Genomic DNA, 56,797 nt, shown 5'->3' on the forward strand with positions numbered 1-56,797 from the left:
GACAGGGTGTTCTTCACTGTATGTGCCATCAATATTTTTTAGATAAAGCTCTCTTATCTGACGCCAACTATATTGCCCTGAACTGGCTCCGTATGATTTATCTCCATAATCACCTACGGTAACATCAACAAAATTAGTTGTTCTCTGAAGATAGCTGTCATGCATAAGATAAGGAATGCCATCAGAAGTAATCTTTATGTCAAGCTCCAATATTTCGGCCGCATCTATTTTATTGACATACTGAATCGCCGATAGAGAGTTCTCCGGCAGATTGCTGCCCATGATTTGCGCCCGATGTGAGGCAATAGGTATAAAGTTTGGGCGAACATCCGGCCTAATCAGCAACGCAGTTAGATCACTTCTGGTCGGAGAGAATGCTTTTTCTTTTCTTATCTTATTTGTTGAAACCGGGCTTTCACTACTATAAGCATAAGCACCTCCTCCTAAAGTGAATATTATAATCTGGCTAACTATAACCATTACTGTTGATATCTTGTACATGAGATGACATCCTTGTTAATAATTATGCCAACGACGTTTTGTTGTACAGCGAAAACGACCTTGACCGTAGGAACAACAGATGCTTTGAATAGGTGCACCATAGTTGCTATCCGCCCGAAGAATTTTTGATCGTGCCTCACTATTCATTTAAAAATCTAATACATATTAAAGGGGAATTTCAAAATTATTATTAACCCCTCACGTAAAAAACAACACTTCCTTAATGGAGATCAAAAATAGCACTAACCACATACCTATTTCATGGAAAAAACAGCGAATAATAAACAAAGGTTAATAATTAATATTGAACAATAAAATTAAAAATATAGTTATTTTCCTTTCTTCCATCAGGATCTATCACAAAAAATAAAGGGGGAAAAACCGCCTGACGAAATGTTTAATCCTGTGGTAAATGAAACGCCCGCAAAAAAAACGCCGGCATCATGCCGGCGTTGATTTAAGCGAAACAATCCGGCGCTTTACGCCCCCGGATGTTCGTCCTGATCGACCGCAAAGCAGGCCACCATCTGCTCGCCGTACTGTTTCAGCTGCGGCTGCAGCTGCACGCAGGTGCCGAAGGCGCGGCGGCAGCGGGCATTGAACGCACAGCCCGGCGGCGGGTTCATCGGGCTGGGCAGCTCGCCGGTCAGCTTGATGCGCTCGCGGCGCATATCCGGGTTCAATCGCGGCGTCGCCGACAGCAGCGCCTGAGTGTACGGATGGCGCGGATTGTTGAAGATCGCCTCTTTGCTGCCCTTTTCCACGCAGCGGCCGAGGTACATCACCATCACCTCGTCGGCGATGTGCTCCACCACCGACAGATCGTGCGAGATGAACACATAGGACAGCCCCAGATCCTGCTGCAGATCCATCATCAGGTTCAGCACCTGAGCGCGCACCGACACGTCCAGCGCCGACACCGGCTCATCGGCGATCACCACGTCCGGGTTCAGCATCAGCCCGCGGGCGATGGCGATACGCTGACGCTGGCCGCCGGAAAACATGTGCGGATAGCGGTCGTAATGCTCGGTCTTCAGGCCGACCTTCGCCATCATCTCCAGCGCTTTTTCCCGCCGTTCGGCGGCGCTGAGCGAGGTATTGATCAACAGCGGCTCCTCGAGGATCTGCCCGACCTTCTTGCGCGGGTTGAGCGATCCGTAAGGATTCTGGAACACGATTTGGATCTTCTGGCGGCGCAGCTTCTCGGCAGAGGCGTCCGGCTTCAGCAGATCCTGCCCCTGGTAGTACAGCTCGCCGCCGGTCGGCACTTCGATCATCGTCAGCAGGCGGCCGAGCGTCGATTTGCCGCAGCCCGACTCACCGACCACCGCCAGCGTTTTGCCGCGCTCCAGGGTGAAGGAGACGCCGTCCAGCGCCTTGACCAGCCGCTCCGGCGCGAACAGGCCCTTTTTCACCGGGTAATGCTTCTTCAGGTCAATTGCCTGCAGTAAAGGTTGATTCTGGCTCATACGGTCGGCCTCCCCGCATCATCCAGCGGTGTGTGACATTTAACCTGACGGCCGGGAATGCTGCGCAGTTCCGGCTCCTCGTTGCGGCAGCGCTCGTTGGCGTAGGGACAACGCGGGTTGAGCAGGCAGCCGGTCGGGCGATCGTATTTGCCCGGCACCACGCCCGGCAGCGAAGCCAGCCGCGCCTTGTCGGCGGCGAACTCCGGCAGCGCGCGCAGCAGCGCCTGGGTATAGGGGTGGCGCGGGGCGCGGAAAATCTCCGCCGCCTTGCCGGATTCCACCACCTGGCCGGCGTACATCACGATGATGTGGTGCGCGGCTTCCGCCACCAGCGCCAAATCGTGGGTGATCAGCAGCAGCGCCATGTTTTCGCGCTGCTGCAGGTCCAGCAGCAGTTCGATGATCTGCGCCTGGATGGTCACGTCGAGCGCGGTCGTCGGCTCATCGGCGATCAGCAGCTTCGGCCGACAGGCGATGGCCATGGCGATCATCACGCGCTGGCTCATGCCGCCGGAAAGCTGGTGCGGGTATACGTCCAGCCGCGAGGCCGGATCGGGAATGCCCACCTGGGTCAGCAGGTCGATAGCGCGCTGGCGGCGAGTGCGGCGGTTGCCGCCCTGGTGCACCTTCAGCGCCTCCATGATCTGATAACCGACGGTATAGCACGGGTTCAGGCTGGTCATCGGATCCTGGAAGATCATCGCCACTTCGGAGCCCACCAGCTGGCGGCGCTCTTTTTCGGAGATCTTGCGCAGATCCTGGCCGTTGAACTCCAGCTTGTCGGCCATCACCTTGCCGGGGAAATCGATCAGGCCCATGATCGCCAGCGAGCTGACGGATTTGCCGGAGCCGGATTCACCGACGATGCCGACCACCTGACCTTGCTCCACGCTGTAACTGATGCGGTCTACCGCGCGGAACGGGGTGCCTTCGTCACCGAAGTGCACCGAAAGCTTGTCTACATTCAATAACGCCATCTCTCTCGTCCTCTGTTACTGCTTGAGTTTGGGGTCGAGAGCGTCACGCAAACCGTCCCCCATCAGGTTGAATGCCAGCACCGTCAGCAGGATCGCCACGCCGGGGAAGGTCACCACCCACCAGGCGCTTTGCGCGAACTGCAGCACGTCGGAGAGCATGGTGCCCCACTCCGGCGTCGGCGGCTGCGCGCCCATGCCCAGAAAGCCGAGAGCGGCCATGTCCAGAATGGCGTTCGAGAAACCGAGAGAAGCCTGCACGATCAAAGGCGCCAGGCAGTTAGGCAGAATATTGACGAACATCTGGCGCAGCGCGCCGGCGCCCGCCACCCGCGAAGCGGTGACGTAGTCGCGGTTGACCTCCACCAGCACCGCTGCGCGCGTCAGACGCACATAGTGCGGCAGGGCGACGAAGGTCAGCGCCAGCGAGGCGTTGACGATCGACGGCCCGAATACCGCCACCAGCACCAGCGCCAGCAGCAGGCTCGGCAGAGCCAGCATGATGTCGACGACGCGCATGATAATCGCGTCCACCACGCCGCCGAAGTAACCGGCCAGCAGGCCGAATATCACGCCCATGATCAGCGACAGCACCACCACCAGGCAGCCGACCAGCAGCGACAGGCGCGCACCGTACATCAGGCGCGACAGCACGTCGCGGCCCACGTCGTCGGTGCCGAGGATATATTGCCAGCTGCCGCCCTCTTGCCACACCGGCGGCTTGAGCAGCGCGTCGCGGAACTGGTCCGCCGGCGCATGCGGCGCCAGCACGCCGGCGCCGAGCGCGATCACCAGCATCAGAACGATATACACCAGGCCGACCACGGCCCCTTTATTGCGCTTGAAATAGTGCCAGAACTCCTGAAACGGGGTCATCGGCTTCGGCGCACCTTTAACTGCAGACTCAGTGATTTGAGACATGAGAGCGCCCCTTATTTCTTGTGGCGAATACGCGGGTTGACCACGCCGTAGAGCACGTCTACCAGCAGGTTAACCAGAATGATCATACAGGCGACCAGCAACACCCCACCCTGCACCACCGGGTAGTCGCGGCGCTGCAGCGCGTCGATCAGCCAGCGGCCCAGCCCCGGCCAGGAGAAGATGGTTTCGGTCAGAATGGCGCCGGCCAGCATGGTGCCGACCTGCAGCCCGATCACCGTCACCACCGGCAGCAGTGCGTTGCGCAGCGCGTGAACGACGATCACCCGCATGCGGCTCACGCCCTTGGCGCGCGCGGTGCGGATGTAGTCTTCGCCCAACACCTCCAGCATCGAAGAACGGGTCATGCGCACGATCACCGCCAGCGGGATGGTGCCCAGCACGATGGCCGGCAGGATCATGTGCATCACCGCGTCGACGAAGTCGCCCGGCTCGCCCCAGATCAGGGTGTCTATCAGCATGAAGCCGGTCAGCGGCTGGCTGTCGTCGAGGAAGACCGTGTCGCTGATGCGCCCCGACACCGGCGTCAGGTTAAGCTGCACCGACACCAGCATGATCAGCATCATGCCCCACCAGAAAATCGGCATCGAATAGCCGGTCAGCGAGATGCCCACCGCGGTATGGTCGAAGACCGAGCCGCGTTTGACCGCCGCCAGCACCCCGACCGGAATGCCCACCAGCACCGCGAAGATCATCGCGCAAATGCCCAGTTCCAGCGTGGCCTGAAAGCGCGGAACGAACTCGCTCCAGACGGAGATGCGGCTTTTGAGGGAGGTGCCCAGATCGCCTTGCAGCACGTTGGACACGTAGGAGAAATATTGTTGATAGAGCGGCTTGTCCAGCCCCATTTCCGCCATCAGCTGCGCGTGGCGCTCGGCGGAGATACCGCGTTCCCCGGCCATGATGGTCACCGGGTCGCCGGGGATCATATGGACGAATGCAAAAGTCAGCAATGTAATGCCGATAAACGTTGGGATAACTAACCCCAAACGTCGGAGTATGAACTGCAACATATCCCGAACTCTCTGTATCAATGCCCGGCAGCTCATCGTCCGCCAGGCTTATTAACGCTCACATGCCTTTGAACGATTCGACGGCCATACGCCGGAGACTGGTCAGCAGGGGCGCAAACCTGTTGCGCCCCTGCAAGTCCATTCGTGCGTCTCCGGTAAAGCGGTCGAAATCAGTCTACAGAGACATTCTCGAAGTGATGCTTACCGAGCGGATCCACGACGTAGCCTTTCACTTCCTTACGCACAGGCTCGTACACGGTGGAGTGTGCGACAATCAGCGCCGGAGCCTGATCGTGCATCACCACCTGCGCCTGCTTGTACAGTTCGATGCGCTTGTCGTGGTTGGATTCGGCGCGCGCCGGTTGAATCAGATCTTCAAACGGCTTGTAGCACCAGCGGGAGTAGTTGGAGCCGTCTTTCGCCGCCGCGCAGCTGAACAGCGTGGCGAAGAAGTTGTCCGGATCCCCGTTGTCGCCGGTCCAGCCCATCATCACCGTCTGGTGCTCGCCCGCTTTGGCGCGCTTGAGGTATTCACCCCACTCATAGGTCACGATTTTGGCTTTCACGCCGATCTTGGCCCAGTCGGCCTGGATCATTTCCGCCATGCGGCGTGCGTTCGGGTTGTAAGGACGCTGTACCGGCATCGCCCACAGGTCGATGCTGAAACCGTCGGCCATGCCCGCTTCTTTCAGCAGCTCTTTCGCCTTGGCCGGATCGTAAGCGTAATCCTGCACCGCGTCGTTATAGCCCCACATGGTCGGCGGGATCAGGTTCTTGGCCGCCTGGCCCGCGCCCTGATAAACCGCATCGATGATCGCCTGCTTGTTGACCGCCATGGTCAACGCCTGACGCACCTTCAGGTTATCCAGCGGTTTTTTCTCGACGTTGAACGACAGGTAGCCCACGTTCAGGCCCGGCTGCTCCATCAGGTTGATGGACTTGTCTTGCTTCATGCGGGCGATATCGGCCGGGTTCGGGTACGGCATCACCTGACATTCGTTTTTCTGCAGTTTGGCGTAGCGCACGGAGGCGTCAGGCGTGATGGAGAACACCAGGCGATCGATCTTCGGCTTGGTGCCCCAGAAACCGTCGAATGCCTTGTACAGGATCTTGGAGTCTTTCTGGTATTGCAGCAGCTGGAACGGGCCGGTGCCGATCGGGTTCAGGTCGACCTTCTCCGGCGTGCCGGCTTTCATCATCACGTCGGCGTATTCGGCGGACAGGATGGACGCGAAGTCCATACCCAGGTCAGCCAGGAACGGCGCTTCCGGGCGGTTCAGCACGAAGCGCACGGTGTTGTCGTCCACTTTTTCAATCTTGGCGATCAGCTTAGGCATGTCCATGCCTTCGAAGTATTCGTAGCTGCCGCCGGACACTTTGTGATAGGCGTTGTTCGCATCCAACTGGCGTTCAAAGGAGAACACCACGTCGTCGGCGTTGAAATCGCGCGTCGGTTTGAAGTCTTTGCTGCTCTGCCACTTCACGCCTTTGCGCAGGTGGAAGGTATAGGTTTTGCCGTCTTCGCTGACGTCCCACTTCTCAGCCAGGCCCGGCTGCAGTTCGGTGGTGCCGATTTTGAATTCGACCAGGCGGTTGTAGATCGGTACCGAGCTGGCGTCGTAGGTGGTGCCGGAGGTAAACAGCTGCGGGTTGAACCCTTCCGGGGAACCTTCAGAACAGTAAACCAACGTCTTGGCCTGTACGCTGGCCGCCACGGTCAGCGCGATCAGCCCAATGCCGAATTTCAGAACCCCCGATTTACCCAAGGAACGTGTCATCGTTAGTGCTCCATTGTGTGATGTGTGTCATTGCCGCCAGACCTGTATTTTTTATTGCGTGGCCTGTGCGATCGGCGCCCGAAGGCAGAAGGTGTACGAGGAGAGAATGCCGGATGGAACGCATCGCGACGGGGACGTCTGAGCGCGTGGAATTCACTCAAACAACTCTCGCTCTTACCCCTGAGGCTATCAAGTTGCCAACTGTTTGGGGTGTCGTCAATATAACCAGTGGGGATTTACGCAGACTGTGAGAAACAGCAAACAAACATAAAAAAAACCTTTTGTTAACACTTCCAGCATGAAAATTTATGCTAAGCGGACATTTTCAGCGCATTGGTCTGACCCTCACAAACTTACTGGTTTTTAACTCCGTTAAAAAACGCCAAAACTTTGTTGCTGAATGATGAATATCTGAACGGTTATTTTTGTGATCGCCGTTAAAGACAGGAGGAAATGCTGAAGGATTACCCAAAAGGGTGAGTCCGATGAGCGCGTTTTGCGCCGGGCAGGCCCACAATCTGTGCGGCGTAAAAAAACTATCGGCGGCGAAAAAGCCGGGGGCGAAAGGATATCCCCCGGCAACGTACTGCAACCGATTATTGAACGCCGGCGCTGTTGCCCAGGCTGGCGTTCATGCTGTTGAGAATATCGCCGTTGTCCGCGTCGATCTCCCAGGAGAACAGGCCGCCCAACTGCTTATCCAACACGTACTTGCCTTTGGCCTGCACCGAGCGGGCATCGTCGAAGGTGATCAGATCGCCGGTGGAAGGTTTGAACACGTAAGGCGCTTCCGCCGTGGCGTCGTAGGTGTACTGCCAATCGCCGCTCATGAACTGGCTGGCGATTTGGCGGTAGTCCACGATGCCGTTCTCCCAGGTGCCTTTAACCGGCCCGGTGGCGGTGCCGGTGAACGGAATGTTGTTCTGGTAGCCGTTCACCCCGGTCCAGCCGCGGCCATACATGGCGGTGCCGACCACGATCTTGCCCGGCTTGACGCCCTGCGTCAGCAGCGCATTGACGCCGTTCACCGTGGTGTAGGCGGTGTCCGGTTTCCAGGCCGGCGCATTCAGCGCGGTCTGATGCCCCAGGTTTTTCAGATCGAAGGCGCCGTAGAAGTCGTAGCTCATCAGGAAGATGTGATCCATCGAGTTCTGCGCGACGTTGTAAGCCACCTTGTCGATCTTGTCCTTGCCGGCGCTGATGGCGGAGGTCAGCTCATACTTGCGGCCGGTTTCCGCCGACAGCTGATCCAGCATCGCCCGCAACTCCTTCATCAACAGCACATAGGTCTCCCCGTCTTGCGGGCTGCCCAGGTTCGGGTTGGCGCCATTGCCGCCCGGGAACTCCCAGTCGATATCCACGCCATCGAAGAACTTCCAGGTCTGCAGAAACTCTTTCACCGAGCCGACGAAGCGATCGCGCTTCACCTTGTCGCCCATAAAGAAGAACGGGTCGGACAGCGTCCAGCCGCCGATCGACGGCAGGATTTTCAGGTCAGGATGCGCCTGCTTCAGCGCCATCAGCTGGCCGAAGTTGCCCTTGTAGGGGTCATCCCAGGCGGTCACGCCCTTCTGCGCTTTTTGCAGCGCGGCGAAAGGATCGTGGATCGAGACTTTGAAGTCCTCGCGGCCCTGGCAGGAGCGCTGCAACGCCTGGAAGCTGCCTTCGATCTCTTTCAGGCTGTCGTTGATACCGTTGCCGCCGCAGATCGGGATAAAGCCGTACAGCAGATGGGTCAGGTTCTGCGCCGGGATCTTATCGACGGTGAAATTGCGCCCGTAAACGCCCCACTCGACGAAATAAGAGCCGACCACTTTGCCGGAATTCTGTTTATAGGGTTTATTCTTTTCCAGCAGCGGCTCTTTCAACGGCGCCAAATGGCTGCCATCGGTGTCGGCCACCACAATTTCGGTGGCGTCGCTGGCGGTGCAGCCGTCGGCATTGCACAACGCCACCTGCATTTGATAACGGCCGCCTTTATTCACTTTAAAATTCGCCGTGCCGGAAGCGCCGGTTGAAGGGCCGCTCCACGCCTCTTTGCCATTTAATAAAATTTTTGCCGTCGTGCCGGTATCGCCATTCCATAAATTCCAGGAGACCGAAACGTCGGCGGCATTTTTTACCTTCACCAGATTATTATAAGCGGTGGCCGCCTGATCGACTTCGACGATGGCGAACTTGGTGTTGCCCCAGGCGATGGTCGGCTTGCCCGGCGCGGCGGCCTGCGCCGCGGAACACAGCGTGCTGCCGATCACCAGCGCCAACAGCGGTTTATTAAATTTGCGCATAACTGATTCCTTTATTCCGAGAGGATAAACATAAAAGAGTTAATCGTCGCCACGCATTGCCGGAGCGAAATGATTCCGCAATAATCCACGAAGATTAACGTTAATAAATAGTCACGATATTTCCCACGCGGCGGGAATAACATATCCCGCGTTGTCCATTCAGACTATAGGTAAAAAAATCGTGAAAACAAGAGCGCTATCAACCGGGTTTTATTCGGCAAGCATGAATTTATTTAAATATGGAAATAAGAACCTAAAGGGAATAAGGAGTGTGAATTAATTAAGCGTAAAGAATAAATATATTTCACTAGGAAGGCAGATTGAGGCACGCCATAAAGCGAAGCCGGCCATATCGGCGGAGGTATACTCATCCTCATAAACGACGGGCGAAAAAAAACCTGCTTTAAAAAGCAGGTTTTTCGAATGGTGGTCGGCGAGAGAGGATTACGCGCATCGTTGATGCGCGCCCTGCGGGCCGTTGCCAAAGCAACGTTGTCTCGCTTCGCGAGGCTCGAACCTCCTGCGGAGGTGCTCATCCTCATAAACGACGGGCGAAAAAAACCTGCTTTAAAAGCAGGTTTTTCGAATGGTGGTCGGCGAGAGAGGATTCGAACCTCCGACCCACTGGTCCCAAACCAGTTGCGCTACCAAGCTGCGCTACTCGCCGATGCGGGGCGCATCTTACTGCTGGCGGTTATAGGCGTCAATCACTTTTTTTCCCCTGCATTTCAAGTGGTGATAAAAGCGCCATAATGCGCTGCGCCGGGGGCTGCGCAGCGTATTTTGCTCAGGCTTTGGCCGGTTTCAGCGCCGGCGTCTGCGCGCGCAGGAACGGCAGCAGGAACAGCGCCGACAGGCAGGCGGCGATGGAAATCACCACGAAGAAGCCGTTCCAGTGCCAGATCTCCATCACCCGCGCGATCGGGTAGCCGGACAGCGCCGCGCCCAGGTAGGCGAACAGGCCGACGAAACCGGTCGCCGCGCCCGCCGCATCCTTGTGCGAGCACTCCGCCGCCGCCATGCCGATCAGCATCTGCGGGCCGAAGATGAAGAAACCGATGGCGAAGAAGCAGCAGGCCTGCAGCAGGTAGGTCACGCCCGGCATCAGCCACAGCGCCGCCACCGACAGGAAGATACCGATGGCGAAGATCAGGTTCATCGGGCCACGGTTGCCGCGGAACAACTTGTCGGAACCCCAACCGGCCACCAGCGAACCGATAAAGCCGCCCACTTCAAACAGCGAAATGGCCGAGTTGGCGGTCATCAGCGAATAGCCCTTTTCCTGCGTCAGGTAGAGGTTGCCCCAATCGTTGATCGCGGTGCGCACGATGTACACCAGCACGTAAGAGACCGCCAGCAGCCAGATGTACTTGTTGGTCAGCACGTAGCGTTTGATGATCTCCCGGTTGCTCAGCCCCTGGCCTTCCGATTCCTGCACCAGCTCCATGGCGTCGTTGCGCCATTTGCCGACGCTCGGCAGCCCCAGGGTGGATGGCTTGTCGCGCAGGCGCCAGCACATCAGCAGGCCAAGCACCACGCCGATGATGCCGGGAATGATCATGCCGTAACGCCAGCTGAAGTGCAGCGAGATAAAGCCCACCAGCAGCGGGATCAGCGCGCCGCCGACGTTGTGCGAGGTGTTCCAGATCGCCCACCAGCCACCGCGCTCGGAGCGCGAATACCAGCTGGTGAGGATTTTGGAGCACGGCGGCCAGCCCCAGCCCTGGAAGAAGGCGTTGAGGATCCACAGCGTGCCCAGCATCAGCAGCGACGAACTGAGACCGAAGAAGATATTCAGCACCCCGGTCATGATCAGGCCCAGCCCCATAAAGTAACGCGGGTTGGAGCGATCGCTGATCATGCCGGAGATGAATTTCGAGCAGCCGTAGGTGATGTAGAACAGCGTGCCGAGGATGCCGACGTCGGACATCGTCAGGCCCAGATCGCTCAGCATCGCCGGCATGATGAAGTTGAAACTTTTGCGCGTGAAGTAAAACGCGGCGTAGCCGATGTACATGGTGCACATCAGCTGGATGCGCCAGTATTTGTAGCTGGCGTCGATCTGCCGTTGATCGGTGACCTGCGGCGCGTCCGGGCGGCTTTTAAGGAAAGACCACATGTGGAACCTCAGAGGATTGAATAAAGTGCCGCTATGATGCTCCTCGCGCGCACGGGAGGCTTACGCCGGATTCCCGACGCGGTTAGGAGTTTTTCCTAGTTTTGCGTTTGCGCCGGCGAAACTGTGGGCAAGATCACACTCAAACAGGCGCCCCGTTCAGCGGTGAACCGCAGGCTGCCGCCGAGGGCGCTGATGCGCTCCTGCATGCCGCGCAGGCCATACCCCGGCTGATGGTTTTCCGCCTCGAAGCCCACGCCGTTGTCGCGGATGGTCAGGGCGATCAGCGGCGCGGCGCCTTTGCGCGGCTGCAGGCGCGCGTCCAGCTCCAGGCGGCTGGCGCCGGCGTGGCGGCACACATTGGTCACCCCCTCCTGGCACACCCGGTACAGCGTGATTTTCAACGTTTCATCCAGCAGCTCGTCCGGCACCTGCCACTGCAGGCTGCTCACCAGCGACGCGTCCTGCGGCAGCGACTCCCGCAGCATCGCCGCCACCGCCGCCGACAGCGGCAGGTTATTCAGCGCCGCCGGCCACAGCTGGGTCAACACATCATGCACCCCGTCGTAGACCCGCAGCGCCAACGCATCGATGGCGTCGGCGCAGCCGACCACCGCCGGCTCCGGCGCCAGGCGTTTGACGATGCTGGCCTGGGTGCGAATCACGGTGATGGTCTGCCCCACTTCATCGTGCAGCTCGCGCGCCACCTCGCGCCGGGTTTGCTCCTCCGCCGTCACCAGCGCCCGCGCCAACTGGCGGTTCTCCGCCAGCCGCAGCCTCAGCTGCTGATTCAGCTCGCGCTGGCGCTGAATGCCGACGCCCAGCAGCAGCCCGGTCAGGCTTTGGGCCAGCAGCGACAGCAGCAGATCGCGGTGCGACTCCGGCTGCGGCGGCTCGTTGACCATCAGCGCCACGCCGTTGAGCAGCGTCGCCAACAGCGCGCCCTGCCAGCCGTAGCGGTAAGACATGAACACGATAGGAATGGCCAGGCAGAAAGGCGCAAAGCGCCGCAGCTCGGCGGCGTTCACCTGCTGCTGCAGCCAGATGCTGAACGCAAACAGCAGCAGGTAGCTGGCCAGATGGCCCAGACGCAGCTCCACCGGCTTGTGGATCAGCCCCGGCTCCAGCGGCACCCAGATTTGGCGCGCCAGATAGTGCCACAACAGCAGGCAGGTCGGTGCGATGGTAAAACCGCCGGTCAGGCCGAGCAGCAGCGCGCGGGCGCCTTCACCGCTCACCAGCTGCCACACCAGCGCCTGCAGCAAGGCGGCGGCGCCCACCACCGCGCCCTGCAACAGTGGCCAGCGCCATTCGCTGTCGCTCTGCTGATGGCGCAACAGCCACGGCGAGGCCAGCAGGCTGAGCAACACCGTCAACACCAGCACCGCCACCGACGCCCACAGCGCCGGGCCGTAGCCGAACTGGTCCGCCAGCAGCGCCATCAGCAGCAGGTCGGCCAGCAGGATCCCCGGCCAGAAACGGTACGGGCTCTGCAGCAAAATGCCCATGCGCAGGCCGAACGGGAACAGCAGCAGCGCCTGCCAGGGCGGGTCGATCAGCGCGGTGCCGATGCCCCACAGGCAAAACGCGCTGGCGGCGTAGATGAAAAACAGCGCCAGCTGGGTGATCAGGCGCTGCGTCACAGGTTCAGCATCCGTCTGGCCAGCTCGACATTGTTGTTGATGCCCAGCTTGGCGAACAAATTGGCGCGATGCACATGCACCGTCTTCGGCGACAGCCCCAAGGCGGCGGCGATCTCGCGCACCTCCTGGCCCTGCGCCAGCAACAGCGCGATCTCGCGCTCGCGGCGGGTCAACGGATCTACCCTCACCCGCGCCAGCTGCTGCGCGATTTCCGGCATCAGGTAAACGCCGCCGCCGGCGACGGTACGCACCGCGGTGATCAAATCTTCCGGCTTGCAGCGCTTGGAGAGAAAGCCGCCGGCGCCGCGATCCAGCGCCATTTCCACCAGCGCCGGGTTATCGTGCATCGACAGCATCACCACGCGGATGCCGGAGGGAATGTCCGCCAACAGATCCAGCCCGCTGCCGTCCGGCATCGAAATGTCGCAGATGCAAACGTCCACCTCCAGCCCCGGCAGGCCGGCGCGCGCCTGCGCCGCACCGCTGAATTCGCCCACCACCTGAATATCGGCTTCCAGCGACAGCAGTTGCACGAAGCCCGAACGCACAATGTCATGATCGTCGATAAACGCCACGCGCAGGGTCATGGAAATCTCCGGTTAACAGGGGGAAGTGCGCAAGTATACCGTATGCACACACCGGAATAATTGATGAAGAGAATGTATTGGGTGAAATTGCCGGGTGCGCAAGGCAGGCACCCGGCGGGAGGGGTTACTACAGGCTAGCGGGTGCCGTTTTATCCTGCGGCAGATGGCACCAGTTGTTTTTATCCACGATGCCACCATCGGGAGACATGTAGCCGAGGCAGCCGAGGATGGTGTCAAACAGCTCGACGTGGCGATGCGTTTTGCCGATGCGCTGCTGCGCCTGCAGCTGCTCAAAGGCGCTGAGGTGCTGCGGGTTCTCAAGGAATTTGTCCGACGCCCATACGATCATCGGCACGCGGAACTGCTCCGGCGGCGCCATTTCGCGCGGCGTACCGTGCAGGTGCGTGTTTTCACCGATCGATTCGCCGTGATCGGCGGCATAGAACACGATGGCCTTCTTGTCGCGCACCTGGTCTATCACATTGGCGATAAAGCTGTCGGTATACAGCACCGTATTGTCGAAGGCGTTGATCAGCTGCGCCTTGGTGCAGGAATCGTCCACCCCCATGCACTCCGGCTGATAGCGCGCATAGCTGCGCGGATAACGCTGCGAGTACAGGTAGTGCGAGCCTTTGGTATGCAGGATCACCAGGTGTTTGCCCTTCGGATAGCGCGCCAGCGACTCCTTCATTTCGTCCACCAACAGCATATCGTCGACCGCCTTGCCGTCGTTGCGCTTCTCGGACGCGATCATCTCGCGGAACGAATAGTTGTTCACCTCGGTATTGTTGTAGAACCACACCTCACTCTGCATGGCGAACAGCTCGGAAGAGAAGCCCAGATCCTTCAGCACCGCGAACACGTTCTGCTCTTTCAGCGTGCGCTGCGGATTGTCTTCGGTGCCGCCTTCACGCACGAACATACAGCGCAGCGACAGCTTGGTGGAGGTGTCGCACGACTCGCCGCGAAACGCCACCAGATTCTTCTCTTTAGACAGCCGCGGCGTGGTATCGCGCTCATAGCCCAGCATGCCCATGTGGTCCCAGCGCGTGGTCTCGCCGATGATGAACACCACGTAGGTGTCGTCGATATCCGCCGGCGGTACGTAGGTGAAGTGTTTGCCCGGATCGAACATCGTGCTCTGATCCTGGCTTTCGTCATAGCGGGTGTAGGCAAACAGCCCCAGCGCCGACAGCCAGTTGGACGGCAGATACGAGTGCGCCACCACGCCGCCGTAGCTCGGCAGATCGACGTTGGAGAGCTTCTCTTGCACGCTCTGCTCGTCGTCCAGCATGCGCAGCGGCAGCCAGACCAGCGCCACCACCGCCAGCAAGACCAGCAGCGGCTTGATGCGATGACCGGGGGTTTTCAGCTGTTCTATCAGGGTGTAACGCAGGCTGTTTTTCCAGATCAGCAGCAGCGGCAAGGCGCTGAGCGCCACCATCCACAGCACGAAGTGCAGGCCGACCACCTCTTTCGACAGATCGATGTCGGTGGTCATCACCGACACCACGATGCCGTAGCCGATCACCACGTTGAAAAACGTCATGTAGTAGCTGGCGGCAACCGAAATCAACACCAGCAGCGAAGCGACGATGCGATAAAACAGCCGGCCGCCGAGCGATACCAGCCGCATGATGAAGAACGTGAACAGGACGATAGCGATGACTTCCGTCACCGCCGAAATCACCTTAATCCCCTGAATGCCGTGCGCCAGCGAATCAAAACGACGATAAAAAACGGACAGGTTGAGAAATATGCCGATATAGATCGCTAACAATAACGATAAATTCTGCTGTGATAGCGATTTAACTTTGTTCATGTAACGCGGTGGCTCCGGGGACGGTGTAGCGGTTCTGGATCAGTCAGACACTTATTAGGGCTTCTGGTTCAGCCAACCGGCAATAAGCGTTATTTTGCGGGTAATAATCAAGAGAATTCTCACAAAACGGGCAATTTTTACGCTTTTTGCAAACGGCTTTCAAGCGGGGCGGATAAGAAAATGGAGGGTCAAACCCTCCATTTTTTTCGCGATAAGGATAAAAATCTTACTTAACGTTCAGAGTCACATCGATATTTCCGCGGGTGGCGTTGGAGTATGGGCACACCACGTGCGCCTTTTTCACCAAATCCTCCGCCACGCTGCGCTCGATGCCCGGCAGCGAGATATCCAGCTGCACTTCGATGCCGAAACCGTTCGGGATTTCACCGATGCCGACGGTGCCGTCGATCTTCGCTTCGGCCGGGATTTTAACCTTTTCTTTCGCCGCGACAAACTTCAACGCGCCGAGGAAGCAGGCCGAGTAACCGGCGGCAAACAGCTGCTCGGGGTTGGTGACTTCGCCGCCGGCGCCGCCCATCTCTTTCGGCACGCCCAGTTTCACGTCCAACACGCCGTCGGAGGAGGTCGCACGGCCGTCGCGGCCGCCGGTTGCGGTGGCGTGAGCGCGGTAAACCACTTTCTCAATAGACATCGTTCATTCCTTCTTGCTGGTTGGCGAGATGACTACGGCTTCCACGAGGTAAAGCCGGTCACATATTTATCTTTTGCGATTAAATCGCGCACTACTTATTTTTGACGCTTATTAACCAGTGTAGACCACCCCTGCCGTTCTTGCGTCCGGCGGCGGCGGGTCAAATCTGATCGATCAGGCTGCCGCGCAGCTTTTCCAGCTGCTGTTTGAGCGAGACGATCTCGTCCAGGCTGCAGTCGGTGGCGCACATCACCGCCTCGGGCACCGATTGCGCCCGCTCGCGCAGCGCGCGGCCGGCTTCGGTAAGTGCAATGATCACCTGCCGCTCGTCGGCGGTGGCGCGATAACGCACCAGCAAACCGGCGGTTTCCAACCGCTTCAGCAGCGGCGTCAGCGTGGCGGAATCGAGGAACAGCCGCTCGCCGATATCCGATACCGTCACCCGATCGCGCTCCCACAGCACCATCATCACCAGGTATTGCGGGTAGGTGAGTTCGAGCTGATTCAACAGCTTGCGGTAGACTTTGTGCAGCGCCAGGTTGGCGGAGTACAGCGCGAAACAGAGCTGCTGATCGAGCTGCAGCAGATTCTTCGCGTGGGGTTGTTCGGTATCGGTGCTTTTCATGTGTCTGAATATAGATAGCGCACGATGTAATCGCAAGCTATTTCTTGTGAGGTATGCTACCTTTTTTTTATGCAGAGGATGCTCGGAGGGAAAGGAAATGACGAACACGCTTGTAGAACGCGCGCGCCGCTACGCCACCAAGGCGCATGCGGCCATCGATCAGCGCCGCAAATACACCGACGATCCGTACATCGTCCACCCACAGGCGGTGATGGAACTGGTGCGCAGCGTGCCGCACACCGAAGAGATGCTGGCGGCCGCCTGGCTGCATGACACGGTGGAAGACACGCCCACCACCCTCGGCGATATCGAAAGCCACTTCGGGCCGAAGGTGGCGGAGCTGGTGCGGATGCTTACCAACGTCAGCCGCGCCGAGGACGGCAACCGCTTCGAGCGCAAAAACCGCGATCGGCGCCACAGCGCCGGCGCATCGCCGCAGGCCAAAACCATCAAGCTGGCGGATCTGATCGACAACACCCGCTCGCTGCTGGACTATGACAGCCACTTCGCTCAGACCTACCTGATCGAGAAACAGCGTCTGCTGGAGGTGCTGACCGAAGGCGACCCGACGCTGTGGCGCCAGGCCAGCCATATCGTTGAGCAAGGGCTGCTCCGCTTGCAGCAGCCGCCGCACAACGTGCCCGCCAGCTGGTTCGAACACGCCCGCCGGCGCTACCGCGAGAGCGACGCGGCCTGATCAGAAGGTCACCACCGTTTTCAACGCCGTCACCCAGGCGTCCTGCGTCTCGCTGACGCCCGCCGGGTGATGCCAGTACTGCAGGCCCGGCTGCAGCTGCAACCACGGCGTGACGTTCACGCGATAATAGAGCTCCGCCGTCACCGAGTGGCCCGGCACCGGCCGGTAGCTCGGATCGTGATAATCGCTGACGCCATTGATTTGGTTGAGATAACGCTGATTATCTTTATAGCGGTCGCTCAGCTTCACCACCGAGACGCCCAGCCCCAGCCAGTCGTCCGGCCGCGCATCGAACAGCCCGCGATAGCGAATGCCGGTCGAGGTAGACCAGTGCAGGTAGTTGCTGCGCTGATCCCCCAGCCCCAGGCTGTAAAACACGCTCAGACCGCGGTTTATGTCGTCCGCATGGCGCGTCACCTGCTGGTTGAAACCGGTATACAGGAACCAGGTGCGATCGTGGCTGCGATAGCCCTGCGGATCGCTGGCGCCCGGCCCACCGGACACCCCTTCATAAAGATCGCTCTGGCGCGCGTTGGTGAACAGCACGCCCAGGTTATACACCCCCGGCAGCTGGTTGACGGCGTGGGTTTTCAGCTCCAGCTCCATCGGCAACAGGAAGCCTTTGCTGCCCTTGGTGGACCAACTCCAGGCGTGGCTGCGGCTGGGGGCGCTCGGGTTCTGCTCCATCACGCCGCCCTTGAGCGTCAGGCCGTCGGTCAGCTTGTATTGCAGCGTGGTGCCCCAGTAATGCACGTTCCAGTTGTACCAGGTCAACGAGTTGGCAGACTTGCCGCCGCACAGCGTCAGCGTCTGAAAATCGCAGGGGATGATCTGATCGAAATCCTGCACCTTGTTCATCATGCCGATGCGCCACTGCAGCCGGCGATCGAGGAAGGACCGGCTGAAGGTCAGCCAGCCCAGGCGGGTAATCGACTGCCCGCCAAAGCTCTCCTGCGACAGATCGGTCAGGCCGACGCGCGGATCCTGCAAGCGATCGCGGGTCAGGTTGTTGTCATGGTTGCGGTTGACGATATTGCCTTCGATCGCCGCGTCCGGAATGCCGGTCAGCGCCTGCAAATCCTGGCTGAAGGTCAGCGAGAATTGGTCGATGTACGACGCCTGTTTATCGTGGTTATAACCGCCGCCGGCGTTATACGACAGCTGGCTGAGGTAGCCGAGGTTATAGTGGAAACCGTGATCCTCCAGGATCGGCCTGATCCCCAGCATATCCCCCAACAGCCCGGGCTGCGGCGGTTCAAAGCCGAGCGCCACCCCTTCCCACTTGGCGGTGGGGGCTTCGACGTCCTTACCGGTTTGCAGCGTTTCCGCCTGCGCCTGGCTACAGAGCAGCGCCAGCGCCGCCAGGGTCATGGAACGAGGTAATAAGCTTTTCATCATTATTATATTTCTCCGCATAACGGCTGACTGCGGGCAACAGCATTCCCTGGGAGAGAATTTCCCATCATGAACAGCAGCGAATAACGTTAGGTTAACGCCCGGCGCTTGCCGCCGGGCTTAGAGGTTAGCGTCGGTCTTTCAGGCTGGCGCCGTTGCTGTGGATCACATCGCGATACCAGAAGAAACTCTTCTTGCGGCGGCGCGCGAGGCTGCCGTTGCCGGCATCGTCCCTGTCGACGTGAATGAAGCCGTAGCGCTTCGACATTTCGGCCTTCGAGGCGCTGACCAGATCGATCGGCCCCCAGCTGGTGTAGCCCATCACCTCGACGCCGTCGTCGATCGCTTCCGCCACCTGCACCAGATGGTCATTGAGGTAGTTGATGCGGTAGTCGTCGTGGATGCTGCCGTCGGCTTCGACGCGGTCTTTGGCGCCCAGCCCGTTCTCGACGATGAACAGCGGTTTCTGATAGCGGTCGTACAGCACGTTGAGCAGGTAGCGCAGCCCGATCGGGTCGATTTGCCACCCCCACTCCGAGCTGGCCAGATGCGGGTTCGGCACCATATCGAGAATGTTGCCGCGCGCCGTCTCGTACTGCTCCGGATCGGCGGTGACGCAGCCGCTCATGTAGTAGCTGAACGAGATGAAGTCGATAGTTTCGCGCAGCGTTTGCCGATCTTCCTCGGTGATTGCCACCTGAATGCCGTTTTCACGGAAGAAGCGCTGCATATAGGCCGGGTAATAGCCGCGCGCCTGCACGTCGCCGAAGAACAGCCAGTCGCGGTTTTGCCGCTGGGTTTCCAGCAGATCTTCCGGCTTGCAGCTCAGCGGATACAGAATGCCGCCCAGCAGCATGTTGCCGATTTTGCCCTCCGGCACGATCTCGTGGCAGGCTTTCACCGCTTTGGCGCTGGCCACCAGCTGATGGTGGATCGCCTGATAGATGGCGCTCTTGTCGCTCTCCTGCGGCAGGCCGACGCCGGTGAAGGGCGCGTGCAGCGACATATTGATTTCGTTGAAGGTCAGCCAGTGTTTGACCTTGTGCTTGTAGCGTTCGAACACGGTGCGCGCATAGCGTTCGAAGAAATCGATGGTGCGCCGATCGCCCCAGCCGCCGTAGTGCTTCACCAGGCCGTAAGGCATCTCATAGTGCGACAGCGTGATCAGCGGCTGAATGCCGTACTTCGCCATCTCGTCGAACAGCCGATCGTAGAACGCCAGCCCGGCTTCGTTCGGCGTCTCTTCGTCGCCCTGCGGGAAAATGCGCGTCCAGGCGATCGAGGTGCGCAGGCACTTGAAGCCCATTTCGGCGAACAGCGCGATATCCTCCGGGTAACGATGATAGAAATCGATCGCCACGTCCTTGATGCCGCTGTCGCCCGCCGTGCGCGGCGTGATGGCGCCGAAGATGCCCTGCGGCTGCAGATCGGAGGTCGACAGCCCCTTGCCGTCGGCCTGATACGCGCCTTCTACCTGGTTCGCCGCTACCGCGCCGCCCCACAGAAAATGTTGCGGAAACTTGCCGTTCATCGCTTGCTCCTCAATTAACGTAATAAAGTCAGCAGCGGCGCCTGTTCCTGCACCGGAGACAGGCCGCTGGTCAACACGTCCACGTAGTCATCGCTGTTGCTGATGATGATCGGCGTGGTGGTGTCATAGCCGGCGGCATGGATCGCCGCCTGGTCGAACTCGATCAGCAGATCGCCCGGGGCGACCCGCTCGCCTTCCCGCACGTGGGCGGTGAAATGCGCCCCGTCCAGCTTCACGGTATCAATGCCGACGTGGATGAGAATCTCCGCGCCGTCGTCCGATTCGATGCCGATGGCGTGTTTGGTTTTGAACAGCGACGCCACGCTGCCGCTCACCGGCGCCACCACGCGCCCCTGCTGCGGCGCGATCGCCACCCCTTTCCCCAGCAGGCCGCTGGCGAAGGTCGCGTCGTTCACCTGATCCAGCGGCACGATGTCGCCGGCGATCGGGCTGAGGATGGCCTGTTTGCGGTTAAGCGGCGCGGCGGCTTCAGGCTGCGCCGTCTCTTCCGCCGGCGCGACGCCGAACAGGTAGCTGGCCAGCGCGGCGAACACGAACGACAGCAGGGTGCCGCCGATCGCGCCCCATACCGTGGCGTCGATGCCGCCGCCGGGGATGATCTGCGCGAAGGTGAAGACGCTCACCAGGCCGAACGAGTAGACCGAGGTCTGGAAGTAGCCGATCACCGCACCGCCCAGCGCGCCGCCGATGCAGCCGAAGATGAACGGGCGTTTGTTCGGCAGCGTGACGCCGTACACCGCCGGCTCGGTGATGCCGAAAATCCCGGCGCCGATGGCAGAAGCGGACAGAGCCCGCAGTTTGGCGTCGCGGGTGCGCAGCATCACGCCCAGCGTGGCGCCGACCTGCCCCATCACCGCCGGCAACAGCAGCGGCACCATGGTGTCGCGCCCCAGCACGCTCAGGTTATTGATCATCAACGGCACCAGTCCCCAATGCAGGCCGAAGATCACGCACACCTGCCACATCGCCCCCATAAAGGCGCCGGCAACGATCGGGTTAAAGGCGTAAATGCTCTGATAGCCGTTGGCCAGCAGGTGGCTGAGCCAGGTCGCCGCCGGGCCTATCAGCAGGAAGGTCAACGGCACGGTGATCGCCAGGCACAGCAGCGGCGTGATGAAATTGCGCAGCGCGCTGTGGATCACCCGGTTAAACAGCGGCTCCAGGCGGCAGGATACCCAGGCCGCGAAGATGATCGGGATCACCGACGAGCTGTAGTTGATGAAGGTCAGCGGAATGCCGAAGAAATACTCGCGCACCGCCCCCGGCTGCTGCGCCGCTTCGAACGCCGCCATCATCAGCGGATGCGTCAACGCGCCGCCGATCGCCATGGTGACGAAGGGGTTGCCGCCGAATTTTTTCCCGGCGGTGTAGCCGAGCATGATCGGGAAGAAGTAGAACAGCGAGTCACTGGCGGCGAACAGCATTTTGAAGGTGCCGCCGCTCTCCAGCAGCCAGCCGCAGGCCAGGCTCAGCGCCAGGAAGCCTTTCAGGATCCCCGAAGCGGCCATCACCCCGAGCAGCGGGGTGAAAATGCCGGACACCAGATCGATAAAGCGGCTGAGCAGGTTGTCTTTTTTGCCGCCCGCGTCGTCGCTCGGCGCGCCGTCGGCCAATCCGCCAACCCGGTTGACCGCGTCGAACACCTCCGCCACGTGGTTGCCCACCACCACCTGGAACTGGCCGCCGCTCTCCACCACCATAATGACCCCAGGATTTTTCTTCAGCGCTGCCGCGTTGGCGCGATTGTCATCGCGCAGCTTGAAACGCAGGCGGGTGGCGCAGTGCACCAGGCTTTTCACATTGTCGCGGCCACCGACGCCGGCCAAAATCTCACTGGCTAATGTGTCATATTTCATACGGTTATCCTTAGACTTCGCGTTCTGCCGCTCCCCCCGCACTGGCCTGGCGCTGAGGCGGAATTCGGCGCAAAAAAAAACCTAAACCTCGCGGCCTCTGCCCCATCGGGGAACAGAAACGCGAGGTTTAGGTTTTGCCTGCCATAGCAGTAACAACCCTAAATCGGTTGAGTTATGACGTTAACACCGCGGATTTTGCCGGCGCAAGGCTTTGCACCGGCAAATTGCCGAACTGTGATCGCGGAGGCAAAACGGCCTCAATGCGCGAAATAATGCATGCCGCCATCTACCGGGATCACCGCGCCGGTGATATATCGCGCGAGCGGGGAGCAAAGAAACGCCGCCAGATACGCCATGTCTTCCGGTTCGCCGAAGTAGCCGATCGGGATATGTTGCGCAATGAACGCCTGGCGCGCTTTATCACAAGCGTATAAGCGCTCGCGGATCTGTTCACTGTTGATACGCCCGGGTTGCAGCGTATTGACGGTAATCCCCTGCGCAGCCACGTCGCCGGCCAATCCTTTGGCCCACAGATGCAATGCGCCCTTGGCGGCGCTGGCGGCGCTCAGGCTGCGCGGCTCCATCGAGCCGCTGATATTGATAATCCGGCCCCAGCCTTGCGCCTGCATGGCCGGCAACAGCGCCTGAGTCAATCTACGGGCCGGCGTGAAGTTCAAAGCGAAAGCGTCATCCCAGCTGCGATCGCTGTCGTTCAACGTCGTGGGGTGAAACGCGCCGACCGCGTTGATCAGAATATCGACTGTCCCCACCTGGCGCAGCGCCTGCGCCGCCAAACGGGTGAGAGCCTCAGGCTCGGTCACATCGGCAACGATCGCCTGCGGACGCGCCGCCCCTTGCCGTTCCACCTCATCCGCCAAGGCCTGCAGCCGGTCACCGCGTCGTGCGGTGGCCACTACCTTGACCCCTTGAGCGGCCAATACCCTGACCATGCCGGCACCGATCCCTTCGCTGGCACCCGTGACCAATGCCGTGCGTTGCTGTAATTGCAGATTCATAAGAAACCTTAATTGAATAATTCAATTTAAGAGGAAACGTTCACACATTGAATCACGCCGTTATTCGTGTGAATATTCCCGAAAACCGCATCATCAATGTGCAGGAATTCACCGATGTTTGACTGGCAGGATTTAAAACACTTCGTGGCGCTGGCGCGCACCGGTTCGTTGTCGGCGGCAGCGCGGGAGCTGGGTTGCGATCACGCCACCGTCGGGCGACGCGTAGCGGCGCTGGAACAGGCGCTCGGCCTGCGTTTGATCGTACGGCTGCCGCGCAGCACGCCGTTGACCCAGGACGGACAGGCGATTGCCGGGCTGGCGGCGGAGATCGAGGCGCAAAGCCAGGCTATTGCCCGCCATGCGCGCAGCGCCGGCGCAACGCCCCAGGCCGGCGTGCGCATTAGTGCGCCGCCGTCGATCGCCGCACATATTCTCGCGCCGCGCATTGCCGCATTTAACCAGGCTTTTCCACAGATCGTCGTCACGCTGTCGGGTGAATCGGCGCTCGCCGAGCTGGATCGCGGCGAAGCCGACATCGCCGTGCGCATGGTGCGCCCGCAGCAGCCAGAGCTGCTGACGCAGCGCATCGGCATGATGCGCTACGCGCTGTATGCCGCACCGGAGCACGCCGCACTGCCCGACGCGGCGCGCCGCTTTCTCGCCTATGACCATCACTACCAACAGCAGCCACATCAGCAATGGCTGCAACAGCTGTTGCAGGGGCGTCCGGTGGTCTTTCAGGCCAGCGATCTGTTTTCACTGCAACAAGCGGCGCGTTCAGGGCTGGGTGCCGCCGTTTTGCCGACGTTCGTCGCCGATGGCGATCCGGATCTGGTCCCGTTGCCCACGGCCAATGCCGCGCCAACGCGCGAGCTTTGGCTGGTGACATATCCCGATTTAGCGCGCACCGCTGCCGTGCGCGCGGTGATGAATTTCCTGGTCGAAACGCTCGGCAAAACGTGCCCATTACCGGCATAAAGCATCAGAATGACTAATATAAATACTGGACAAAAGTCACGCGGGGGATTATTACTGGTCAACGCGTAATCGAGAGTAGGGATGGCAGTCATCATGGTGTTGCGTACTGATGTAGGACGGATTCTGATCACCGGCGCCGGCGGCCGGGTAGCCACGGCGTTTCGTCTGGCGATGGGCGATCGCTACCCGCTACGGTTGGCGGAACGAGACATCAGCCTGCTGAGCGATCGGCAGCCGGGCAACGAAGTCATCAGCTTCGACATCGCCGATCTCGATGCCTGCCGCGCGGCCTGCGCCAATATCGACACCGTGTTGCATCTGGCGGCCGATCCCTCCCCCGATGCCGACTTCTGCGGTTCGTTGATGGACAACAACATTCTCGGCACCTTCAATATCTTCCGCGCGGCGAAAGACGCCGGCTGCCGCCGGGTGGTGTTCGCCAGCAGCGCGCAGGCGGTGGAAGGCTATCCGCTCGATTACCAAATCCGCCCGGACGACGCGCCGAAGCCGAAGAACCTGTACGGCGCCAGCAAAGCCTTCGGCGAAGGCATCGCCGCCTACTTCGCCCATCAGGAAGGGCTTTCCGCCCTGTCGGTGCGCATCGCCAACTTCACCACCCTCAGCCCGGGCGATCGGCTCAGCGCTCGCGACATGAGCGCGTTCCTCAGCCATCGCGACGCCGCCGATCTGCTGGAGCGCTGCATTCGCGTCGAAGGGGTGCAATATGCGGTGGTGCACGGGGTTTCCAATAACCGCTACACGCGTTTATCGCTGGAAGAGACCCGTCGCCTGCTGGGTTACGCCCCGCAAGACGATGCGTTCAGCCTGCTCGGCTTTGAGTAGGTGCGGCGAGCAGGCCCGCCGCATCTGCGTATTTAGCCGTTGGCGTAAACGACTTTTGCAGCGGCGCGGCTGGTGAACAACACCAGCAGCAGCGCCAATCCGGCGATAATCGCCCCCATCACCGGCACGAAGCTGTAGCCCAAACCGGCGGAGACCACCGCGCCACCGGCGGCGGCGCCCAGCGCGTTGCCCAGGTTGAAAGCGCCGATGTTGACCGAAGACGACAGCCCCGGCGCGTCGCTGGCCACGCGCATCACGCGCATCTGCAGCGGCGGCACCACGGCAAAGGTCGCCGCGCCCCAAATCACCATGCTCACCGCCGCGCCGATGTCACTGCGCGCCAGCAGCGGGATCAGCAGCATGATGGCCACCAACAGCAGCAGGAAGCCCTTCAGCGTCGCGCTCTCGGAACGGTCGGCGAACTTGCCGCCGAGGTAGTTGCCGATGGAGAAACCGACGCCGATCAACACCAGCATCACCGTCACGAACAGCGGCGTCGCCTCGGTGATGTGCTGCAATACCGGCGAGATGTAGGTATAGAGCGTGAACATCGCGCCCGCCCCCAGCACGGTCGTCAGCAGCGCGGTCAGCACCTGCGGGCGCACCAGCACCGACAGCTCGCGTTTCACGTCAGGGCGCGCCCCGGCGCTGCCTTTCGGCAACGAGAACCACAGCCCCAGCATGGCGATCACGCCCAGCCCGGCCGTCGCCAGGAACGACATGCGCCAGCCGATGGTTTCACCCAGCCAGGTCGCGGCAGGCACCCCGCCGATATTGGCGATGGTCAGGCCCATAAACATGGTCGCTACGGCGCTGGCCTGTTTCTCTTTCGGCACCACGCTGGCGGCCACCACCGAACCGAGGCCAAAGAAGGCGCCGTGGTTCAGGCTGGTGATGATGCGCGACAGCATCAGGGTGGTGTAATCCGGCGCGATGGCCGACAGCACGTTGCCCAGGGTAAAGATCGCCATCAGGAAAATCAGCGCGCTTCTGCGCGCCCGGTGCGACAGCAGCAGCGTCATCAGCGGCGCGCCAACCATCACGCCGACGGCGTAGGCGCTGATCAACATGCCAGCCATCGGAATGGAGACGTCCACCCCTTTGGCGATGGTCGGCAGCAAGCCCATGGGAGAGAATTCGGTGGTGCCGATGCCAAACGCCCCCACCGCCAGCGCTAACAAGGGATAATTCACTTTCATGCAACAACTCCGGTTTACCGCTGCCGAAGCGCGGGAACAGTTAAGATGCCGAAAGTATGACATTGATCACACCAAAGATAAGCAGGCAGGAGGCTAAAAGACTTTTGCAAATTTGTTAAAAGTGAGGAGGTGAGATCGGCATTGGGCATCAAGGTTGCTTTACCGCGATCGCGGCGATGCGTGCGGAGAATGGCGTTAATGCGTCTGAAGGATAAGCGCCGAGGGGAATCACTCTGCACTTGGGGTATTTAACCTCCGCATACCATGCCCGGATAAATCCAATGAAAAACCAACGATATTCCTTACTGATTATGCGTTATCGGCGATAGCATGGAAAACCCTTGCCCTACCAACTCACTGATATACACGCAATGAATGTAACCAACAAAATCAATTCTTATATAATTCTGACATGAATTATATAAACCAAATAAACACCATTGATATCAGAATACACAAAAACAAACTAACATAATGAAATTGAAAAAATTTATAGATAGTTTCCAAAACAATTAAATTAAAAAATAATTACAATTCATAGATTAAAATGATAAATAAGTTGATATTTAAAATTTAAAAACGTAAATAAAAAAGTCAAACCATCCAAATAAGAAAGAGAAAACATGCCTATCTTCCATATTCTCCCCTATGGGTTGAATATATAAGCGAACATGTAAATATCTTTATGCCCGGCGCTATGGTGGCGCCGCTTTGATTAAGGAAAGATCGTATGTCTAAGTCACCTATTGGTACTACCGCCTCAACAGGACAGAAATGCCCGGAAAGCGGTGTCTGGGAAGTGGTTGGCAAACCCTCAACCACAGCGCCAATCGCCAAAGGCAATATCATGCCTCCCTATGGCGGCAAAGGCGTCACCTGGAAATTGATCCAACACGCCTAATCTGAACCCATTCAGCCTCTTTCTTTGAAAGAGGCTCTTCATCTGACTATCGGAATCGCCTCGTTTAGCGCTTTGCATTGCGCACTTTGCCCGCACGCAGTTCGATGTTCCGCGCCAGTTCGCGCAGCCCGCCGGCCAGGAAGCAGGCTTCCGCCAGCACGAACAGCGGGCCGATGATAAGACCCGTCACGTCGTCCATAAACGCCGGTTTTCGCCCCTCCCAGACGTGCCCGACAAACTGAAACAGCCAGCCGATGACGAAACCGCCGATGCCGATGCTCAGCCACGCCGCCGTCGGCAGCGACGCCACCCAGGCGCCGAACCCGAGGCACAGCAGCAGCAACGCCAGCATCATGACGCCAAGGCGCAGGCTCAGCCGCAGGTAATAGAGGGCCGCGACGATAACCACCGCGCAGGCCGGCGAAAACGGCAGCCCTCCCGCGCCCCACGCCGGCCGGGAGAGCAGCGCCAGCAGGCTGACGACGATCAGCGGGATGCCGATAAAATGCGTGGCGATATTGCGCGCATCGCGGTGGTAGGCGGCATAAGCGGCAAGTTGATCTTCCAGGCTTCGCATGTTGACCTCCGGTATGTTCGGCCTTCGTCGCCGAACGCGCGCAGCCGCATGCGGCTGCCCTTACCCATAGCTTAGCGCGGGATCACCAATACCGGTTGGCCAATCTCATCCAGCAGGCCGCGCGTGACGGAGGCGTTCAGCCAGCGCCCCAACGAAGACAGGTGGCGGTGCGAGATGATCAGCAAATCGCAGTTAAACAGCGCCATCTGTTCCGGGATCACCTCGATGGGCGCCCCGGCGGCCAGCAGCCCCTGGGCGTTGAAGCCCATCTGTTTCAGCGCCCGCGTCACCTGTCCGACCTGCTTTTCCGCCAGTGCCTCTTCGCGCTGGGCGGCGGGATATTCCTCGCGCTCGTCGCTGTCGAAACGCAGGCCGCTGCGGCTGAGCGTGAAGGCATTGTCTACCACCGTCAGTACGATCACGCCGCCGATGCTGCCTTGCAGACGCGCCATAAAATCCAGGGCATTGCCGCTGTGTTCAAAACAGTCCACCGCCAATAACACTCTCTCAATCATAACAACCCTCATTCGCCCGAGTTAAATCGCACCCTTGAAGTTGGCTTCGCCCTTTTTCCAATAACCCTTGGCAAACAGCGCAGCGCGGGAAATGCCCATTTCGTTGATAAAGCGCGCCTTCAGGTAGGCGGCGACCTGGTGTTCGCAGGCCAGCCACACCTGCCCTTCGCCGGGCGGCAGCTCGCAATGGCTGACGGCCTGCACCAGCGGGCTGTTCATCACGCTGTCGAAATGTCGGGTGCGGATTTGCCAGCTGTTCACCTGCAAAAAGGAGTAATCGACGTCCTGAATCTCCTGCGCATCGCCCACTTCGGCGAACCACAGCACCGGCAACGGGGCAGACAGCGAGGCGAGGATGGTGCGCATGGCGGGCAGCGCGGTCTCATCGCCCAGCAACAGCAGCCAGCGGGTTTGCGGCAACAGACGAAAGCCGCCGGAGCAAGGGCCGGCGAACCCCAGCTTGTCGCCCGGCATCGCGTCGCGCGCCCAGTTCGACGCCGGGCCTTCGCCGTGCAGCACCATGTCGATATCGAAGGTGCGGGCGAGTTTGTCGATGCCGCTCAGGGTGTAAGCCCGTCCGGCCAGCGTGTCGCGCCACGGGAAGAACACCTTGACCCAGCTGGCCGGCTCCTGCGCGCGCGGATCGGCGATAAACTTATCCACATCGTCGCCGCTCAACGTGATGCGGCGGATCCGGGCGGTGACTTGCCGCACGGCGCTCACCCGGGCCTCGCGTTTGCGGCGGGTGTCCCTTTCCAGCATCTCGTCGACAATTTTATTCAGCGTGTTGTGCATCAGCCTTCTCCTGTGGCGCCGCAGACGGATAGGTGTGTTCCCAGCCACCGCCCAGCGCTCGATAGATATTCACCACGGCGATCGCCGTCTCCTCCTGAGAAACAATTTGCGCGGACTGCAGATCCAGCAGCGCACGCTGCGTGCTCAGAACATGGATAAAATCGCTGGCGCCGTTCAGATAGCTGTCGCGCGCCAGCGCAAACGCGTGCCGGTTGGCGGCCAGCGCCTCGGCCAGGTGCGTCTGGCGGCGCTGCTGGGCGCGATAGCCGGAAAGCGCGTCGTCGATCTCGTGCCAGGCGCGCAGCACCGTTTGCTGGTAGACGATGGCCATTTCCTGCTGCCGGTATTCGCTCAGGCGCACCCGCTGGGTGATTTTCCCCCCGTCGAACAGCGGCAGATACAGGGTGGGGCCGATGGCGAAGGTATGCGTGGACCAACTGCCCATATCCGCCAGCGCCAGCGCCTGATAGCCCGCGTTGCCGGTCAGCGTGATGCGCGGATAGTAGTCAGCGGTGGCGACGCCGATCTCGGCGGTCGCCTGATGCAAACGCGCCGCCGCTTCGCGAATATCCGGCCTGCGCAGCGCCAGATCCGACGGCACGCCCATCGGCACCGCGCGCGCCAGCGTCGGCAGCGGCCCCGTCGGCGACAACATCGCTTTCAGCGCGCCCGGCCGCTCGCCCAACAGCAGGCTGATGGCGTTGATCAAGCGTTCCTGCCGATCGACCAGCGTCGGCAGCAGGGCATCCACCTGCGCCAACTGCACCTGCGCCTGATCGATATCCAGTTCGTTGCCCGCGCCGCTTTGATAACGGCTTTGCGTCAGCTGCAGCGTGCGCAGCGCCGTGGCGCGGTTTTCCTGCGCCACCGCCAGCTGCTGCTGCGTGGCGCGCAGGCGCAGATAATCGCTCGCCACCTCCGCCGTCACCGACGTCAGCAGCGCGCGCCGATTCTCCTGCGAAGCGGCGAAGCCGGCGCGCGCGCTTTCCGACGCGCGACGCAGCTTGCCCCACATGTCCAGCTCCCAGCTGGCGCTGAATCCGCCGCGCCAGAGGTTATAATCCGCCTCTCCGCCGTTGCCGGACGGATCCATGCTGCCCACCGAGGTGGCGCGCTGGCGCTGATAGGCGCCGTCCAGGCTCAGCTCCGGCATCAGCGCCGCCTCGGTCACGCCCAGCAGGGCGCGGCTTTGCTGCATGCGCGCCGTGGCGAGCTGCAGATCCAGGTTGCCGGCCGCCGCGCGCTGCACCAGTTGCGACAGCGGCGCGTCGTTGAATATCGACCACCAGGCCACCGGCAGCGCCCCGCCGCCGGCCTGCTCGCCCCAGTTATTGGGCAGCGCGTTCTGCGGCCGAGCGTAGTCCGGCCCTACCGCCCGGCAGCCGCTCAGCGCAATCAACAGCAGCGGGATCACGGCTCTGTTCATTGCAGGCCTCCGTCCAGCGTATTGATGCTGACGTCCGCGGACATCCCGACGCGCAGGGCGCTCAGCAAGGCGGCGTGCTCCTTGTTGCTATCAAACACGATCTTCACCGGGATGCGCTGAACGATCTTGGTGAAGTTGCCGGTGGCGTTCTCCGGCGCCACGGCCGCGAAGCTGACGCCGGAAGCCGGCGCGATGCTGTCCACCTGCCCTTTCAGCGTTTGGCCGGGAAAGGTATCGATATGGATGTCCACCGACTGCCCGTGCGCAATGTTTTCCAGCTGGGTTTCCTGGTAGTTGGCGATGATGTACAGCTTGTCCTGCGGCACGATGGCCAGCAGCGCATCGCCCGGTTTGACGAACTCCCCGACCCGCAGGCTTTTCTTGCCGACCACGCCGCCGATCGGCGCGGTGATGCGGGTGTAAGACAGGTTCAGTTCAGCCATCGCTTTCTTGGCCTGCGCCAGCATCAGCTCGGCATCGCTGTCCGCCAGCTTGGCTTGCAGCACCTGCTTCATGTTTCGCGCCGCTTTGAGCGTCGCCTCCGCCTGCGCCACATTGGCGGAAAGCGTGTGCACCCGCGTTGTCGCCTGCTGCGCCGCCTGCTGGGAGCCCGCGCCGCTGCTGGCCATTCTCTGGTAGCGGTTCTGCTCCTGGCGCGCAAACGCCAGCTCCGCCTGCGCCGCCTGCCGCTCCGCCTGCGCGGCGGCGATCAGCGCACTCTGGCGGGTGAGGTTAGCCCTGGCGTCGTCCTGCCGGGCGCGGGCGGATTGCTCCTGCGCCGTCGCCTGCGCTAGCGCGACGTTGAATTCACGCGGGTCGATCACCGCCAGCAATTCCCCCTGTTTGACCCACTGGTTGTCCCTGACCAACACCTGCGCAATTTCACCGGCAATCTGCGGAGAAATACGCGAGATATCGGCGCGAATATAGGCGTCGTTGGTATTCTGCTGTGTTTCTTTAATAAAGAATTTATTGATTAATAACCCCAGCGTAATGACGGTAACCGCCAATACGGCGACGGCGACTTTCTTGTTAGCCATAAAAGTGACTCCACTTAATATTTATTTCTGATGATAAAATGTCAGGCGGCGACCGAACGCGGCGGATAAATACGGGTCGGCATAAATAAAATCAGCGCGGTCAGTAATAACGCCAGGCCGGCAACCAACAGATAAAGATCGGCGCTGGCCAGCACGTGGCCCTGCCGGGCGGCAAGCTGCGCCAACTGCTCCGCCGACCCCGATGCGCGGCTGTACGCCGAGCCAAAGCCGTCGGCGATCGTGCCGGCGTGATAGTCCCCGCGCTGCCGGCTGAGCAGCGCGATGGCGCCGCCGGCCGCGGTGGCGGCGAAACCCTTCACCGCGTTGAACCAGGCCGCCGCAAACGGCCCGTCGGTCGGCAACAGCCCGCCGGTCGCCTGCATCAGCAGGGGGATGATCGCCATCGGTTGAGCGATCGCCTGCAACAACGCGATAACGCGAAACGTGTCGCCGTTCCATTCCGGCGTCAGCTGGGCGGCCAGCACGCAGGCGGTGGCCATCAACAGCAGGCTGATCGCCAGCACCCAGCGGCAATCCACCCGCGGCGTATTGCAAATAATGGCGACAATCGGCAGCGTAATTAATTGCGGCAACGCCACCCACAGCATTAAGTCGGAGGTTTGTTCCTGACGATAGCCCTGAATCGCGGCTAAATATCCCGACGTAATATTAACCAGCGACACCATGATTAACAGCACGCCACCCAGCGTAATTAAAGAGAAGGACAAGTTCCTTTTGCTTAATAGCTGCAAATTGAAAAAGGGCAGCGGGTGATACCATTCGTTAATCAGAAATAATGCCAATAGCCCGATGCCGCCCAACAATAAAACGTAGATCAGCGGTGAGTTCAGCCAGTCGAGGCGCTCCCCCTGTGAGATGCCCATCGTCAGCATGCCGAGTGCCATGCCGCCGAGCAGCAGGCCGCGCCAGTTGAACTGCCGCAGGCGCTCCAGCCGCAGCGGATCCTGCGGCAGACCGTAACCGATGCACACGGCGGCGATCGCCATCAGCGGCAGGTTCCAGTAGAAATATCCGCTCCAGCCCCAGTGAAAGGCAAAGGCGGCGGCGGTGGCGCCCAGCGTGGCGCTCCAGGCGGAGACCCAGCCATAGGCGCCCAGCCCCAGCACCTTGATCAGCGGCGGCATAAAACGCAGCACCACCGTCATCAGCATCGGTGGCAACGCACCGCCGGCGAAGCCCTGCAGGCTGCGCACCGCCAGCAGCGCGCCATACTGTTCTCCCAACCAGGGCGTCAGCAGTCCACCGGCCAGGTAAATGCCGCACATCGTCAACGCCACCCGGCGCAGCGAAAAGGTCGGCCAAAAACAGGGCGTGAACCCGGAACCGATCACAAAGCCGGTGACATAACAGGTGGTCAGCCAGCTGCCGGCATCGAAGCTCAGCAGCATGCCGCCCTGTATATCCGCCAGCGCGAACTTGCTGGCGTTTTCCCCCACGCCGCTGGCCATCACCGCCAAAAACACGCCGAACAACCCCAGCCAGGTTCGGCCGTTGATTTCGCTGGCGCTGGCGAGCCATCGATTTTTGTGGTGCGGCGTAACAGACACCTCAACCATTCCCCACTCCTGCTGTTTCAGCCTCAATCTTTGTTGTCGTGGGCAGTATCCGGGCTTACTTCGATTGTTTAAAATGAAATGATGTAATTAACTAGTTGCACAAAACGCAATCCATAGAGCGCACCATTACCGGAGAGGCCATGCCGCAAAAAATTGATTTCAACCTGATCTATGCGCTGAATCTGCTGCTGGAAGAAGGGAGCGTGAGCGGCGCCGCCGAAAAGATGAATCTGAGCGCGCCGGCGATGAGCCGCATTCTGGGGCGCATCCGCCGGCAGTTCGACGACCCGATCATGGTCAGAGCCGGTAAGCATCTGGTGCCGACGCCGCGTGCGCTGGAGTTGAAACGCCAGCTCGGCGAGATCATCGAGCAGGCCGCCGCGCTGATCGCGCCGAATGAATCCTTCGAGCCCGGCAAGCTGACCAGAACCTTCACCATTCGCGCCAACGACATTTTTATCGGCGCGCTGGCAGGCGGCTTGCTGGAGACGCTGCGGGACATGGCGCCGCTGAGCGGCCTGAAGTTTATCGCCGAAAGCGACAGCGAGGATGACGCGCTGCGCAGCGGCAAGGTGGATCTGGTGATCGGTTCCTCACGCGACTGGCACCCGGAAATCAAGACGCAGAGCCTGTTCACCAGCACCTTTCAGGCGTTGGTGCGGCCGGGGCACCCGATCATTGGCCGGGTAACGCCCGAAACCCTGACCCATTACCCGCATATCAGCGTCTCCCGCCGCGGGCGCACCCAGGGGCCGATCGACGACGCGCTGCGCGATCTTGGCCTGCAGCGCAACGTCACCCTGACCCTGCCGGGCTTCCATTCAGCAATGATGCTGACCATGAAATCGGACTTTATCCTGCCGCTGCCGCGCCACGTGCTGCAGGGGGTGAGCAACATCCACCTGCCGTTGGCGGAGATCGAGCTGCCGCTCGAGCTGGAATCAGTATTTATCGTGCAGGCCTGGCATCCGCGCCTCGATCGCGATCCGGCGCACCGCTGGCTGCGGCAGACCATCAAGCAGTTCTTTTTGCAGCGGGAGTGAGGGGGCTATGTGTTGGGGAGAGGGACGCTCGCTGCAGAACCCAAATACGCCTGCCAGATAAGCCGGTAATATGGCATTTTGCCGAAGCCCTGCGCATACTCAGACGTCTTGGGTAAACCGCGCAACGCGGGCAATGGCATCGATATTCCATTTCGCCAAGCACGAAAACAGAAAGGAACTCATGCCCAGGGAGGCGCAAATGACCAAAGCGTATTATTGGAAAAGTCAGGTGTGGGGAGCGGCCTATTTTTTTACCGCGCTTTATTACATCTATTCTTTCCAGGACATGGTGAATATCGCACTTTCGTTGATCCTCTCCATTCTGAGCTTTTTACTGTATCCCTGTGCTAAAAAAGGCATTGAAACGTTCGCCCTGCGGTTCACGAGTGAAGAGTTTTGGCACCGCGGACTGTTCGCCGATACCATAGGCAAAAATGGCGTGCTGATCCTGTATTATGCATTCTGTTATGTCATGGCCGTGCCGCTGGGCGCCCTGTATCTGCTTGCCCTGTTCCTCAGAAATAAAAAGGCCGCGTAAGCGGTTTTTACGTCAACGGCTTACCGCCTCGTAGTCCTTCTTCATGAACGTTTCTTCTACCCACACAAGCCGCGCTATCACAAAATGAGAGGAGTAAATTACCCCTACCGGAACCGACAATCACAGGGGAGATTGGGAGATATTGATTGGCGGAAGATCACAGGAGTCGAACCTGCCCAGGACCGCTGGCGGCCCCAACCGGATTTGAAGTCCGGCCGCCCCACCGGGGACGAGGATCTTCCTTGGAGAAGAGAAGAAGCAAGGCGCTGATTATAGCGCAGTTTGTTCGCTGCGCTAAGCGGGAAATGGCGGCCGCCGGCGATTCGGCGGCCGGGGAGCGCTACTTCAGGAAATCCTTCACGTCCAGCAGGATGAACTCGTTGTCATCCGCCATATTGGGCTGGCGGCTGGAGGAGAACGGGAAGTTGTTGTCGTTGCCGACGATGATGTGGTTGGCGTCCACCACGTCTACGTTCTCGATGGTGAAGAACGGGAAGGTCAGCACGCCGTCATTCAGCGGCTTGCGCGCCAGCTTGTTCGGATCCTGAATGTTCATCAGGTCGATATAGCCCAGTTTCTCGACCGGTTTGCCGACGTTGGCGTCCGAGAAGGCGATTTTATATACCCGTTTGAACTTGGCCACCTGGCTGAAGCAGTTGTCGGTCGGCGCGCCTGCGGCGCAGGCTTTATCCGGCGTGCCTTCGCCGTTGTCGCGCTCGATCACCAGCCCGTGGGTGGCGTCGATCATGTTGAAGTCGCCGATGGCGTTCTGGTTGTCTTCCAGCACGTACTGCCAGCTGCGGCCGGTCCAGGCCTGCTGTTTCACGTCGAACTCCAGCACCCGCAGGTAGCGTTTGCCGCCGACGTTCTCGAACTGCTCGCCGTCCCACAGCGCCCCTTCCAGCAGCGGGTAAAGCTTGCTGCCGTCCGGCGAGGCGGCCATGCCTTCAAAGCCTTTGGAGCGTGCCACCTGGAAGTTCTGCTTGCCGTCCGGCGCGCCCGGCAGGGTCAGCGTCGGGTTGTCCGGCGATTTCACCACCTTGCCGTCCACCTGGGTGTCGAACACCGCCAGCACCTTGCCGTTCAGGTCGGCCTTGATCAGGTAAGGCCCGAATTCTTCGCCGATCCATAAGGCATCGTCGGCAAACTGGAAGCTTTCCGGATCGAAATCGCTGCCGGTCAGATAACGCTTCTCGGTACTCTCGTTAATGATGTGGAACGGCACTTTTTTATCCGGATCGTGCAGGAAAACCGTCTTCAGCGGCGCGACCGTGCCGTCTTTGAAATCGATCTTGTAGTGGTTGAGATACAGCATGGCGTCCGGCGAGTTGGCCTTGCTGCCGAAGCCGTTGTCGGTCAGCACCCAGTAGGTGCCGTCGGGCATGTGTTTGATGCCGGAGTGGCCCTGCAGCGGCTGGCCGTCGATCGGCAGGCCGAGGCCGGTCAGGCGATCGGCGGATTTGCCCGCCACGCTGCCCAGCTCGGTGACGCGTTTGCCGCTGGTGTACTTGCCGCTCAGTTGCAGATCGCTCGGCGCGTCCTTCGGCGTGGAAACGGTGGATTTCACCGGCAGCAGCGCATGCCCCGCCAACGTCGCCGGTACCGGCTGCGCCTCGGCCCACAGGTTGGCGCTCAGCGCCATGCAGCCGACCAGCAGCGCCAGCCGGGTTTTGGTGTTGTGCATGTCATTGTCCCTTTTCGTTGTTATCGCCCAGAAGTAAAAGCAACGTCACTATAGGGAGCGGCAATGACAGAAATATTATTCGGCGAACGCCCGCCGGTAGCTGTGCGGGTGGAAGCGCCAGGTGATGGCGATCAGCACCACCACCAGCAGCGCGTGGATCTGCCAGTCCAGCACGAAGCCACCGCTGTAGTCGCGCAGCAGGCCGGAGAGGTAGGGTGTCACGCCCGCCAGCAGGAAGCCGACGCCCTGCATAAAGGCCACCAGCCGCCCGGCCGCCGCCGGCTGGTGCAGGTGATCGAGCGCCAGCACCAGGCACAGCGGGAACGCGCCGCCCAGCCCCAGCCCAGAAACCAACACCCACAGCCACGGCAGCGTCTGCGGCAGGTAAATCAGGCCGATAAAGCCGATCAGTTGCATCATCAGCGCCAGCAGCAGCAGCGGCCGCCGGTCATGATTGCGCGCCAGCGCCGGCAACAGCAGCGCGCCCACCACTTGGCCGAAGGTCATCAGCGCCAGCAGCGAACCGCTGGCCTGCGGTTGCCAACCGAGCTGCATGTAATACGGTGGCAGCCAGGCGATCAGGCTGGTATAGCCGCCGTTGATCAGGCCGAAATAGGCGCCGAGCAGCCAGGCGCGCCGGTTGCGCAGCAGGCTTGGCCCACGGTTTTCTCCCGCCGCGCCCAGGCGCGACAGCCCGCGGCTGACCGGCCACCAGGCCAGCAGCGCCACCAGCGCCGGTAACGCCCACCAGGCCAGCGCGCTGCGCCAGTCGTGCCCTATGCTCATCAGCCACGGAGTGATCGCCGCGCCCAGCCCACCGCCGCCCATCAGCGCCGCCGACCACAGCCCGGCTACCAGCGCCATGCTGTTGAGGAAATGATGCTTGATAATGCCGGGCATCACCGCCTGGATTACCCCGATGCCGAGCCCGCCCAGCACCGCGCTCATCAGCAGCTGCACGCTGCCGGGGGCCAGCTCGCGCCAAAGTGCGCCCAACCCAATCGCCAACAGGCTCAACGCCACGGCGTTACGTTCGCTGAACAGCCGGTTGATGGCGCCACCCGCCAACGCCATCAGGCCCATCATCAGCACCGGCAGCGTGGTCAGCAGCGCCGCGCCGCCAAAGCTCAGCCCGGTAGCCTGGCGCAGCGTCGGCAGCAACGGGCCAATCGAGGTCAACAGCGGCCGCATGTTCAGGCCGATCAACACCAGCGCCAGCAGCAGAGGGTTGAACCAGCGGCGCGAAGAAGGTGAATTAACAGAATGATTTAACACGGTATATTCCTGGTACTGCAAAATGAAGAGTGCGGCGTCACAGCGCGATCGCCGCAGCGTTGCGTTACTGTAGGCAACGCCGCTAGTATTGGGAAATTAAATAATAAAATAGCCAACAGTGGGAAAATGAATCGCTACCCGATGTTCAATCCGCAGCTGCTGCTCAGCTTCGTCGCCGTATGCGACAGCAACAGCTTCACCCGCGCCGCAGAGCGGGTGTTTTTGTCGCAGTCCACCGTCAGCCAGCAGGTGCGCCGGCTGGAAGAGATGCTGGGCAAGCCGCTGTTTGAGCGCTCCTCGCATCAGGTGCTGCTGACCGAAGAAGGCGTCAAGCTGTTGAGCTACGCGCGCCGCATCATCGCGCTGAATGAAGAGGCCCACGACGCGCTGACCGGCATCTGGCGCGACGGCGTGCTGCGGATCGGCATGCCGGAGGATTTCGCCGTGCCCACCACCGAGCTGCTGGCCGACTTCAGCCGCGAGCATCCGCACCTGCGGCTGGACGTCGCCAGCGGCCTGAGCGCCGATCTGCACAGCGCCTACGCGCGTGAAGAGCTGGATCTGATCCTGGTGAAACAGCGCCGCCGGCAACCGCCGCGCGCCGCGCGGCCGGAACCGCTGCTGTGGCTGGACAGCCTGGCCTTCCCGGCCATCGAGCAATCGCCGGTGCCGCTGGCGGTATTTCCGCTCAACGGCCTGTACCGCGACGAGCTGTGCCAGGCGCTGGACAACCTCGGCAAACGCTGGCGCATCGGCTACAGCAGCGCCAGCCTGGCGGCGCTGACCGCCGCCTCCGCCGCCGGGCTGGGCGTCACCCTGCTGCCGGCCGGCTGCCGTCTGCCCACGCATCGGGTGCTGGGCGAGGCCGAAGGATTGCCGCCGATAGACAGCTTCGAACTGGCGCTCTACTACCGCGACGGCGCTCCCGCCGCCACGCTGGCGCTGGCCCAGTGGCTGGCGGTGTTTTGCGGGTTGATATAAACGCCGGCACACGCCGATCATTACCAAATCGAATAGTCACCAGTGGCAAATGTCACTGCCAACCGGCCGGTTCCTCTCCTAAATTGGGGGATGTTTTCACCTCTCACCTCTGGATTAAGGAACCGAACGTGGAAAACCCTCAACAACCGGGCCGCAGAGCCTTCCTCAGCCAAACCGGCAAACTTACCACCGCCTGCGCGGTGATCGGCCTGACGGGAGGCATGGCGCAGGCCGCGTCACCGGGCGACGGGCAGTGCGCACCGGCACCGATGACCCTGACCGATCGCCACTACTGCCTGAGCGAGGTGCGGCTGGAAGACGGCTTTGAATACGACGGCGAAACGGTGATCGGCACCCGCACTGCGCTGTACACGCTGGAGATCAAAGACGGCAAGATCGCCGCCATTCACGCCGCCAACGCCGCGTTGCCCGCCGGCGTGCCCCGCTATAAGGCGCAGGGCCAGCTGCTGCTGCCGGCGTTTCGCGACATGCACATCCACCTGGACAAAACCTTCTACAGCGGCCCGTGGCAGGCGCCGCGCCCGCGCCAGGGCAAGACCATCATGGACATGATCGCACTGGAGCAGACGCTGATCCCGACACTGCTGCCCACCTCGCAGCAGCGGGCGGAAAATCTGATCGCCCTGCTGCAGTCCAAAGGCAGCACCGTGGCGCGCAGCCACTGCAATATCGATCCGGTCAGCGGCCTGAAAAGCCTGGAACACCTGCAGCACGCGCTGGAAAACCACCAGGCGGACTTCAGCTGTGAAATCGTCGCCTTCCCGCAGCACGGGCTGTTGCACTCCAAAGTCGATGCGCTGATGCGCGAAGCGATGCAGATGGGCGTGCAGTACGTCGGCGGGCTGGATCCGACCAACGTCGACGGCGCGATGGAGCAATCGCTGGACGCCATGTTCCAGATCGCCCTCGATACCGGCAAAGGCGTGGATATCCACCTGCATGAGACCAGCCCGGCCGGAGTCGCCGCCATCAACTACATGATCGCCACCGTGGAGCAAAACCCGGCGCTGCGTGGCAACGTCACCATCAGCCACGCTTTCGCCCTAACCACGCTGACGCCGGGCGAACTGGCGGAAACCGCCACCCGGCTGGCGGCGCAGCAGATCACCATCGCCTCCACGGTGCCGATCGGCGGCCTGATGATGCCGCTGCCGCAGCTCAGCGAGAAAGGGGTGTTCGTGATGACCGGCACCGACAGCGTGATCGACCACTGGTCGCCGTTCGGCACCGGCGACATCCTGGAGAAGGCCAACCTGTACGCCCAGCTGTACCGTGGCTCCGACGAGTATCACCTGTCGCGCGCCATGGCCATCTCCACCGGCGGCGTGTTGCCGCTGGACGATAAGGGCCAGCGCGCCTGGCCAAAAGCCGGCGACGCCGCCGAGTTCGTGCTGGTCAACGCCAGCTGTTCCGCCGAGGCGGTCGCCCGCCTGCCGGCGCGCAGCGCCACCTTCCATCAGGGGCGTCTGGTAGCCGGCCAGGTGAGCAAAGCCTAAGGTCGGTCCGCTGTTGTCATCATGATGACCGTTTTTGGCCTTCTGCCAGAGTAAGGCGCGGCGCAAGATGGTCGCTACACACACTGGCGGAGGGCCGAAAATGTCACAGAGCGCGTTATTGATCATCGATGTCCAGCAATCATTCCAGCACCGTCCATTCTGGCAGGAGGACGATCTGCCGGCGTTTCAGCAGGCGCTGACGCGCCTGATCGCGGGTTGCCAACAACGCGGCGCAGCGCTGGTCGATGTGCTGCACGTTTCGCCGCAGGGGCCGTTCTCGCTGGCTTCGGGCCATGTGCAGCGCCTGCCGTTCCTCACCCACCAGGCGGATATCACCGTGCATAAGCACGTACACAATGCGCTGACCGAATCCGGCCTCGACGCCTGGTTGCGCGAGCGGGATATCAACCACCTGATCGTCTCCGGCATCCGCACCGAACAGTGTTGCGAAACCACCACCCGGGTAGCGTCCGATCTTGGTTATCGGGTGACCTTCGTCACCGAGGCGACGCTGACCTTCCCGATGCGTCATCCCGACGGTGAGACCTTTACCCCCGCGCAGCTGAAGCGGCATACTGAAACCGTACTGGTCGATCGTTTCGCCCGCATCGCCAGCGTGGATGAGGCGCTGGCGCAACTCGCACAGGAGTAACCATGTCGCAGGCCGTCTATTTTCTGCTGTTGCCCAACGTGCTGTCGCTGGACGTCAGCGGCCCGGCGGAAACCCTGCGCCTCGCCGGGCAGTTCAGCCTGCATTATCTCAGCCCGGCGCCGCAGATCGTCTGCTCCATCGGCATGACGCTGAGCGGCCTGCAGCCGTTGCCCGAACGCCTGGAAGACGGCGCCATTCTGGTGCTGCCGGGCGTCGGCGATTCGCAGCGCTATTTCGCCGGGGAAGAGGCCGAGCAGGCGCGCCGCTGGCTGGCGACGCTGCGGCCCGATCTGCAGCGGCAGCGCATCACCCTGGTGTGCATCTGTTCCGGCGCGCTGCTGGCGGCGCAGGCCGGGCTGCTCGACGGCTATCAGTGCACCACCCACCACGACGTCATCGAACGTATCCGCCGGCAGGCGCCGGCGGCGCAGGTGAAAGAGAACCGTATCTTCGTCGAAGATCGCGGCGTCTACACCAGCGCGGGCATCACCACCGGCATCGATTTGGCGCTGCACCTGGTCCACCGCCACTGCGGCTCCGGCCGGGCGCGCGACGTCGCACGCGACATGGTGGTCTATTTCCGCCGCGCCGGGGACGATCCGCAGCTGTCGCCCTGGCTGCGCTATCGCAACCACCTGCACCCGGCGGTACACCGCGCGCAGGACGTGATGGCCGCCGAGCCGGAGGCCGACTGGTCGGTGCCGCAGGTGGCGGAAAAAGCGCACGTCAGCAGCCGCCACCTGGCGCGGCTGTTTCGCAACCACGTCGGCATCAGCGTGCGGGAGTATCATGAGCAGCTGCGGTTGGCGGTGGCGCAACAGCGCCTGCAGCAAGGGTATGGGTTGGAGAAGGCCGCACTGGCGGCCGGCTTTTCTTCCGGGCGGCAGCTGCGCCGCGCCCAGCAGCGCCAGCGCTCGCCGCTATGACACCAGCCGGCGGGTATCCAGCCGCTGCAGGCCGACAGACAGCAGCAGGCTGAGCCCCAGCGCCACGCCGAACACCCAGAAGATATCCAGCAGCGGGTGGCCGGTGAAATCCAGGTGCCGGCTGCGCATCACGTTGACGATAAGGGCGTGAAAACCGTAGATCGCCAGCGAATGGCGGGAGAACGTGCTCAACCAGCCGATCGGCTGCGGCAAACAGTGTTTCACCCACACCAGCAGCGCCACCGCCGCCATAAACACCAGCGGGCCGCTGTAGATGTAGTAGGTATCGGCGAAGTTGCCGTTGATGAACAGCTGGTGCTTGGTGCCGCGCGCGATCAGCACCGCGCACAGCGCAAATCCCAGCGCCGCCAGCCAGCCCACGGCGCGCCCGCGCGCCTCCATCATGCCAATCGCCCGCCCGGCCAGCGCATACAGCAGGTAGTAGAAGGTATCGCCGTAGATATACAGGTTAACCGGCAGCAGGTGCGCATTGCCGAAGGTCAGCTTGTCGGTATTCGGGTTGGCGATCGCCGCCAACACCACCAGCGCGGCGGCCAGGTAACGGCGCGACACCGGCTTGACGCTGATCAGCGGCGACAGCAGGTAAATCACCGTAATGGCGTAGAAAAACCACAGGTGGTAGAACACCGGCTTTTGCAAAATGCCGCGCAGCGACGGCCAGAAGCCGATCTTGGTGAAGGCCGCGATATAGATCAGCGCGATGGCGCTGTAGAACAGAATGCAGCAGGCGATACGGGTGAAATGCCGCCGGCCGGCGCTCTTTTCACCGAAGAACAGGTAGCCGGAAATCATGAAGAACAGCGGCACCGACACGCGCGACAGCGAGTTCAGTGCGTTGGCGATATCCCAGTTGTGCAGCCCTATCGCCGCGCCGTTGGTAACGTAATAGGTGGTGGCGTGGATCATCACCACCATCATGCACGCTATCGCCCGCAGGTTGTCTATCCAGCCGATTTTCTCGCTCAAACGCTCGCCCGATCTTGTGTCATATTGATATGTTAAGAAGAGGTTATCGGGCACGGCGTTCGGCGACAACCCAAAAGCGAAATATCAGAATGCACTTAAACAACACCTTATGATTGCGAAGGTGAACAATTGGCGGCAAAATAGCCGCCACAACTCGCTCAGTTTGCGCTTCCCGCCCTGGCAGTTCCTTTTTCTCTTTTACTATCAGTACAATAATATGAAAACGACATTACCACCTGCGGCACGTTTGGGCCGACAGGCGCTTTTATTCCCTCTTTGTCTGGTGCTGTTCGAGTTCGCCACTTATATCGGCAACGATATGATTCAGCCGGGCATGCTGGCCGTCGTGGCGGATTTCAACGCCGGCGAAGAGTGGGTGCCCACCTCGATGACCGCCTATCTGGCCGGCGGCATCTTCCTGCAGTGGCTGCTCGGGCCGCTGTCGGATCGCCGCGGCCGCCGCCCGGTGATGCTGGCCGGAGTGGCGTTCTTTATCGTCTCCTGCCTGGCGATCCTGTTGGTCACCACCATCGAGCAGTTCATCGCCATGCGTTTCCTGCAGGGCATCGGCCTGTGCTTTATCGGCGCGGTCGGCTACGCCACCATCCAGGAGTCGTTTGAAGAATCGGTGTGCATCAAGATCACCGCGCTGATGGCCAACGTGGCGCTGATCGCCCCGCTGCTCGGGCCGCTGGCCGGCGCGGCGCTGATCCACGTCGCGCCGTGGCAGAGCATGTTCGTGCTGTTCGCCGCGCTGGCGGCCATCGCCTTCTACGGCCTGTGGAAAGCCATGCCGGAAACCGCCACGCTGCAGGGCGAGGCGTTTTCCGCCGCCAACCTGTGGCGCGACTACCGTCAGGTGCTGGGCAACCGCCGCTTCCTGTGCGGCGCTTTGGCGATCGGTTTTGCCAGCCTGCCGCTGCTGGCCTGGATCGCCCAGTCGCCGGTGATCCTGATCAGCGGTGAGTCGCTGTCGACGCTGGATTACGGCCTGCTGCAAATCCCGGTGTTCGGCGCGCTGATCCTCGGCAACCTGACGCTGGCGCGCCTGACCGGCAAAAACAGCGTGGAGCGCCTGATCAAGCTGGGCGCGGGCCCGATGCTGCTGGGGCTGCTGATCGCCGCGCTGGCGACCCAGTTCTCCAGCCATGCCTACCTGTGGATGACCGCCGGCCTGAGCCTGTACGCCTTCGGCATTGGCCTGGCCAACGCCGGCCTGTACCGCCTGACGCTGTTCTCCAGCAACGTCAGCAAAGGCACCGTGTCGGCCACCATGGGCATGCTGAGCATGATGGTGTTCACCGTCGGCATCGAACTGGCCAAGGTCGCCTACGTCTGGGGCGGCAGCGGGCTGTTCAACCTGTTCAACCTCATCAGCGGCCTGTGCTGGTTGACGCTGGTGGCGCTGTTTATCGGCAAACGCCGCAACGGCGACCCCACGCCGCAGCCGACCGGCGCGGCTTAAACACGATAAACGCCGGTCCGGTTTCCCGACCGGCGTTTTTTTATGCGGCTTCAGCCGAGCAGACCCCACAGCGCATACCCCGCTCCCACCACCGCCCCCCCCAACAGCAGCAACGCCGACAGGACAGAGATCGCCCGCCGCGCGCGCTGCAGCGCCGTTCCCGACAGCAGGGTGATATAGGCCAGCAAGATGGCGAAGTCCGCCAGCACCCACAGTGCAGTCAACAGCGTCAGACTGGTGCCGATCGAGGGGGTGACGGCGATAAACTGCGGGAAAAAAGCGACGAAGAAGATAATGTCTTTGGGGTTGGCGATGCCCACCAGAAAACCGGTCAGGATCGCCGAGCGTTTTTGCGGCGGCGCAACGGGCTGCGCATCCGGGGTTCGCGCGGATAAATCCTCATACAGCGAGGCGATCGCCATGCGGCCGATAAACAGGCAACCCAGCAGGCCTATCCACTGCAGCAAGCGCTTATCCACCGCGAACAGCCCGGTGATAATCAGCGCAGCGACGCCGATCAGCAACAAGGAGGCCCCATTGCTGCCCAGCGCGGTCAACAGCGCGCGCCGGGCGCCAAAGCGCACCGCGGTGTTGGCCACCATCGCCACCACCGGCCCCGGCGTGGCGATCAGCAAGAAAATGGCGGCGAAATACGCCGCCAGCAACGACAGGTTCATCTTTATTTCACTCACATTCAGTCAGTTGGCGTCGCGCCATTATCCTGCCGCCGCCCCCGCCTTGAAAAAGGAGTAATCCTGTCGTTTACTGTGAATCAGACTCATTATTAGAGACGCCGCGATGGCCAGTTCCCTTCCGCCGCTTTACGCCCTGCGCGCCTTCGAAAGCGCCGCCCGCACCGGCTCGTTCACGCTGGCCGCCGAGGAGCTGCATCTCACCCCGAGCGCCGTCAGCAAGCACATCAAAACGCTGGAGCAGCACTTCGGCTGTCGGCTGTTCCAGCGCAACGGCCCGCGCATCGAGGTCACGCCGCAGGGGAAAATCTTCGCCGCCGAGCTGCAGCAAGGGTTTGGCCGCATCGAGCAAGCGTGCGAGTTGTTCAGAAGCCACCGCGATCTGCTGCGGCTGAAGGCGCCCTCCACGCTGACCCTGCGCTGGCTGCTGGACTGCCTGAGCCGGTTCCGGCAAACGGCGCAGGCGTTCGAGGTGCAGGCAGCCAGCGTCTGGATGGACATCGACAGCGTGGATTTTTTCAGCGAACCCTACGACTGCGCCATCCTGCTCGGCAACGGCCACTTCGGTGCCAACACCGCCGCCGCCAAGCTGTTCGACGAATGGCTGATCCCGATTTGCGCCCCTGCACTGCTCGCCGACGGGCAGCGCGATCTCGCCGCCTGCCCGCTGATCCACCCTTCGCCCGATCGGCGCGACTGGCGGCGCTGGCTGCAAAAAAGCGGCATCGCGGCCCCGATCGATCTCACGCGCGGCCAGGTATTTGATTCGCTGGAACAGGGCAACACGGCGGCCATCGCCGGGCACGGCGTCTCGATCGGCGATCTGGCGCTGAGCCTTCGGACGATTGAGGAGGGGTTATTGGCGCTGCCCTGTGACGCCGCCGTGCGTACCGGCGACGGTTACTATCTGGTTTGGCCGGAAGAATCGGCGAAGCGGCCGCTGATCGAACGCTTACAGGCGTTTCTGACCGCCCAGACGCCCGACGTCAGCCGGGCCGCCGTCAGATTTATCGAGTAGGGGAATTCGGCCTATCGCTCTTCGCGGGTATGCCAAATACGCAGAACATAAATCGTTGCCGGCTGCACCTGGTAACGTATCTCATAACGGCCGACCAGAATACGCCTCACTTCCTGCGGTAAAAACTCGTCCAGTCTTTCACCCAGGCGAGAATTATCAAGCAACGCTTTAGGCGCGGCGACCAAGGCCTTCACCGAATTCGCTGCCGCAGTACGGTTAGCCAAGGCAAGAAACTCAAACAAACGCGCCAAATCCGATAGCGCCTTACTCGTCCATTTTAACTCCATCAGCGCGGTACCGGCAGCGGATCGTCACTGTCCAGGCTGGCAGCCCAGGCTTCTACCGATTCATGATCGATAACGTTTTGCTGTTCGACATCGGCCAGCGCCGCCAGCGTTAACCGGCGGCGCTCTTCCTCTTGCTCGAGCCAGGCGGTGAGGGCTTGCTTCACTATCCATCCCCGTGAGCGTTCAAGTTTGGCGGCCATTTCATCCACCTTTTCAGCCAAAGGCAGCGGGACATGAGCGGTGATGACTTTCGTATTCATCGTCTTGCTCCTCAGTACAATCAATATCAATCAAAGTGATTAAAGCTGATTATACCGCCATCAGAGAACAAAAAACACGCAATCAGTTGCCAAACAACCCGCCGTCGCGCAGCAGATGCTCGTTACCCTTGCGGCGGGTAAAGCCGCTGCGATCGAAGAACTCCAGCACCTGGATCGCCAGCTTGCGCCCGACGCCGAGCCGATCGCGGAAGTCGGCGGCGTTGGCGCCGCCCCGCTCCGCATCCAGCTCGCGGATCAGCGCCGCGAACTGTTCGATGCGTCGGCTGAGGTAATAGCGATCCACCACCACCGCCGTCACATGGCCCAGCTGGGCCGCCTTGCGCAGCAGCGCCCGCACCCGGCTCTCCTCTTCGCCCAGTTCGCTCGCCAGATCGCGCACCCACCACGGCTCGTCGCCAAACAGCGGTTCGATGCGCGCCCACAGCGGCGCCTCTTCGGCGCTGAATGCCAGACCGTGTTCCGGCAGGTGCAGCCAGCCGCGCGTATTGCGCAGTGCGCCGGCCTTCAGCAGCCGATCGATCATCATAAACACCAGCGTTTCCGGCTGCTGGGGCAGGGCCATGCGCCGCAGACGGGCGCGCCCTAACCCCAACTGATCGGCGTGCTGTTGGTGGTACTCCGCCAGCACCTGCAGCAGCCGACTTTCCGCCTGTTGCACCTGCTCCTGCGCCAGCGCCCGGTCACCGACGATCAGCAGATCGCGGTTCGCCAGCAGTGCCGCCAGGCCGTCGTCGGTCAACTGACGCGCCCAGGCGAACGCCGTCAGAGACAGCGCGCCGTGCGGCAGCTCAAGCGTCAGCGCCTGCGCATCGTCCTGCGCGTTCGCCAGGGCCTGCAGCCATACCAGGTAGTCCGGCTGGCGCTTGCCGCGCTTGGGCGCGCTCAGCCTGAGCACCCGGGCCGCGCCCAGCGTTTGCCGTGCGCCGATATCGCGCAGCACCAGCCGATCGTTCTCCGCCAGCCACAGCGGGCGATCGAGGATCAGTTCCGCCAGCCCGTCGTTCAGCAGCGAAATGCGCCCGGTGATGTGGCTGGCGGCATGGTGCAGGTGCAGCGGCTGCCAATGGCGGATCGGCCGATCCGCTTCCAGCGCCACCAGAATGCGTTCCGCCGCCTCCGGCGGACGCTGCGCCAGCAGCCAGTCGCCGCGCGCGACACGGTCTTTATCGACATCGCCGCTGATGTTCAGCGCGATGCGTTGCCCGGCCTGCGCCTGTTCCACGGCCTGATTTTGGGCGTGCAGGCCGCGCACCCGCACCGGCGCGTCGGCGCCGGTCAGCCACAGCGTATCCCCCACCTGCACCCGGCCGCCGAGCGCGGTGCCGGTCACCACCAGCCCCGCCCCTTTGACGCTGAACGCACGGTCTACCGCCAGGCGAAAACGGCGCGTCAGCGCGTGCTCGCCGGAGGGCAGCGCCAGCAAATGCGCGCGCAGCGCCTCGATACCCTCTCCCGCCGCCGCGGTAACAAACAGCGGTGCATCGGGCCAGCCCTGGCGCGCCAGTTCGTCGCGCACCTGGCGGCGTACCTCGCCGACACGCGCCGCGTCCACCCGGTCGGCCTTGGTCAGCGCCACCGTCAGCGCCGGGCGCCCGCTCAGGCGCAGGATCGCCAGATGTTCGCGGGTTTGCGCCATCACGCCGTCGTCGCAGGCCACCACCAGCAACGCATGGTCGATGCCGCCGACGCCCGCCAGCATGTTGGCGAGGAATTTCTCGTGGCCGGGCACGTCGATAAAGCCCAGCACCCGGCCGTCCGGCTGCGGCCAGTAGGCGTAACCCAGATCGATGGTCATACCGCGGCGCTTCTCTTCCGGCAGGCGATCCGCGTTGATCCCGGAGATCGCCTGCAGCAGGGTGGTTTTGCCATGATCGACATGGCCGGCGGTGGCGATGATCATGAGGCGCTCAGCGCGTCGATCAGCGCCCCTTCCTGTTCCAGACAGCGCAGATCCAGCCACAGCCGGCCGTCACCGAGGCGGCCAATCACCGGCTGCGGCAAGCGGCGCCAGCGTTCGGCCAACGCTTCCAGCGTGGCGCCGCGGCCGTCGCGCGGCGTGAAGGTCAGCGCATAGCTGGGCAGGCGATCCACCGGCAGCGAACCGCTGCCAATTTGCGACCAGCACGGTTCGGCGCGCAGCTCGAAATCGGCGGTGAACCGTGGCATCAGCGCCGCCAGCAGCCGTTCGGCCGCCTGTTGCATCGCCTGCTGCGGGCGGGTCAGCAGCCGCAGCGTCGGCAGCTGCTCAGCCAGTTTTTCCGGCTGCAGATAGAGCCGCAGCGTGGCCTCCAGGGCCGCCAGCGTCAGCTTGCCGACGCGCAGCGCGCGCTTGAGCGGATGCTGCTGCAGGCGGGCGATCAACGCCTTTTTGCCGACGATGATCCCGGCCTGCGGGCCGCCCAGCAGCTTATCGCCGGAGAACGTCACCAAGTCGACGCCGGCGGCCAGCAGCCGCTGCGGCATCGGTTCGGCGGGCAGGCCGTACTGCGCCATGTCGATCAGCGAGCCGCTGCCCAGATCGGTGGCGGTCGGCACGCCCTGTTCGGCTCCGAGCTGCGCCAGTTCGGCCTCGTCGACCGCCGCGGTAAAGCCCTGAATGCTGTAGTTGCTGGTGTGCACTTTCATCAACAGGCCGGTCTGCTCGTTGATAGCCTGGCGGTAATCTTTCAGATGGGTGCGGTTGGTGGTGCCGACCTCCACCAGTTGGCAGCCGGCCTGGCGCATCACGTCGGGTATGCGGAATGCGCCGCCGATCTCCACCAGCTCGCCGCGCGACACCACCACCTCTTTGCCGGGGGCGATCGCCGCCAGCATCAGCAGCACCGCCGCCGCGTTGTTATTGACAATGCAGGCGTCCTCCGCGCCGGTCAGCCGGCACAGCAGATCCGCCACCGCCCGATCGCGATGGCCGCGCCCGGCGCCGTCGAGATCGTACTCCAGCGTCACCGCCTCCCCCATCACCGCGCTCACCGCCTCCTTCACCGGCTGCGCCAGCAGGGCGCGCCCGAGGTTGGTGTGCAGCACGGTGCCGCTGAGGTTGAACACCGGCAGCAAAGCCGGGCGTTGCTGCCGGGCCAGCTCGGCCCGCAGCGCCTGCGGCCAGTCGCCGCACCAGGCGGGTAAACGTTGCTGTTGCCCGATCGCGTCGCGCGCCTGGGCCTGCAGCCGGCGCAGCAGTTCGCCGATCAGCGTCTGGCCATGCTGCGCCACCAGCGGTTCAATCGCGGGTTCACGCAGCAGGCGGTCGATGGCGGGCAGTTGGCTGTAAAGAAGGTGGGATTCAGTGCTCATGGTCGCTCGGTTTTCAATTTAGACGTATCGGCATAGCAAAACCCCGCCGCGGCGGGGAGAAAAGAACGTTCAGGGCGGCGCGGTACGGGCGAAGCTTTCACGGGCGAACAGGCGTTCGGCCAGCTTGACCAGCGCCGGGCGCCCGACGCACCAGTTGGGCAGGATGCGGCGGAAATTCAGGTAGCCCAGCGCACAGCCGGTGGCGATATCCGCCAGCGTCAGCCGCTCGGCATTGAGCCACGTTTTGTCCCACGCCAGCGCCTCCAGCGCATCCAACCCGTGCGTCAGTTTGTCACGCTGGCGCAGCATCCAGTTTTCGTCCTGTTTTTCCGGCGCGCGCCGGCTTTCGCGAAACAGGGTCGCCGCCGCTTCGGTCACGCCATCCGCCAGCGCCGCCACCTGGCGGACGCGCAGCGCGGCGGCGCGTTCGGCCGGCAAAAACGCCGGCTCCACCGTCAGCAGTTCGAGGTATTCGGCCACCACCGGCGAGTCGTAAAACACCTCGCCGTCATCGGCGATCAGCACCGGCACCTTGCCAAGCGGGTTCAACGCCTTCACCCGGCTGCCGGGCTCATACGGCGGATCGTTGACGAATTCGAACGCGATCCCTTTTTCCAGCAGCATCACGGAAATCTTGCGCACAAAGGGGCTGGTATAACTACCGATAAGCTTCATCCGGTCTCCTCCGCTTCGTCCTGGCCACAGCGCGGCGCCCTTACTTCACCGCCAGGGTATCGATAATCCGCTGCACCAGCGCCTGATGCACTTCCGGCGTTTTGGCCGGCGACAGCATTTGCAGCGTCACCACCCGCTTGTTGAACACCGTCAACACCAGCGTGGAGACCACCTTTTGCCCGTTGACGGTCTGCTCGGTATCCACCCGGCGAAACTTCTGTTTGCCGACGCTGAAGTTCTCTTCTTTGGTGGTCTGGATATTCTGATAGCGCTCGGCCAGCACCGTGATGGCGCTCTGCGCCAGCTCTTTCAGCATTTTGTCGCTGGTGTTGAGCTTCATGCCGTCCGGCGGGATCACTTCGGAAGAGACCGCGCTCTGGCGCGACTTGCCGTCGAGAAAACGCTGAATGGTGGAGGTGCTGTCGTTGATGATGCCGCTGTTCAGCGTTTGATCGCTAAAGCCCGGCGGCAGCTCGAAGGTGATTTTGCCCTTCTGCAGCGACACGTTCAGCCCCGGCGGCGCGGGCGGGGTTTCTACCGGCGCAGGCGGCGGCGGTGGCGCGGGCTGCGTCACGGTCGGCTTGGTGTCCGGTGGCGGCACCGCCGGTTTGGTGTCGTCTTTGTTGTCGCAGGCCGCCAGTCCGACCGCCAGCACGGCGACCGCGGTCAGTTTTGCCAGAGTGTTTAACATCGTGGTTCCTTTCGCTTGGCGCGTTATGGCCTAAACGTAGCAACTCGTCCGGGCGAATGCCAGAAGCCCGTGCTGAAATTGCTGGTCCGGCCCCGCGCGAACGGGGCCGGGCGGTTACTCCGCCGGGAACAGGAACGGATTGATGCTGCTGCGGCCGAAGCCTTCTTCTTCCATGCGGGCGTCCAGCACCAGCGAAGCCAGATCGTCGGCCACCGCTTCGACCTGCGGGTCTTTTTCCTGATACAGGATCTTCAGGTAAGTGCCGCAGTCGCCGCAGCTTTCCGCCTTCACCGCCGCCTGCTCGCTGTCCAGCGACCAGTAGTTGAGATCGCGGGTCTGCTCGCAGTTGCTGCACTTCACCCGCACCACGTGCCATTCGCTTTCGCACAGGTTGCAGTGCAGGTAGCGCAGGCCGTTGACGGTGCCGATGTGCACCATGCTGGAGACCGGGATGCTGCCGCACACCGGGCAGAATTGGCGCTGCTCGCCGTATTCGGCGCGCGCCTTGCCGGGGATCAGGCTGGCCATCTGCGCCCAATAGAGCGACAGCGCGGCCCAGAGGAACGGCGCCTTCTCGCTGCCCACCTTGCCGAACTCGCGGTTGAGCAAGGCGTCGGCCATCAGCTCCAGCTCGTGCGCCGAGGCTTTCTCCAGGTTGTCCAGCACCGCCAGGATATGCTCCGGCGCCTGCGGGCGCAGCTCGGCGATCAGCGACGCCAGCAGCTTGCGCCAGTGCTCGCTGCGCGGGAACACGCTCAGATCGAGCGGCGGTTTGCCGCTGGCGGCACCCTGCGCCAGCGCTTCGCTAAGATCGAGCTGCAGCGGATTATCGTGCAGCGCATGCTGCTGCGCCTGCGCCAGCTCGGCGGCGAAGTTCAGATAGTCGCCCAGCGGATTGTCGACCGCCAGCTGACGCAGGCGATCGGCGCGGCGGCTGTACAGGCTTTTCAGGTTGGCGAAAAGTAACGGCGGGATGTTCTCCGCCGTTGAGGACTTCTCACGCTGTGCCCCTAACTGCTCTTTAGGAACGATGCGGATACTCATCAGGGTTTATCTTCCTGTCGTTTCTCGCGGACCTCGCGGTACCAGCGCGGATGATGTTTCTTGGCCCAGGCCGCCGGCACCCAGCCTTCCACCATCGCGGTAATGGTGCCTTTTACCCACAATGCGGCGTAAATGTGCACCATAATCACGATGATAAGGCCGACCGCGGCCAGCGAATGCACCAGCAGCGCGATGCGGATCAGCGGGATGGAGAACGACGGCGCAAAATACGGCCGCCAGATCACCACGCCGCTGGCCAGCAGCAGCACCAGGCTGATAATCGCCGCCCAGAACACGCACTTCTGGCCGAAATTATAGCGCCCGGTGTCACCCACTTCCTCGTTCATGGCGATTTTGTGGATGTTCTTGGCCCAGACGATATCTTCCCGGTTGATCAGGTTATGCTTCCAGTAGCGCAGGAACATCAGCAGGAACGCGGCAAACATGATCACCCCGACAAACGGGTGCAGAATGCGCGCCAGCTGCGGCGTCCCGAAGATGTTCATCAGCCAGTTGAAGGAGGGGAAGAAGAACCCCAGCCCGCTGATGGCGGCGAACACAAAGCAGAACGCCACGATCCAGTGGTTGATGCGCTCCGGTGCGCTGTAACGCTGAATGGGCTTTTCCTTTCTCATTTGCGCGTCTCCTCGTCATGCGACTCGTCGTGCTCGTCCTCATCTTCGACGCGGTTAGGCCCGACGCCGACATAGTGGAACACGCTGGCCGCGAAGGTGGCGGCAAAGCCGATGGCCGCCAGGGGTTTCCACACGCCCTTCCAGAAGGTCACCGCCGGGCTGATGCTCGGGTTGTCCGGCAATCCGTGGTACAGCTGCGGTTTGTCGGCGTGGTGCAGCACGTACATCACGTGCGTGCCGCCCACCCCCGCCGGATCATACAGACCGGCGTTCTGGTAGCCGCGGGTGTTCAGCTCGCTGACGCGATCCGCCGCCACCTGCTTCATCGCTTCCTTGGTGCCGAAGTGAATGGCGCCGGTCGGGCAGGTTTTCACGCAGGCCGGTTCCTGGCCGACGTCCACGCGGTCGACGCACAGGGTGCACTTGTACACCCGGTTGTCGTCCTTGTTCATGCGCGGCACGTCGAACGGGCAGCCGGCGATGCAGTAGCCGCAGCCGATGCAGTGCTCGGACTGGAAGTCGACGATGCCGTTGGCGTACTGAATGATCGCGCCTTCCGACGGGCAGGCCTTCAGGCAGCCCGGATCGGCGCAGTGCATGCAGCCATCCTTGCGGATCAGCCATTCCAGCTTGCCGTTTTCCTCCACCTCGGAGAAGCGCATCACCGTCCACGACTTGGCGGTCAGATCGGCGGGGTTATCGTACACCCCGACGTTGTGCCCCACTTCGTCGCGGATGTCGTTCCATTCGGAACAGGCCACCTGACAGGCCTTGCAGCCGATACAGGTGGTGACATCGATCAGTTTGGCCACTTCTTCCTGGTGGTCACGGGCGCGCGGCGCCGGCGTGAAACCATTGGTGGCGGATTTACGAATGATGTCTTGAGATTGCATGGCCATAATTCGTCTCCGTTACACCTTTTCCACGTTGACCAGGAACGCCTTGAACTCCGGCGTTTGCGTATTGGCGTCGCCGACGAACGGCGTCAGCGTGTTGGCGATAAAGCCTTTCTTCGCCACCCCTTCGTAACCCCAGTGGATCGGGATGCCGATGGTGTCGACTTCCTGGCCGTGCACCTGCAGCGTGCGAATACGCTTGGTCACCACCGCCTTGGCCTTGATGTAGCCGCGGTTGGAGCTGACCTTCACGGTATCGCCGTGCTTGATGCCTTTTTTCTCCGCCAGCTTCTCGCCGATCTCCACAAACTGCTCAGGCTGCGCGATGGCGTTCAGCAACGCGTGCTTGGTCCAGTAGTGGAAGTGCTCGGTCAGACGATAGGTGGTGCCGACGTACGGGAACTTGTCGGATTTGCCCATCGCCGCCAGATCGTCCTTGAACACGCGCGCCGCCGGGTTGGACACCACGTTCGGGTGCAGCGGGTTGGTGCCGAGCGGCGTTTCGAACGGCTCGTAGTGTTCAGGGAACGGCCCTTCCGCCATCTTGTCGGTGGCGAACAGGCGGCCCATGCCTTCCGGCTGCATGATGAACGGCCCGACGTCGCTGCCCGGCGCGGCGGTGCTGTAGTCCGGGATATCGGCCCCGACCCACTTGGCGCCGTCCCACTCCAGCAGCTGGCGTTTCGGATCCCACGGTTTACCCTGCGGATCCGCCGAGGCGCGGTTATACAGGATGCGGCGGTTGAGCGGCCATGCCCAGGCCCAGCCCAGCGTATTGCCGAGGCCGGACGGATCGGCGTTGTCGCGCCGCGCCATCTGGTTGCCGGCCGGCGTCCAGCTGCCGGCGAAGATCCAGCAGCCGCTGGCGGTGGTGCCGTCGTCGCGCAGCTGCGCGAACGAGCTGAGCAGCTCGCCTTTTTTCACCAGCACCTTGCCGTCGGCATCCAGCAGATCCGCCAGCGCCTTGCCGTTGTTTTCCTGCGCCACCTCTTCCGGCGCCGGGTTGTCCGGCGTCAGGTAGTCCCAGGTCATGTTCAGCACCTGTTCCGGCACCGCACCGCCGTCGCGCGCATACATCTCGCGCAGGCGGCTGAAGATGCCCGCCAGGATCTCGCCGTCGTTCAGCGCTTCGCCCGGGGCGTCCGCGCCTTTCCAGTGCCACTGCAGCCAGCGGCCGGAGTTGACGATCGAGCCGTTCTCTTCGGCGAAGCAGGTGGACGGCAGGCGGAACACTTCGGTCTGGATCTGCGCAGGATCCACCTCGTTGAACTCGCCGTGGTTCTGCCAGAAGTTGGAGGTCTCGGTGTTCAACGGATCGATGGTCACCAGGAACTTCAGCTTGGACAGCGAAGCCACCACCTTGTTTTTGTTCGGGAACGACGCCACCGGGTTAAAGCCCTGGCAGAAGTAGCCGTTGACCTTGCCCTGCGCCATCATCTCGAAGTACTGCAGCACGTCGTAGCCTTTGTCCCACTTCGGCAACCAGTCAAAGCCCCAGCTGTTATCCTTCTGCGCCTTGTCGCCGTAGAAGGTCTTCATCATGCTGACGAAGAATTTCGGGTAGTTACCCCAGTAGTTAACCTGGCCCGGCAGCAGCGCCTTCGGCGTGTTGGCCTTCAGGTAGGTGTCGAGATCGGTCTGTTTCTCCGACGGCAGCGTCAGGTAGCCCGGCAGGCTCTGCGACAGCAGGCCGAGATCGGTCAGACCCTGAATGTTGGAGTGGCCGCGCAGCGCGTTGACGCCGCCGCCCGCCATGCCCATGTTGCCGAGCAGCAGTTGGATCATCGCCATGGTGCGGATGTTCTGCGCGCCGACCGAGTGCTGAGTCCAGCCCAGGGCGTACAGGAACGAAGCGGTTTTATCCGCGACGCAGGTTTCGGCGATGTATTCGCACACCTTGAGGAAATCGTCCTTCGGCGTGCCGCAGATGTTGGTCACCACGTCAGGCGTGTAGCGGCTCACGTGCTGTTTCAGCATGTTCCACACGCAGCGCGGATCCTGCAGCGTGACGTCGCGCTTGGCGAAGCCGTTCTCGTCGAACTGGTAGTTCCAGGTGGTTTTGTCGTACTTGCGGTTTTCCGCGTCGTAGCCGCTGAACAAGCCGTCTTCGAAGGCAAAATCTTCCCGCACCAGCAGGCTGGCGTTGGTGTAGGCCTCGACGTACTCGCGGTTAAACTTGTTGTTGGTCATCAGATACAGCAACACGCCCGACAGGAAAGCGATGTCGGTCCCGGAGCGGATCGGCGTGTAGAAGTCCGCCACCGATGCGGTTCGGGTAAAGCGCGGATCGATCACGATCAGCTTGGCATTGTTGTGTATTTTGGCTTCCATCGCCCAGCGGAACCCCACCGGATGCGCTTCCGCCGCATTACCGCCCATGACGATAATCAAATTCGCGTTCTTGATATCAACCCAGTGGTTGGTCATCGCACCGCGACCAAATGTTGGAGCAAGACTTGCTACCGTTGGTCCGTGTCAGACACGCGCCTGGTTGTCTACGGCAAGCATGCCGAGAGCGCGACTAAATTTTTGCGACAGAAAACCGGTTTCGTTGCTGGCGGCCGAGGCGCACAGCATGCCGGTGGTCAGCCAACGGTTGACGGTAACGCCCTGGTCGTTGGTTTTGATGAAGTTGGCGTCGCGGTCTTCTTTCACCAGCTTGGCGATGCGGGTGAAGGCGTCGTCCCAGCTGATGCGTTGCCATTTGTCCGATCCTGGCGCCCGGTATTCCGGATACTTGAGGCGGCTTTCGCTGTGGATGAAGTCAACCAGGCCGGCGCCTTTCGGGCAAAGCGCGCCGCGGTTTACCGGATGATCCGGATCCCCTTCGATATGGAAAATGCTTTCTTTGGCGTTTTTGGCGCCATCACCAAGGCTGTACATCAACAGCCCACAGCCGACGGAACAATACGTACAGGTATTACGGGTCTCGCGGGCGCGCAGCAGTTTGTACTGCCGGGTTTCCGCCAACGCCACTTCGGGGGCAAAGCCCAGCGCGGCCACCGTCGTTCCTGCCATACCGCCAGCGCAGATCTTAAAGAACTGCCTTCTGCTGACCTGCATGGGGGTCTCCTTTACTCTCGATTGTCACATTGTTCAAAAGCGCCTGCCCGCTAGCGCGGCAAACGCGAATGTCACTGTTGTTATGCTTGCTACGAACGCCGGCCATATTACCACAGCGTGCTTGTGGTTGTTACACACTCGTGCTCATTCAGTGAACGCTTTGGCACATTTCGATACATTTCGGCGTTGGCGCTCCCTACAGTATAGAGAGTAACCCGCGCGCCGGGGCGACGGCTTCACGCAGCCATCCGCCCCTTCTTCTATCAGTAGGTTAGCGCAGCGATTTGATCGTTAACCACACAGTTCACAGGGCATTGATAATCATTTTCAATATCATTTAATTAACTATAATGATCCGACTGCTTACGCGGTGCTCACGCTT

At 61.5% G+C, this 56,797-nt stretch carries 50 protein-coding genes, 2 tRNA genes and 1 other RNA gene; 12 read left to right on the top strand and 41 right to left on the bottom strand.

Annotated elements, in window-relative coordinates; genetic code table 11:
• The 15 genes from ACJ8IN_RS15855 to ACJ8IN_RS15925 all read right to left on the bottom strand — a co-directional run.
• Positions 1 to 501 (bottom strand): glycerophosphodiester phosphodiesterase family protein (locus ACJ8IN_RS15855; protein ID WP_442519507.1); only part of this gene is annotated, 501 nt, incomplete at its 3' end.
• Between the two features lie 479 nt (positions 502 to 980).
• Positions 981 to 1,970, bottom strand: coding sequence for a dipeptide ABC transporter ATP-binding subunit DppF (gene dppF, locus ACJ8IN_RS15860; protein ID WP_033636613.1), 990 nt, complete (start codon positions 1,968 to 1,970; stop codon positions 981 to 983).
• Positions 1,967 to 2,947, bottom strand: a complete 981-nt coding sequence (gene dppD / locus ACJ8IN_RS15865) for a dipeptide ABC transporter ATP-binding protein (protein ID WP_004934132.1) — start codon at positions 2,945 to 2,947, stop codon at positions 1,967 to 1,969. The genes dppF and dppD overlap by 4 nt, the downstream gene beginning before the upstream one ends.
• A 15-nt stretch (positions 2,948 to 2,962) precedes the next feature.
• Positions 2,963 to 3,865: a dipeptide ABC transporter permease DppC gene (gene dppC, locus ACJ8IN_RS15870; RefSeq protein ID WP_025304838.1), complete on the bottom strand. Its 903-nt coding sequence runs from the start codon at positions 3,863 to 3,865 to the stop codon at positions 2,963 to 2,965.
• Positions 3,866 to 3,876: 11 nt separating this feature from the next.
• Positions 3,877 to 4,896 (bottom strand): dipeptide ABC transporter permease DppB, encoded by a 1,020-nt coding sequence (gene dppB, locus ACJ8IN_RS15875; protein WP_033636611.1) that lies wholly within the window; start codon positions 4,894 to 4,896, stop codon positions 3,877 to 3,879.
• A gap of 170 nt (positions 4,897 to 5,066) precedes the next feature.
• Positions 5,067 to 6,674 carry a dipeptide ABC transporter periplasmic-binding protein DppA gene (dppA, locus tag ACJ8IN_RS15880; RefSeq protein ID WP_019452584.1) on the bottom strand — a complete coding sequence of 536 codons (1,608 nt, stop codon included), beginning with the start codon at positions 6,672 to 6,674 and terminating at the stop codon, positions 5,067 to 5,069.
• Positions 6,675 to 7,270: 596 nt separating this feature from the next.
• On the bottom strand, positions 7,271 to 8,962 hold the full coding sequence (locus tag ACJ8IN_RS15885; RefSeq protein WP_033636610.1) for a glycosyl hydrolase family 18 protein: 1,692 nt from the start codon (positions 8,960 to 8,962) through the stop codon (positions 7,271 to 7,273).
• 427 nt (positions 8,963 to 9,389) lie between these two features.
• A non-coding RNA gene (locus ACJ8IN_RS15890) (RtT sRNA) lies at positions 9,390 to 9,518 on the bottom strand.
• 34 nt (positions 9,519 to 9,552) lie between these two features.
• Positions 9,553 to 9,629 (bottom strand) — tRNA-Pro (locus ACJ8IN_RS15895).
• 120 nt (positions 9,630 to 9,749) lie between these two features.
• Positions 9,750 to 11,081, bottom strand: a complete 1,332-nt coding sequence (locus tag ACJ8IN_RS15900; protein WP_041037243.1) for an MFS transporter — start codon at positions 11,079 to 11,081, stop codon at positions 9,750 to 9,752.
• Positions 11,082 to 11,176: 95 nt separating this feature from the next.
• On the bottom strand, positions 11,177 to 12,721 hold the full coding sequence (uhpB, locus tag ACJ8IN_RS15905) for a signal transduction histidine-protein kinase/phosphatase UhpB (protein ID WP_308325334.1): 1,545 nt from the start codon (positions 12,719 to 12,721) through the stop codon (positions 11,177 to 11,179).
• Positions 12,718 to 13,308 carry a transcriptional regulator UhpA gene (uhpA, locus tag ACJ8IN_RS15910; protein ID WP_033636607.1) on the bottom strand — a complete coding sequence of 197 codons (591 nt, stop codon included), beginning with the start codon at positions 13,306 to 13,308 and terminating at the stop codon, positions 12,718 to 12,720. The genes uhpB and uhpA overlap by 4 nt, the downstream gene beginning before the upstream one ends.
• A 127-nt stretch (positions 13,309 to 13,435) precedes the next feature.
• Positions 13,436 to 15,130, bottom strand: coding sequence for a kdo(2)-lipid A phosphoethanolamine 7''-transferase (gene eptB, locus ACJ8IN_RS15915; RefSeq protein ID WP_047569870.1), 1,695 nt, complete (start codon positions 15,128 to 15,130; stop codon positions 13,436 to 13,438).
• A gap of 226 nt (positions 15,131 to 15,356) precedes the next feature.
• Positions 15,357 to 15,782, bottom strand: a complete 426-nt coding sequence (locus tag ACJ8IN_RS15920; protein ID WP_004934114.1) for an organic hydroperoxide resistance protein — start codon at positions 15,780 to 15,782, stop codon at positions 15,357 to 15,359.
• Between the two features lie 160 nt (positions 15,783 to 15,942).
• Entirely contained in the window at positions 15,943 to 16,407 is a 465-nt protein-coding gene (locus tag ACJ8IN_RS15925; protein WP_033650004.1) for a MarR family winged helix-turn-helix transcriptional regulator, read from the bottom strand.
• Positions 16,408 to 16,504: 97 nt separating this feature from the next.
• On the opposite strand from ACJ8IN_RS15925, the gene ACJ8IN_RS15930 reads away from it, so the two are divergent.
• Positions 16,505 to 17,104, top strand: coding sequence for an HD domain-containing protein (locus ACJ8IN_RS15930; RefSeq protein WP_033636604.1), 600 nt, complete (start codon positions 16,505 to 16,507; stop codon positions 17,102 to 17,104).
• Here ACJ8IN_RS15930 and ACJ8IN_RS15935 read toward each other — a convergent pair whose 3' ends face one another.
• The 4 genes from ACJ8IN_RS15935 to ACJ8IN_RS15950 form a co-directional block, all read right to left on the bottom strand.
• Positions 17,105 to 18,475 carry a carbohydrate porin gene (locus ACJ8IN_RS15935; protein ID WP_373275760.1) on the bottom strand — a complete coding sequence of 457 codons (1,371 nt, stop codon included), beginning with the start codon at positions 18,473 to 18,475 and terminating at the stop codon, positions 17,105 to 17,107.
• A 151-nt stretch (positions 18,476 to 18,626) separates the two neighbouring features.
• Entirely contained in the window at positions 18,627 to 20,030 is a 1,404-nt protein-coding gene (locus tag ACJ8IN_RS15940; RefSeq protein WP_041037251.1) for a glycoside hydrolase family 1 protein, read from the bottom strand.
• Between the two features lie 14 nt (positions 20,031 to 20,044).
• Positions 20,045 to 21,907 carry a PTS beta-glucoside transporter subunit IIABC gene (bglF, locus tag ACJ8IN_RS15945; RefSeq protein WP_041037253.1) on the bottom strand — a complete coding sequence of 621 codons (1,863 nt, stop codon included), beginning with the start codon at positions 21,905 to 21,907 and terminating at the stop codon, positions 20,045 to 20,047.
• Between the two features lie 257 nt (positions 21,908 to 22,164).
• Positions 22,165 to 22,923 carry an SDR family NAD(P)-dependent oxidoreductase gene (locus tag ACJ8IN_RS15950; protein WP_308325332.1) on the bottom strand — a complete coding sequence of 253 codons (759 nt, stop codon included), beginning with the start codon at positions 22,921 to 22,923 and terminating at the stop codon, positions 22,165 to 22,167.
• Positions 22,924 to 23,037: 114 nt separating this feature from the next.
• Between ACJ8IN_RS15950 and ACJ8IN_RS15955 the strand changes: the two genes are divergently transcribed.
• Entirely contained in the window at positions 23,038 to 23,901 is an 864-nt protein-coding gene (locus tag ACJ8IN_RS15955) for a LysR family transcriptional regulator (RefSeq protein WP_033636600.1), read from the top strand.
• A 93-nt stretch (positions 23,902 to 23,994) separates the two neighbouring features.
• A complete protein-coding gene (locus tag ACJ8IN_RS15960) occupies positions 23,995 to 24,744 on the top strand; it encodes an NAD-dependent epimerase/dehydratase family protein (RefSeq protein ID WP_060424167.1) in 750 nt (249 codons plus the stop codon).
• A 32-nt stretch (positions 24,745 to 24,776) separates the two neighbouring features.
• Here ACJ8IN_RS15960 and ACJ8IN_RS15965 read toward each other — a convergent pair whose 3' ends face one another.
• Positions 24,777 to 25,943 (bottom strand): MFS transporter, encoded by a 1,167-nt coding sequence (locus ACJ8IN_RS15965; RefSeq protein WP_047569876.1) that lies wholly within the window; start codon positions 25,941 to 25,943, stop codon positions 24,777 to 24,779.
• Between the two features lie 730 nt (positions 25,944 to 26,673).
• Here ACJ8IN_RS15965 and ACJ8IN_RS15970 point away from each other — a divergent pair.
• On the top strand, positions 26,674 to 26,844 hold the full coding sequence (locus ACJ8IN_RS15970; protein WP_162846235.1) for a hypothetical protein: 171 nt from the start codon (positions 26,674 to 26,676) through the stop codon (positions 26,842 to 26,844).
• Positions 26,845 to 26,908: 64 nt separating this feature from the next.
• Here the strand turns inward: ACJ8IN_RS15970 and ACJ8IN_RS15975 are convergent, their stop codons facing one another.
• The 6 genes from ACJ8IN_RS15975 to ACJ8IN_RS16000 form a co-directional block, all read right to left on the bottom strand.
• Positions 26,909 to 27,421 (bottom strand): Mpo1 family 2-hydroxy fatty acid dioxygenase, encoded by a 513-nt coding sequence (locus ACJ8IN_RS15975; RefSeq protein WP_308325331.1) that lies wholly within the window; start codon positions 27,419 to 27,421, stop codon positions 26,909 to 26,911.
• Between the two features lie 71 nt (positions 27,422 to 27,492).
• Positions 27,493 to 27,936: a universal stress protein gene (locus ACJ8IN_RS15980; RefSeq protein WP_033636596.1), complete on the bottom strand. Its 444-nt coding sequence runs from the start codon at positions 27,934 to 27,936 to the stop codon at positions 27,493 to 27,495.
• A gap of 21 nt (positions 27,937 to 27,957) precedes the next feature.
• The gene (locus ACJ8IN_RS15985; protein ID WP_033653985.1) at positions 27,958 to 28,731 is read right to left on the bottom strand and encodes a siderophore-interacting protein; all 774 of its coding nucleotides are present in this window, start codon (positions 28,729 to 28,731) and stop codon (positions 27,958 to 27,960) included.
• Entirely contained in the window at positions 28,712 to 30,157 is a 1,446-nt protein-coding gene (locus tag ACJ8IN_RS15990) for an efflux transporter outer membrane subunit (RefSeq protein WP_308325330.1), read from the bottom strand. Before ACJ8IN_RS15990 ends, ACJ8IN_RS15985 begins: the two co-directional genes overlap by 20 nt.
• Positions 30,154 to 31,197, bottom strand: a complete 1,044-nt coding sequence (locus tag ACJ8IN_RS15995) for an HlyD family secretion protein (protein WP_060424162.1) — start codon at positions 31,195 to 31,197, stop codon at positions 30,154 to 30,156. The genes ACJ8IN_RS15990 and ACJ8IN_RS15995 overlap by 4 nt, the downstream gene beginning before the upstream one ends.
• Before the next feature lie 41 nt (positions 31,198 to 31,238).
• Positions 31,239 to 32,774 (bottom strand): MFS transporter, encoded by a 1,536-nt coding sequence (locus ACJ8IN_RS16000; RefSeq protein WP_060424160.1) that lies wholly within the window; start codon positions 32,772 to 32,774, stop codon positions 31,239 to 31,241.
• Between the two features lie 140 nt (positions 32,775 to 32,914).
• Here ACJ8IN_RS16000 and ACJ8IN_RS16005 point away from each other — a divergent pair, with 140 nt between their 5' ends.
• Together ACJ8IN_RS16005 and ACJ8IN_RS16010 are read left to right on the top strand one after the other, a co-directional pair.
• Complete coding sequence (locus ACJ8IN_RS16005; RefSeq protein ID WP_060424159.1) at positions 32,915 to 33,817, top strand: LysR family transcriptional regulator; 903 nt, start codon at positions 32,915 to 32,917, stop codon at positions 33,815 to 33,817.
• Positions 33,818 to 34,016: 199 nt separating this feature from the next.
• On the top strand, positions 34,017 to 34,355 hold the full coding sequence (locus tag ACJ8IN_RS16010; protein WP_052210578.1) for a colicin E1 family microcin immunity protein: 339 nt from the start codon (positions 34,017 to 34,019) through the stop codon (positions 34,353 to 34,355).
• A gap of 147 nt (positions 34,356 to 34,502) precedes the next feature.
• Here ACJ8IN_RS16010 and ACJ8IN_RS16015 read toward each other — a convergent pair.
• The 3 genes from ACJ8IN_RS16015 to ACJ8IN_RS16025 all read right to left on the bottom strand — a co-directional run bounded on the left by ACJ8IN_RS16015 (position 34,503) and on the right by ACJ8IN_RS16025 (position 37,314).
• A tRNA-Sec gene (locus ACJ8IN_RS16015) sits at positions 34,503 to 34,597 on the bottom strand.
• Positions 34,598 to 34,695: 98 nt separating this feature from the next.
• Positions 34,696 to 36,039, bottom strand: a complete 1,344-nt coding sequence (locus ACJ8IN_RS16020) for an esterase-like activity of phytase family protein (protein ID WP_060424157.1) — start codon at positions 36,037 to 36,039, stop codon at positions 34,696 to 34,698.
• A gap of 75 nt (positions 36,040 to 36,114) precedes the next feature.
• The gene (locus ACJ8IN_RS16025; protein ID WP_060424156.1) at positions 36,115 to 37,314 is read right to left on the bottom strand and encodes a cyanate transporter; all 1,200 of its coding nucleotides are present in this window, start codon (positions 37,312 to 37,314) and stop codon (positions 36,115 to 36,117) included.
• 126 nt (positions 37,315 to 37,440) lie between these two features.
• On the opposite strand from ACJ8IN_RS16025, the gene ACJ8IN_RS16030 reads away from it, so the two are divergent.
• From ACJ8IN_RS16030 to ACJ8IN_RS16045, 4 genes are all read left to right on the top strand, one after another.
• The gene (locus ACJ8IN_RS16030) at positions 37,441 to 38,295 is read left to right on the top strand and encodes a LysR family transcriptional regulator (RefSeq protein WP_060424154.1); all 855 of its coding nucleotides are present in this window, start codon (positions 37,441 to 37,443) and stop codon (positions 38,293 to 38,295) included.
• Positions 38,296 to 38,423: 128 nt separating this feature from the next.
• Positions 38,424 to 39,812 (top strand): amidohydrolase family protein, encoded by a 1,389-nt coding sequence (locus ACJ8IN_RS16035; protein ID WP_060424152.1) that lies wholly within the window; start codon positions 38,424 to 38,426, stop codon positions 39,810 to 39,812.
• Positions 39,813 to 39,912: 100 nt separating this feature from the next.
• Positions 39,913 to 40,464 carry an isochorismatase family protein gene (locus ACJ8IN_RS16040; RefSeq protein WP_033636578.1) on the top strand — a complete coding sequence of 184 codons (552 nt, stop codon included), beginning with the start codon at positions 39,913 to 39,915 and terminating at the stop codon, positions 40,462 to 40,464.
• Positions 40,465 to 40,466: 2 nt separating this feature from the next.
• Positions 40,467 to 41,390 (top strand): GlxA family transcriptional regulator, encoded by a 924-nt coding sequence (locus tag ACJ8IN_RS16045; RefSeq protein WP_047569911.1) that lies wholly within the window; start codon positions 40,467 to 40,469, stop codon positions 41,388 to 41,390.
• On the opposite strand, the gene ACJ8IN_RS16050 is transcribed toward ACJ8IN_RS16045, so the two are convergent.
• Positions 41,385 to 42,377 (bottom strand): acyltransferase, encoded by a 993-nt coding sequence (locus ACJ8IN_RS16050; RefSeq protein ID WP_060424151.1) that lies wholly within the window; start codon positions 42,375 to 42,377, stop codon positions 41,385 to 41,387. The genes ACJ8IN_RS16045 and ACJ8IN_RS16050 overlap by 6 nt on opposite strands.
• A 217-nt stretch (positions 42,378 to 42,594) precedes the next feature.
• Here ACJ8IN_RS16050 and ACJ8IN_RS16055 point away from each other — a divergent pair, with 217 nt between their 5' ends.
• Positions 42,595 to 43,842: an MFS transporter gene (locus ACJ8IN_RS16055; protein WP_041038165.1), complete on the top strand. Its 1,248-nt coding sequence runs from the start codon at positions 42,595 to 42,597 to the stop codon at positions 43,840 to 43,842.
• A 50-nt stretch (positions 43,843 to 43,892) separates the two neighbouring features.
• On the opposite strand, the gene ACJ8IN_RS16060 is transcribed toward ACJ8IN_RS16055, so the two are convergent.
• The gene (locus ACJ8IN_RS16060; protein ID WP_060424149.1) at positions 43,893 to 44,519 is read right to left on the bottom strand and encodes a LysE family translocator; all 627 of its coding nucleotides are present in this window, start codon (positions 44,517 to 44,519) and stop codon (positions 43,893 to 43,895) included.
• A 121-nt stretch (positions 44,520 to 44,640) separates the two neighbouring features.
• On the opposite strand from ACJ8IN_RS16060, the gene ACJ8IN_RS16065 reads away from it, so the two are divergent.
• On the top strand, positions 44,641 to 45,552 hold the full coding sequence (locus ACJ8IN_RS16065; RefSeq protein ID WP_060424148.1) for a LysR family transcriptional regulator: 912 nt from the start codon (positions 44,641 to 44,643) through the stop codon (positions 45,550 to 45,552).
• Between the two features lie 11 nt (positions 45,553 to 45,563).
• Here the strand turns inward: ACJ8IN_RS16065 and ACJ8IN_RS16070 are convergent, their stop codons facing one another.
• From ACJ8IN_RS16070 to fdnG, 10 genes are all read right to left on the bottom strand, one after another.
• A complete protein-coding gene (locus ACJ8IN_RS16070; RefSeq protein ID WP_043148289.1) occupies positions 45,564 to 45,839 on the bottom strand; it encodes a type II toxin-antitoxin system RelE/ParE family toxin in 276 nt (91 codons plus the stop codon).
• Complete coding sequence (locus tag ACJ8IN_RS16075; RefSeq protein ID WP_033649526.1) at positions 45,839 to 46,099, bottom strand: CopG family ribbon-helix-helix protein; 261 nt, start codon at positions 46,097 to 46,099, stop codon at positions 45,839 to 45,841. The genes ACJ8IN_RS16070 and ACJ8IN_RS16075 overlap by 1 nt, the downstream gene beginning before the upstream one ends.
• A gap of 82 nt (positions 46,100 to 46,181) precedes the next feature.
• Entirely contained in the window at positions 46,182 to 48,020 is a 1,839-nt protein-coding gene (selB, locus tag ACJ8IN_RS16080) for a selenocysteine-specific translation elongation factor (RefSeq protein ID WP_308325329.1), read from the bottom strand.
• A complete protein-coding gene (gene selA, locus ACJ8IN_RS16085) occupies positions 48,017 to 49,411 on the bottom strand; it encodes an L-seryl-tRNA(Sec) selenium transferase (RefSeq protein WP_060424145.1) in 1,395 nt (464 codons plus the stop codon). The genes selB and selA overlap by 4 nt, the downstream gene beginning before the upstream one ends.
• Positions 49,412 to 49,480: 69 nt before the next feature.
• Positions 49,481 to 50,086: a glutathione S-transferase gene (locus ACJ8IN_RS16090; RefSeq protein WP_060424143.1), complete on the bottom strand. Its 606-nt coding sequence runs from the start codon at positions 50,084 to 50,086 to the stop codon at positions 49,481 to 49,483.
• A 40-nt stretch (positions 50,087 to 50,126) separates the two neighbouring features.
• Positions 50,127 to 50,777 (bottom strand): DcrB-related protein, encoded by a 651-nt coding sequence (locus ACJ8IN_RS16095; protein ID WP_033636562.1) that lies wholly within the window; start codon positions 50,775 to 50,777, stop codon positions 50,127 to 50,129.
• A gap of 114 nt (positions 50,778 to 50,891) precedes the next feature.
• Positions 50,892 to 51,821: a formate dehydrogenase accessory protein FdhE gene (fdhE, locus tag ACJ8IN_RS16100; protein ID WP_033649531.1), complete on the bottom strand. Its 930-nt coding sequence runs from the start codon at positions 51,819 to 51,821 to the stop codon at positions 50,892 to 50,894.
• The gene (fdoI, locus tag ACJ8IN_RS16105; RefSeq protein WP_004934017.1) at positions 51,821 to 52,456 is read right to left on the bottom strand and encodes a formate dehydrogenase cytochrome b556 subunit; all 636 of its coding nucleotides are present in this window, start codon (positions 52,454 to 52,456) and stop codon (positions 51,821 to 51,823) included. Before fdoI ends, fdhE begins: the two co-directional genes overlap by 1 nt.
• On the bottom strand, positions 52,453 to 53,355 hold the full coding sequence (gene fdxH, locus ACJ8IN_RS16110) for a formate dehydrogenase subunit beta (protein ID WP_004934014.1): 903 nt from the start codon (positions 53,353 to 53,355) through the stop codon (positions 52,453 to 52,455). Before fdxH ends, fdoI begins: the two co-directional genes overlap by 4 nt.
• A gap of 12 nt (positions 53,356 to 53,367) precedes the next feature.
• Positions 53,368 to 56,415 (bottom strand): formate dehydrogenase-N subunit alpha, encoded by a 3,048-nt coding sequence (gene fdnG, locus ACJ8IN_RS16115; protein ID WP_094887892.1) that lies wholly within the window; start codon positions 56,413 to 56,415, stop codon positions 53,368 to 53,370.
• Between the last annotated feature and the right edge of the window lie 382 nt (positions 56,416 to 56,797).

It is taken from the genome of Serratia sp. CY31944, from assembly GCF_052169175.1.
Taxonomy (GTDB): Bacteria; Pseudomonadota; Gammaproteobacteria; order Enterobacterales; family Enterobacteriaceae; genus Serratia; species Serratia sarumanii.

Excerpts from the sequence above, each read along its gene's own strand:
- dppC (WP_025304838.1), bottom strand. The coding sequence starts at position 3,865 with ATGTCTCAAATCACTGAGTCTGCAGTTAAAGGTGCGCCGAAGCCGATG.
- ACJ8IN_RS15985 (WP_033653985.1), bottom strand. The coding sequence starts at position 28,731 with ATGCACAACACGCTGAATAAAATTGTCGACGAGATGCTGGAAAGGGAC.
- selB (WP_308325329.1), bottom strand. The coding sequence starts at position 48,020 with ATGATCATCGCCACCGCCGGCCATGTCGATCATGGCAAAACCACCCTG.
- ACJ8IN_RS16055 (WP_041038165.1), top strand. The coding sequence starts at position 42,595 with ATGAAAACGACATTACCACCTGCGGCACGTTTGGGCCGACAGGCGCTT.
- selA (WP_060424145.1), bottom strand. The coding sequence starts at position 49,411 with ATGAGCACTGAATCCCACCTTCTTTACAGCCAACTGCCCGCCATCGAC.
- ACJ8IN_RS15970 (WP_162846235.1), top strand. The coding sequence starts at position 26,674 with ATGTCTAAGTCACCTATTGGTACTACCGCCTCAACAGGACAGAAATGC.
- ACJ8IN_RS15955 (WP_033636600.1), top strand. The coding sequence starts at position 23,038 with ATGTTTGACTGGCAGGATTTAAAACACTTCGTGGCGCTGGCGCGCACC.
- dppB (WP_033636611.1), bottom strand. The coding sequence starts at position 4,896 with ATGTTGCAGTTCATACTCCGACGTTTGGGGTTAGTTATCCCAACGTTT.
- ACJ8IN_RS15950 (WP_308325332.1), bottom strand. The coding sequence starts at position 22,923 with ATGAATCTGCAATTACAGCAACGCACGGCATTGGTCACGGGTGCCAGC.
- ACJ8IN_RS16005 (WP_060424159.1), top strand. The coding sequence starts at position 32,915 with ATGCCGCAAAAAATTGATTTCAACCTGATCTATGCGCTGAATCTGCTG.
- ACJ8IN_RS15930 (WP_033636604.1), top strand. The coding sequence starts at position 16,505 with ATGACGAACACGCTTGTAGAACGCGCGCGCCGCTACGCCACCAAGGCG.
- ACJ8IN_RS15920 (WP_004934114.1), bottom strand. The coding sequence starts at position 15,782 with ATGTCTATTGAGAAAGTGGTTTACCGCGCTCACGCCACCGCAACCGGC.
- uhpA (WP_033636607.1), bottom strand. The coding sequence starts at position 13,308 with ATGACCCTGCGCGTGGCGTTTATCGACGATCATGACATTGTGCGTTCG.
- dppD (WP_004934132.1), bottom strand. The coding sequence starts at position 2,947 with ATGGCGTTATTGAATGTAGACAAGCTTTCGGTGCACTTCGGTGACGAA.
- dppA (WP_019452584.1), bottom strand. The coding sequence starts at position 6,674 with ATGACACGTTCCTTGGGTAAATCGGGGGTTCTGAAATTCGGCATTGGG.
- ACJ8IN_RS15885 (WP_033636610.1), bottom strand. The coding sequence starts at position 8,962 with ATGCGCAAATTTAATAAACCGCTGTTGGCGCTGGTGATCGGCAGCACG.
- fdoI (WP_004934017.1), bottom strand. The coding sequence starts at position 52,456 with ATGAGAAAGGAAAAGCCCATTCAGCGTTACAGCGCACCGGAGCGCATC.
- ACJ8IN_RS16065 (WP_060424148.1), top strand. The coding sequence starts at position 44,641 with ATGGCCAGTTCCCTTCCGCCGCTTTACGCCCTGCGCGCCTTCGAAAGC.
- ACJ8IN_RS15995 (WP_060424162.1), bottom strand. The coding sequence starts at position 31,197 with ATGGCTAACAAGAAAGTCGCCGTCGCCGTATTGGCGGTTACCGTCATT.
- ACJ8IN_RS16075 (WP_033649526.1), bottom strand. The coding sequence starts at position 46,099 with ATGAATACGAAAGTCATCACCGCTCATGTCCCGCTGCCTTTGGCTGAA.
- ACJ8IN_RS15940 (WP_041037251.1), bottom strand. The coding sequence starts at position 20,030 with ATGAACGGCAAGTTTCCGCAACATTTTCTGTGGGGCGGCGCGGTAGCG.
- ACJ8IN_RS16040 (WP_033636578.1), top strand. The coding sequence starts at position 39,913 with ATGTCACAGAGCGCGTTATTGATCATCGATGTCCAGCAATCATTCCAG.
- ACJ8IN_RS16090 (WP_060424143.1), bottom strand. The coding sequence starts at position 50,086 with ATGAAGCTTATCGGTAGTTATACCAGCCCCTTTGTGCGCAAGATTTCC.
- ACJ8IN_RS16070 (WP_043148289.1), bottom strand. The coding sequence starts at position 45,839 with ATGGAGTTAAAATGGACGAGTAAGGCGCTATCGGATTTGGCGCGTTTG.
- ACJ8IN_RS15960 (WP_060424167.1), top strand. The coding sequence starts at position 23,995 with ATGGTGTTGCGTACTGATGTAGGACGGATTCTGATCACCGGCGCCGGC.
- eptB (WP_047569870.1), bottom strand. The coding sequence starts at position 15,130 with ATGAACAAAGTTAAATCGCTATCACAGCAGAATTTATCGTTATTGTTA.
- fdhE (WP_033649531.1), bottom strand. The coding sequence starts at position 51,821 with ATGAGTATCCGCATCGTTCCTAAAGAGCAGTTAGGGGCACAGCGTGAG.
- dppF (WP_033636613.1), bottom strand. The coding sequence starts at position 1,970 with ATGAGCCAGAATCAACCTTTACTGCAGGCAATTGACCTGAAGAAGCAT.
- ACJ8IN_RS15975 (WP_308325331.1), bottom strand. The coding sequence starts at position 27,421 with ATGCGAAGCCTGGAAGATCAACTTGCCGCTTATGCCGCCTACCACCGC.
- ACJ8IN_RS15925 (WP_033650004.1), bottom strand. The coding sequence starts at position 16,407 with ATGAAAAGCACCGATACCGAACAACCCCACGCGAAGAATCTGCTGCAG.
- ACJ8IN_RS16060 (WP_060424149.1), bottom strand. The coding sequence starts at position 44,519 with ATGAACCTGTCGTTGCTGGCGGCGTATTTCGCCGCCATTTTCTTGCTG.
- bglF (WP_041037253.1), bottom strand. The coding sequence starts at position 21,907 with ATGAAATATGACACATTAGCCAGTGAGATTTTGGCCGGCGTCGGTGGC.
- ACJ8IN_RS15980 (WP_033636596.1), bottom strand. The coding sequence starts at position 27,936 with ATGATTGAGAGAGTGTTATTGGCGGTGGACTGTTTTGAACACAGCGGC.
- ACJ8IN_RS16000 (WP_060424160.1), bottom strand. The coding sequence starts at position 32,774 with ATGGTTGAGGTGTCTGTTACGCCGCACCACAAAAATCGATGGCTCGCC.
- ACJ8IN_RS15990 (WP_308325330.1), bottom strand. The coding sequence starts at position 30,157 with ATGAACAGAGCCGTGATCCCGCTGCTGTTGATTGCGCTGAGCGGCTGC.
- ACJ8IN_RS16095 (WP_033636562.1), bottom strand. The coding sequence starts at position 50,777 with ATGTTAAACACTCTGGCAAAACTGACCGCGGTCGCCGTGCTGGCGGTC.
- ACJ8IN_RS15935 (WP_373275760.1), bottom strand. The coding sequence starts at position 18,475 with ATGACCCTGGCGGCGCTGGCGCTGCTCTGTAGCCAGGCGCAGGCGGAA.
- ACJ8IN_RS15900 (WP_041037243.1), bottom strand. The coding sequence starts at position 11,081 with ATGTGGTCTTTCCTTAAAAGCCGCCCGGACGCGCCGCAGGTCACCGAT.
- ACJ8IN_RS16020 (WP_060424157.1), bottom strand. The coding sequence starts at position 36,039 with ATGCACAACACCAAAACCCGGCTGGCGCTGCTGGTCGGCTGCATGGCG.
- fdxH (WP_004934014.1), bottom strand. The coding sequence starts at position 53,355 with ATGGCCATGCAATCTCAAGACATCATTCGTAAATCCGCCACCAATGGT.
- ACJ8IN_RS16010 (WP_052210578.1), top strand. The coding sequence starts at position 34,017 with ATGACCAAAGCGTATTATTGGAAAAGTCAGGTGTGGGGAGCGGCCTAT.
- ACJ8IN_RS16030 (WP_060424154.1), top strand. The coding sequence starts at position 37,441 with ATGAATCGCTACCCGATGTTCAATCCGCAGCTGCTGCTCAGCTTCGTC.
- ACJ8IN_RS15965 (WP_047569876.1), bottom strand. The coding sequence starts at position 25,943 with ATGAAAGTGAATTATCCCTTGTTAGCGCTGGCGGTGGGGGCGTTTGGC.
- ACJ8IN_RS16045 (WP_047569911.1), top strand. The coding sequence starts at position 40,467 with ATGTCGCAGGCCGTCTATTTTCTGCTGTTGCCCAACGTGCTGTCGCTG.